This window comes from Methylobacterium sp. E-046, from assembly GCF_022829625.1.
GTDB classification, from domain to species: domain Bacteria; phylum Pseudomonadota; class Alphaproteobacteria; order Rhizobiales; family Beijerinckiaceae; genus Methylobacterium; species Methylobacterium longum.
In genome coordinates this window covers 113,280-168,442 of record NZ_JAKSYP010000238.1, presented here as the reverse complement: position 1 = coordinate 168,442, position 55,163 = coordinate 113,280, and the positions used below count along the sequence as shown (strand labels likewise).

General features: G+C 72.6%; 51 protein-coding genes and 1 pseudogene (1 of these 52 only partly in view). 21 read left to right on the top strand and 31 right to left on the bottom strand.

The features are described 5' to 3' along the window. Both MKK82_RS25610 and MKK82_RS25605 read left to right on the top strand, forming a co-directional pair. A protein-coding gene (locus MKK82_RS25610) for a zinc-dependent alcohol dehydrogenase (RefSeq protein WP_238286910.1) crosses the window boundary here: on the top strand, positions 1-1,170 show its 3' portion. Its footprint begins 3 nt before the window's first position; only the last 1,170 of its 1,173 coding nucleotides appear in the window; the start codon falls outside the window, past its left edge; the stop codon is at positions 1,168-1,170. Positions 1,171-1,351: 181 nt separating this feature from the next. Then, on the top strand, positions 1,352-2,020 hold the full coding sequence (locus MKK82_RS25605; protein WP_238286911.1) for an SOS response-associated peptidase: 669 nt from the start codon (positions 1,352-1,354) through the stop codon (positions 2,018-2,020). A gap of 15 nt (positions 2,021-2,035) precedes the next feature. On the opposite strand, the gene MKK82_RS25600 is transcribed toward MKK82_RS25605, so the two are convergent. From MKK82_RS25600 to MKK82_RS25590, 3 genes are all read right to left on the bottom strand, one after another. Then, on the bottom strand, positions 2,036-2,794 hold the full coding sequence (locus tag MKK82_RS25600; RefSeq protein ID WP_238286912.1) for a lytic transglycosylase domain-containing protein: 759 nt from the start codon (positions 2,792-2,794) through the stop codon (positions 2,036-2,038). A 204-nt stretch (positions 2,795-2,998) separates the two neighbouring features. Beyond that, positions 2,999-3,259, bottom strand: a complete 261-nt coding sequence (locus MKK82_RS25595; protein WP_238286913.1) for a hypothetical protein — start codon at positions 3,257-3,259, stop codon at positions 2,999-3,001. Positions 3,260-3,320: 61 nt separating this feature from the next. Continuing rightward, entirely contained in the window at positions 3,321-3,644 is a 324-nt protein-coding gene (locus MKK82_RS25590; protein ID WP_238286914.1) for a hypothetical protein, read from the bottom strand. 122 nt (positions 3,645-3,766) lie between these two features. Here MKK82_RS25590 and MKK82_RS25585 point away from each other — a divergent pair, with 122 nt between their 5' ends. After that, on the top strand, positions 3,767-3,988 hold the full coding sequence (locus MKK82_RS25585) for a hypothetical protein (RefSeq protein ID WP_238286915.1): 222 nt from the start codon (positions 3,767-3,769) through the stop codon (positions 3,986-3,988). Between the two features lie 230 nt (positions 3,989-4,218). On the opposite strand, the gene MKK82_RS25580 is transcribed toward MKK82_RS25585, so the two are convergent. Further along, positions 4,219-5,382, bottom strand: coding sequence for a hypothetical protein (locus MKK82_RS25580; protein ID WP_243987236.1), 1,164 nt, complete (start codon positions 5,380-5,382; stop codon positions 4,219-4,221). A gap of 293 nt (positions 5,383-5,675) precedes the next feature. Here MKK82_RS25580 and MKK82_RS25575 point away from each other — a divergent pair, with 293 nt between their 5' ends. The 3 genes from MKK82_RS25575 (at position 5,676) to der (ending at position 8,471) form a co-directional block, all read left to right on the top strand. After that, entirely contained in the window at positions 5,676-6,284 is a 609-nt protein-coding gene (locus MKK82_RS25575; protein ID WP_238286917.1) for an NnrU family protein, read from the top strand. Positions 6,285-6,378: 94 nt separating this feature from the next. Then, the gene (locus tag MKK82_RS25570) at positions 6,379-7,089 is read left to right on the top strand and encodes a tetratricopeptide repeat protein (RefSeq protein ID WP_238286918.1); all 711 of its coding nucleotides are present in this window, start codon (positions 6,379-6,381) and stop codon (positions 7,087-7,089) included. A 29-nt stretch (positions 7,090-7,118) separates the two neighbouring features. Beyond that, on the top strand, positions 7,119-8,471 hold the full coding sequence (gene der / locus MKK82_RS25565) for a ribosome biogenesis GTPase Der (protein WP_243987235.1): 1,353 nt from the start codon (positions 7,119-7,121) through the stop codon (positions 8,469-8,471). 62 nt (positions 8,472-8,533) lie between these two features. Here the strand turns inward: der and MKK82_RS25560 are convergent, their stop codons facing one another. Beyond that, positions 8,534-9,652, bottom strand: coding sequence for a carboxylate-amine ligase (locus tag MKK82_RS25560; protein WP_238286920.1), 1,119 nt, complete (start codon positions 9,650-9,652; stop codon positions 8,534-8,536). Positions 9,653-9,866: 214 nt separating this feature from the next. Between MKK82_RS25560 and MKK82_RS25555 the strand changes: the two genes are divergently transcribed. After that, positions 9,867-10,418, top strand: a complete 552-nt coding sequence (locus tag MKK82_RS25555) for a fasciclin domain-containing protein (RefSeq protein ID WP_238286921.1) — start codon at positions 9,867-9,869, stop codon at positions 10,416-10,418. Positions 10,419-10,520: 102 nt separating this feature from the next. On the opposite strand, the gene MKK82_RS25550 is transcribed toward MKK82_RS25555, so the two are convergent. The 6 genes from MKK82_RS25550 to MKK82_RS25525 form a co-directional block, all read right to left on the bottom strand. Then, a complete protein-coding gene (locus tag MKK82_RS25550; protein ID WP_243987234.1) occupies positions 10,521-11,276 on the bottom strand; it encodes an anti-sigma factor domain-containing protein in 756 nt (251 codons plus the stop codon). After that, the gene (locus tag MKK82_RS25545) at positions 11,273-11,824 is read right to left on the bottom strand and encodes a sigma-70 family RNA polymerase sigma factor (protein ID WP_238286923.1); all 552 of its coding nucleotides are present in this window, start codon (positions 11,822-11,824) and stop codon (positions 11,273-11,275) included. The genes MKK82_RS25550 and MKK82_RS25545 overlap by 4 nt, the downstream gene beginning before the upstream one ends. Before the next feature lie 118 nt (positions 11,825-11,942). After that, positions 11,943-12,353 carry a dihydrofolate reductase gene (locus MKK82_RS25540; RefSeq protein WP_238286924.1) on the bottom strand — a complete coding sequence of 137 codons (411 nt, stop codon included), beginning with the start codon at positions 12,351-12,353 and terminating at the stop codon, positions 11,943-11,945. A 57-nt stretch (positions 12,354-12,410) separates the two neighbouring features. Continuing rightward, a complete protein-coding gene (locus MKK82_RS25535) occupies positions 12,411-13,160 on the bottom strand; it encodes an SDR family NAD(P)-dependent oxidoreductase (RefSeq protein WP_238286925.1) in 750 nt (249 codons plus the stop codon). 65 nt (positions 13,161-13,225) lie between these two features. After that, the gene (gene purF, locus MKK82_RS25530; protein ID WP_238287147.1) at positions 13,226-14,695 is read right to left on the bottom strand and encodes an amidophosphoribosyltransferase; all 1,470 of its coding nucleotides are present in this window, start codon (positions 14,693-14,695) and stop codon (positions 13,226-13,228) included. Positions 14,696-14,826: 131 nt separating this feature from the next. Next, on the bottom strand, positions 14,827-15,435 hold the full coding sequence (locus MKK82_RS25525; RefSeq protein ID WP_238286926.1) for a CvpA family protein: 609 nt from the start codon (positions 15,433-15,435) through the stop codon (positions 14,827-14,829). Positions 15,436-15,730: 295 nt separating this feature from the next. On the opposite strand from MKK82_RS25525, the gene alr reads away from it, so the two are divergent. Together alr and radA are read left to right on the top strand one after the other, a co-directional pair. Next, complete coding sequence (gene alr / locus MKK82_RS25520; RefSeq protein WP_238286927.1) at positions 15,731-16,810, top strand: alanine racemase; 1,080 nt, start codon at positions 15,731-15,733, stop codon at positions 16,808-16,810. Between the two features lie 59 nt (positions 16,811-16,869). Then, the gene (gene radA, locus MKK82_RS25515) at positions 16,870-18,306 is read left to right on the top strand and encodes a DNA repair protein RadA (protein WP_238286928.1); all 1,437 of its coding nucleotides are present in this window, start codon (positions 16,870-16,872) and stop codon (positions 18,304-18,306) included. Between the two features lie 41 nt (positions 18,307-18,347). Here the strand turns inward: radA and moaA are convergent, their stop codons facing one another. Further along, positions 18,348-19,400 carry a GTP 3',8-cyclase MoaA gene (gene moaA / locus MKK82_RS25510; protein WP_238286929.1) on the bottom strand — a complete coding sequence of 351 codons (1,053 nt, stop codon included), beginning with the start codon at positions 19,398-19,400 and terminating at the stop codon, positions 18,348-18,350. An 81-nt stretch (positions 19,401-19,481) separates the two neighbouring features. Between moaA and MKK82_RS25505 the strand changes: the two genes are divergently transcribed. After that, on the top strand, positions 19,482-19,904 hold the full coding sequence (locus MKK82_RS25505) for a gamma-butyrobetaine hydroxylase-like domain-containing protein (protein ID WP_243987233.1): 423 nt from the start codon (positions 19,482-19,484) through the stop codon (positions 19,902-19,904). A gap of 565 nt (positions 19,905-20,469) precedes the next feature. Further along, a complete protein-coding gene (locus MKK82_RS25500) occupies positions 20,470-20,796 on the top strand; it encodes a cupin domain-containing protein (protein ID WP_238286933.1) in 327 nt (108 codons plus the stop codon). A 53-nt stretch (positions 20,797-20,849) separates the two neighbouring features. Here MKK82_RS25500 and MKK82_RS25495 read toward each other — a convergent pair whose 3' ends face one another. Both MKK82_RS25495 and mdoH read right to left on the bottom strand, forming a co-directional pair. Further along, positions 20,850-21,515, bottom strand: coding sequence for a L,D-transpeptidase (locus MKK82_RS25495; protein ID WP_238286935.1), 666 nt, complete (start codon positions 21,513-21,515; stop codon positions 20,850-20,852). Positions 21,516-21,761: 246 nt separating this feature from the next. Next, positions 21,762-23,705 (bottom strand): glucans biosynthesis glucosyltransferase MdoH, encoded by a 1,944-nt coding sequence (gene mdoH / locus MKK82_RS25490; protein ID WP_243987232.1) that lies wholly within the window; start codon positions 23,703-23,705, stop codon positions 21,762-21,764. 271 nt (positions 23,706-23,976) lie between these two features. On the opposite strand from mdoH, the gene MKK82_RS25485 reads away from it, so the two are divergent. Further along, positions 23,977-25,491, top strand: coding sequence for a glucan biosynthesis protein (locus tag MKK82_RS25485; protein ID WP_238286940.1), 1,515 nt, complete (start codon positions 23,977-23,979; stop codon positions 25,489-25,491). Between the two features lie 254 nt (positions 25,492-25,745). Here the strand turns inward: MKK82_RS25485 and MKK82_RS25480 are convergent, their stop codons facing one another. From MKK82_RS25480 to MKK82_RS25470, 3 genes are all read right to left on the bottom strand, one after another. Beyond that, a complete protein-coding gene (locus tag MKK82_RS25480; protein WP_238286941.1) occupies positions 25,746-25,946 on the bottom strand; it encodes a hypothetical protein in 201 nt (66 codons plus the stop codon). A gap of 124 nt (positions 25,947-26,070) precedes the next feature. After that, a complete protein-coding gene (gene zwf / locus MKK82_RS25475; RefSeq protein WP_238286942.1) occupies positions 26,071-27,543 on the bottom strand; it encodes a glucose-6-phosphate dehydrogenase in 1,473 nt (490 codons plus the stop codon). A gap of 418 nt (positions 27,544-27,961) precedes the next feature. Then, entirely contained in the window at positions 27,962-28,804 is an 843-nt protein-coding gene (locus tag MKK82_RS25470; protein WP_238286943.1) for an SDR family NAD(P)-dependent oxidoreductase, read from the bottom strand. Between the two features lie 183 nt (positions 28,805-28,987). Here MKK82_RS25470 and MKK82_RS25465 point away from each other — a divergent pair, with 183 nt between their 5' ends. Continuing rightward, positions 28,988-30,166: an endo-1,4-beta-xylanase gene (locus MKK82_RS25465; RefSeq protein ID WP_238286944.1), complete on the top strand. Its 1,179-nt coding sequence runs from the start codon at positions 28,988-28,990 to the stop codon at positions 30,164-30,166. Here MKK82_RS25465 and MKK82_RS25460 read toward each other — a convergent pair. Beyond that, positions 30,153-31,271: an acyltransferase family protein gene (locus tag MKK82_RS25460; RefSeq protein WP_238286945.1), complete on the bottom strand. Its 1,119-nt coding sequence runs from the start codon at positions 31,269-31,271 to the stop codon at positions 30,153-30,155. The genes MKK82_RS25465 and MKK82_RS25460 overlap by 14 nt on opposite strands. A gap of 389 nt (positions 31,272-31,660) precedes the next feature. Here MKK82_RS25460 and MKK82_RS25455 point away from each other — a divergent pair, with 389 nt between their 5' ends. Further along, a complete protein-coding gene (locus MKK82_RS25455) occupies positions 31,661-33,538 on the top strand; it encodes a L,D-transpeptidase family protein (protein ID WP_238286946.1) in 1,878 nt (625 codons plus the stop codon). 158 nt (positions 33,539-33,696) lie between these two features. Here the strand turns inward: MKK82_RS25455 and MKK82_RS25450 are convergent, their stop codons facing one another. Continuing rightward, a complete protein-coding gene (locus tag MKK82_RS25450; RefSeq protein WP_238286947.1) occupies positions 33,697-36,372 on the bottom strand; it encodes a bifunctional acetate--CoA ligase family protein/GNAT family N-acetyltransferase in 2,676 nt (891 codons plus the stop codon). A gap of 412 nt (positions 36,373-36,784) precedes the next feature. Here MKK82_RS25450 and MKK82_RS25445 point away from each other — a divergent pair, with 412 nt between their 5' ends. Both MKK82_RS25445 and MKK82_RS25440 read left to right on the top strand, forming a co-directional pair. Beyond that, positions 36,785-37,198, top strand: coding sequence for a MucR family transcriptional regulator (locus tag MKK82_RS25445; protein ID WP_238286949.1), 414 nt, complete (start codon positions 36,785-36,787; stop codon positions 37,196-37,198). 108 nt (positions 37,199-37,306) lie between these two features. Next, positions 37,307-38,065 (top strand): restriction endonuclease, encoded by a 759-nt coding sequence (locus MKK82_RS25440; protein ID WP_238286951.1) that lies wholly within the window; start codon positions 37,307-37,309, stop codon positions 38,063-38,065. 6 nt (positions 38,066-38,071) lie between these two features. Here the strand turns inward: MKK82_RS25440 and MKK82_RS25435 are convergent, their stop codons facing one another. Next, a complete protein-coding gene (locus tag MKK82_RS25435; protein ID WP_238286953.1) occupies positions 38,072-38,713 on the bottom strand; it encodes a DedA family protein in 642 nt (213 codons plus the stop codon). 90 nt (positions 38,714-38,803) lie between these two features. Further along, positions 38,804-39,283, bottom strand: a complete 480-nt coding sequence (locus MKK82_RS25430) for a peroxiredoxin (RefSeq protein WP_238286954.1) — start codon at positions 39,281-39,283, stop codon at positions 38,804-38,806. A 252-nt stretch (positions 39,284-39,535) separates the two neighbouring features. Between MKK82_RS25430 and MKK82_RS25425 the strand changes: the two genes are divergently transcribed. Next, complete coding sequence (locus MKK82_RS25425; protein ID WP_279603277.1) at positions 39,536-40,204, top strand: YqgE/AlgH family protein; 669 nt, start codon at positions 39,536-39,538, stop codon at positions 40,202-40,204. A 15-nt stretch (positions 40,205-40,219) separates the two neighbouring features. Here the strand turns inward: MKK82_RS25425 and MKK82_RS25420 are convergent, their stop codons facing one another. Continuing rightward, on the bottom strand, positions 40,220-41,236 hold the full coding sequence (locus tag MKK82_RS25420) for a hypothetical protein (RefSeq protein WP_238287149.1): 1,017 nt from the start codon (positions 41,234-41,236) through the stop codon (positions 40,220-40,222). Between the two features lie 389 nt (positions 41,237-41,625). On the opposite strand from MKK82_RS25420, the gene dnaK reads away from it, so the two are divergent. From dnaK to MKK82_RS25400, 4 genes are all read left to right on the top strand, one after another. Next, positions 41,626-43,542, top strand: coding sequence for a molecular chaperone DnaK (gene dnaK, locus MKK82_RS25415; protein WP_238286955.1), 1,917 nt, complete (start codon positions 41,626-41,628; stop codon positions 43,540-43,542). A 180-nt stretch (positions 43,543-43,722) separates the two neighbouring features. Then, positions 43,723-44,874: a molecular chaperone DnaJ gene (gene dnaJ / locus MKK82_RS25410; RefSeq protein ID WP_238286956.1), complete on the top strand. Its 1,152-nt coding sequence runs from the start codon at positions 43,723-43,725 to the stop codon at positions 44,872-44,874. Positions 44,875-45,014: 140 nt separating this feature from the next. Continuing rightward, positions 45,015-45,653, top strand: coding sequence for a class I SAM-dependent methyltransferase (locus MKK82_RS25405; RefSeq protein ID WP_238286957.1), 639 nt, complete (start codon positions 45,015-45,017; stop codon positions 45,651-45,653). 109 nt (positions 45,654-45,762) lie between these two features. Then, positions 45,763-46,086: a hypothetical protein gene (locus MKK82_RS25400; RefSeq protein ID WP_238286958.1), complete on the top strand. Its 324-nt coding sequence runs from the start codon at positions 45,763-45,765 to the stop codon at positions 46,084-46,086. Positions 46,087-46,179: 93 nt separating this feature from the next. Here the strand turns inward: MKK82_RS25400 and deoA are convergent, their stop codons facing one another. The 9 genes and pseudogenes from deoA to MKK82_RS25355 form a co-directional block, all read right to left on the bottom strand. Next, positions 46,180-47,478 carry a thymidine phosphorylase gene (deoA, locus tag MKK82_RS25395; protein WP_238286959.1) on the bottom strand — a complete coding sequence of 433 codons (1,299 nt, stop codon included), beginning with the start codon at positions 47,476-47,478 and terminating at the stop codon, positions 46,180-46,182. Between the two features lie 2 nt (positions 47,479-47,480). Then, positions 47,481-48,212, bottom strand: a complete 732-nt coding sequence (gene deoC, locus MKK82_RS25390; protein ID WP_238286961.1) for a deoxyribose-phosphate aldolase — start codon at positions 48,210-48,212, stop codon at positions 47,481-47,483. Further along, the gene (locus tag MKK82_RS25385; protein ID WP_238286963.1) at positions 48,205-49,029 is read right to left on the bottom strand and encodes a purine-nucleoside phosphorylase; all 825 of its coding nucleotides are present in this window, start codon (positions 49,027-49,029) and stop codon (positions 48,205-48,207) included. Before MKK82_RS25385 ends, deoC begins: the two co-directional genes overlap by 8 nt. After that, entirely contained in the window at positions 49,022-49,450 is a 429-nt protein-coding gene (locus tag MKK82_RS25380; protein ID WP_238286964.1) for a cytidine deaminase, read from the bottom strand. The genes MKK82_RS25385 and MKK82_RS25380 overlap by 8 nt, the downstream gene beginning before the upstream one ends. Positions 49,451-49,501: 51 nt before the next feature. Then, positions 49,502-50,266: an anti-sigma factor gene (locus tag MKK82_RS25375; RefSeq protein ID WP_243987231.1), complete on the bottom strand. Its 765-nt coding sequence runs from the start codon at positions 50,264-50,266 to the stop codon at positions 49,502-49,504. Between the two features lie 91 nt (positions 50,267-50,357). After that, positions 50,358-50,996 carry a sigma-70 family RNA polymerase sigma factor gene (locus MKK82_RS25370; RefSeq protein ID WP_238286966.1) on the bottom strand — a complete coding sequence of 213 codons (639 nt, stop codon included), beginning with the start codon at positions 50,994-50,996 and terminating at the stop codon, positions 50,358-50,360. A gap of 56 nt (positions 50,997-51,052) precedes the next feature. Beyond that, complete coding sequence (locus MKK82_RS25365) at positions 51,053-51,607, bottom strand: glutathione peroxidase (protein WP_238286967.1); 555 nt, start codon at positions 51,605-51,607, stop codon at positions 51,053-51,055. Between the two features lie 140 nt (positions 51,608-51,747). Beyond that, a pseudogene (locus MKK82_RS25360) lies at positions 51,748-53,437 on the bottom strand (methyl-accepting chemotaxis protein). Between the two features lie 235 nt (positions 53,438-53,672). Further along, positions 53,673-54,800: a patatin-like phospholipase family protein gene (locus tag MKK82_RS25355; RefSeq protein WP_238286969.1), complete on the bottom strand. Its 1,128-nt coding sequence runs from the start codon at positions 54,798-54,800 to the stop codon at positions 53,673-53,675. Positions 54,801-55,163 lie beyond the last annotated feature (363 nt).

The following is a 55,163-nucleotide window of genomic DNA, read 5'->3' as shown; positions in this document are numbered from 1 at the left end:
AAGGCATTGTGCTGGCACGGCCGCAACGACATCCGCTGCGACACCGTCCCGGATCCCGTCATCGAGGATGCCCGCGACGTGATCATCAAGGTGACGAGTTGCGCGATCTGCGGCTCGGATCTCCACCTGATGGACGGCCTGATGCCCACCATGGAGAGCGGTGACGTCCTCGGCCACGAGTTCATGGGCGAGGTCGTGGAGGTCGGGCAGGGCTTCACCAAGTTCAAGAAGGGCGACCGGATCGTCGTCCCGTTCAACATCAATTGCGGCGCGTGCCGGCAGTGCAAACTCGGCAATTTCTCGGTCTGCGAGCGCTCGAACCGCAACGCCGAGATGGCGGCCGCGCAGTTCGGCTATCCCACGGCCGGGCTGTTCGGCTACTCGCACCTCACCGGCGGCTACGCGGGCGGCCAGGCCGAGTATGTCCGCGTCCCCATGGCCGACGTGGCGCCCATGAAGGTGCCGGACGGCATGGACGACGAATCGGTCCTGTTCCTCACCGACATCCTGCCCACCGGCTGGCAGGGCGCGGAGCATTGCGAGATCCAGGGCGGCGAGACCATCGCAGTCTGGGGGGCGGGCCCGGTCGGCATCTTCGCCATCCAGTCGGCCCGGATCATGGGCGCCGAGCGCATCATCGCCGTCGAGACGGTGCCCGAGCGCATCGCCCTGGCCAAGAAGGCGGGCGCCACCGACGTCATCGACTTCATGAACGAGGACGTGTTCGAGCGCATCAAGGAGATCACCAAGGGCCAGGGCGCCGACGGCGTGATCGACTGCGTCGGTATGGAAGCCAGCGCCGGCCACGGCGGCCTCACCGGCCTGCTCTCCACCGTTCAGGAAAAGCTCACCGCGACGGAGCGGCCCTACGCCCTGGCGGAGGCCATCAAGGCGGTGCGGCCCTGCGGGATCGTCTCGGTGCCGGGGGTCTATGGCGGGCCGATCCCGGTCAACATGGGCTCGATCGTCCAGAAGGGCCTGACCCTCAAGAGCGGCCAGACCCACGTGAAGCGGTACCTCGAGACGCTGACCAAGCTGATCCAGGAGGGCAAGATCGACATGACGTCCCTGATCACCCACCGCTCCAAGGATCTCGCGGAGGGACCGGATCTCTACAAGGCCTTCCGCGACAAGATGGATGGCTGCGTGAAGGTGGTGTTCCACCTCTGAGCCGGAGATCGGGCCGCCGGACGTAAGGGCGCCTCGGGGCCTTGCCCCGGGGCCGGCATCGGGGTGAACGCGCGGTCGCGGCGTTGACGGATCGCGGTTCCGCGTCGAGAACGGCGGGGGAGTTCGGCCGTGTGATCTCAGACGCTCGAGTCCGGTCGTGGCCGGACCGGCGGGATACGCCATGTGCAATCTCTACAGCCTGCGGACCGGCCCGGCCGACCTGCGCGCCGCCTTCGGGATCGCGCAGGATCACACCGGTAACCTTCCATTGTTGCCGGCTATATTTCCCGACCAGATGGCGCCCGTGGTGACGAGCGGGGCGGCGGGGCGCGACCTCGCCATGATGCGCTGGGGCATGCCGGGTCCGAAGGCGTTCGGCGAGCATCCGGTCACCAACGTGCGCAACGTCGCGAGCCCGCACTGGCGCCCGTGGCTCGGTGTCGCCCATCGCTGCCTCGTGCCGGTTACCGCCTTCAGCGAGTACGCCGACACCAAGCCGCGCAAGACCCCGGTCTGGTTCGCCCTGGCCGCGGACAGGCCGCTCTTCGCCTTCGCGGGGATCTGGCGGCCGTGGACGGGAGTGCGGGGGACGAAGCGTGAGAACCCGGACCGGCTCGCCGAGGAGCACCGGCTGTTCTCCTTCCTGACCACGGAGGCGAACGGTATCGTCGGATCGGTCCATCCCAAGGCGATGCCGGTGCTGCTCACCAATCCGGAGGAATGGGCCACCTGGCTGGAAGCCCCCACCGCGGAGGCCCTCCGCCTGCAGCGTCCGCTGCCGGATTTCGAGATGCTCGAAGTGGCCCGCGGCGCGCGGTCGGACGAACCGGACGGACGCGCCGGGGATTGAGCCGCCCGGGCCCCGTCAGCCGCCGGCCGGATCCGCCGCGGGTGCGGCGGGCGCCTGGTCAGCGCCCCAGCCGCGGGCCCGCCAACGCGTCACGACGGCGGCGTTGAGCCGGGCGATCCGGGCGCGGTGCGCCTCCCAGAACGAGCGCGGAGCCGCCGGAGCGGCGGGTGCAGGCTCCCGATGCGCCGGAACCGAGGCTCTGGCGGCGAGCCGAACCGGCCCGGACCGGGATCCCGGGGCCGACCGGAGCTCGGGATCGGCCAGGATCGCCTGCGCGCGGGCGCAGTAGAGCTGCGACAGGGGCGACATCACCTCCGAACCGTGGCCGGCGCGATACTTCATCAGGGCGCGGCACAGGTCGCCGTCGGCCCGGCGCCAGGCCTCGGTGAGGTAGCGCACGCCGTAGCGGACGTTGACCTCCGGCGCCGCCAGTTCCGCGACCGTGCCACGGAAGCCCAGCATCGCCGCAGTGCTGGGCCGGACCTGCATCAGCCCGACTTCGCCGACGCTGCCCACGACGGCGGGATCGTAGCCGCTCTCGATCCGGGCGACGGCGTCGGCCACGGCGATCGGCAGACCGGTGCCCGTCGCCGCGCGGGCGATCAGCGGCAGGAAGCGGGCGCGCGCATCGGTCACCGGCATCGGCGCGGCGGCCGGCGGGACCGGCGGCAGGGCCGCCAAGCCGAGGGCGTGCACCGCCAGAAAGGTCGCGGGCCGGGCCTGCGCGGGACCGGCAAGGGCCAGCGGCAGCAGGAGGAGACAAGGAACGCGCATCGGCCGCCACGCGGGAAGGGCAGCGGCAAGGGTAAGCCCGGCCTCTCAACGAAGCCTTAGCGGCCCCCGGAGGAACCCTGCCTCGCCCCCGGCGCCTCCGGTGGCACGGGGCGCGCGGCCCTCGGGCGCTCCGCCTCGGCGCAGGACGGGGCGCGGGGATCGGGCGGGGCCGTGTACCGGATGGGTTCCGCGAGCCCGTCTCCGTCACTGAACCGGGCCGCCGTCCCGTGCTTGGAGCAGCCGCAGGGCCTCGCCCAGCACCGCATGCAGATCGGTGACGCCCTGCGGCGAGAGGGGCAGGCCGACGCGCTGGCCGTGGATCGTATCGAGCACCACGACCGCGAGGTCCTCGCCGACCAGCAGGCTGGGCTGCGGCAGGCAGAGCGGGAGGACGAAGTCGCCCTCGGTCTCGCCCAGGACATCCACCGCGTCGGTGGCACGGAAGGGCGGTTTCGAGCCGGTCATCGCAACCTGTCCTCGCGTTCCTCTCCGCTGCGTCGGGTGGCGGCTCCGCCACGGGGCGCGGCTACGGGCGGTCCTGCCGGGGCACGCGCAGGCTTCGCACCGTGAGCGTGTCGATCTCCAGCGCCCCCACCGCCAGCGATCCCACCCGCGCGCGGCCCACCGAGAGGCGGCCGATCGCGAAGGCACCCACGGCCACCGCGCCCAGGGCAGCGACCCCGAGCGCCAAGGCTCCCACAGCCCCCGCTCCCATGGCCCCCGCTCCCATGGCCCCGGCTCCCATGGCCCCGGCCCCGACAGGGCCCGCCCCGAGGGTCCTCGCGCCGCGGAGCGCCACCGGCTCGGTCGGCATCGCGCCGTCCGCCGCCGGAATCCTCGATGCACGCATGTGGGCTCCCTCGCGACTCGCCCCCGCCTCCCTATACCCCACGTTAACCGCGTTTTCACGCCGCGGGCGGACGATCCAGCCCTGTCCGGACCAGGCGTCCGCAACCCGAAAGGACGCCGATCATGCAGCACCTTCTACCGGCCTTCACGATCTTCACCGTCGGCTGCGTGCTGATCTACGCCGGGCGCGCCTACGCCCGGGTGACCACGGTGCTGCTCTCGACCACCGCGCTGATGCTGAGCCTGACCCTCGGCACCGTGCTGTGTCAGCGAATCGGCCTGCCCTCGGGCTCCGCCGAGGCCGGCGCCCCGTTCTGGCCGTCAGCCGGCAAAGCGAATCCTTAGGCGATCCGCGGCCTTTCGTTGGTCGATCGAGAGCGCCGCGGGCGGTCGGCGTCGGCGGTCGTGGCCCCCGGCGTCCGGCCGGCCGGCATGCGGCCGAGAGGCGGGGCGGGCCGCGGTCGCGGCGCCGGGCCGGGAGCACCGGGGCCCGCGGTGGGGCACGGCGACGAAGGCCGGCGCGTTGCCGCACCGGCTCGCATCGGCGTCGCCCGACAGCTCGGCACGCGCCGGGGTCAGGGCCAGACGCGCAGCGCCACCGGGCGGCGGAACAGGTCGCGATCCGAGGTGATCGTGCAGCCCTCGACGCGCAGGCTCGCGTAGGTCAGGAGCGCCGCGTCGCCGACATCGTCGAAGTTGCGCCCCGTCGCGTCCGGATCGAGGAGCGACGGGTAGGCGATGAGCGGGCTCCTGGCGGTGCAGGGATCGTCGTAGAGCGTGGCACCTGCGACCAGCAGGCGCGGAGTGTCCCAGGTGATCAGGTCGCGGGAGGACGTCCAGTAGAAGCCGGATTCGGCGAAGCCCTCGCCGGCCTTGGCCATGAACACGGCGATCCAGGCCCCCGAGCCGCGGTGGCGGACCACGGCCCCGACAGGCCCCGGGAACGGTCCGACCGGCCGGCAGGTGGCCGGGCTCGCGCGGGTGGCGAGATAGGGGTCCGGGAAGGCTGCTGTGAAGCCCGTGCCGGTCCAGGCGCGCCAGCGGGTCGGGTCGGCGGGATCGTCGCTGCGGAACAGGCAGAGTCCCGCCTCCTGATCGCTGCCGGGGCGGGTCCAGCCCGTGGTCGAGGCGAGGAAGTACCGCCAGCGCCCGTCCGCCACGATGTTGGAGGGGTTGAAGAAACCCCGGTGATGGCCCTGGTCGACCTCCTGCCGGAACGGGGCCGCGGCCACCACGGCGGGCGGGGTCTTGCGCGTGAAGCTGCGCCCCCCGTCCACGGAGGCGGCGGCCGTGATCGTGTTGTACCAGCAGGCCATGTAGGTCCCCGCCTTGCAGCGGCCTGGATGCTCGTTGGCCTGGTACTCGTGGTGGAGGAGCGCGGCCACGCGGACACCGTCCTCGGTCCAGGTGGCGGTGATCCAGGAGCGGTCGTCGTAGGCCGCCGGATCGGATTTCTCACCGGACTCGAGCACCACCGTGCAGTCGAGCTTGAGATGGCCGAGATCCGGGCCGCGCAGCGCCCGGTTGCGGTAATGCATGCCGTAGAGCGCCACCGCCCCGGAGGCGTCCCGGAAGGCGCGCGCGGACGCGTCCGGGACATCGGCTCCGTCGCAGGCGTCGCGGCCCGCCTTGAAGATGAGGGTGGGCGGCCCGACCAGGGTCAGGGCGGAGAGCGGCGGATCGGGCGCGGCTCGGGCCGGGAGGGCCAGAAGGAGGGCTGGCGCCAGCCACCGAGCCACGCGATCGAGGCGCGATGCCCGCCCTCCCCCCTCAGCGGCGGAGGGCTTCCCCTGCCGCGGGGGGAGAGAGCCGCGCGGAGCCGCTCGCTCCGCACGGGCCAACGGACATGCGTAAACACCGTGCCCCCCGGCTGGGGGCGACAGCGGCGCGTGCCATCTCCGGAAGATCCAGTCCGCCCAGTCCATGGCCGCCATCCGGCTGCGTCCCGGCCACGCCTGGACAAACGGGGCGAGATTCGCTTGAGAATTCTTACAGAGTGCTTGCCGCCCGGCGGCCCGACCGAAAGTCCCCCATGCTGCTCCTGATCCTCGGGCTCGTGCTGTTCCTCGGCACGCACGCCTTCTCGATGGCCCGCACCCGGCGCGCCGAGATCGTCGGTCGGATCGGCGAGGGCCGCTACAAGCTCGGCTACACGGCCCTGTCGCTGCTGGGGCTGGTTCTGATCGGCGTCGGCTTCCACGATTACCGGCTCAACGGCTACATCCCGGTCTGGGACCCGCCGGTCTGGACGCGCCACCTCGCCCTGACGCTCGTCTGGCTGGCCTTCGTCAGCCTCGCCGCCGCCTACCTGCCGGGTCATATCCGCGCCAAGGCCAAGCACCCGATGCTGCTGGCCGTGAAGATCTGGGCGACCGCGCACCTCCTGGCCAACGGCGATCTGGGCTCGATGCTGCTGTTCGGCGGCTTCCTGGCCTGGGCGGTCTCGGCCCGGATCAGCGCCAAGCGCCGGGCGCTGCCCGCAGGCGCGGTGGCGGCCCAGCACGGCGGCCCCGCGGTGGCGCCCCAGGGCTGGCGCAACGACATCCTGGCGGTCGTGATCGGCACGGCCGCATGGTTCGTCTTCGCCCGCTACCTGCACTACCCGGTGATCGGCGTCCCGGTCTGGCCGGGCGTCAGCTGAGACGCCGCCTGTCGCCAACCCGGCGCCCGTGTGTTAGGCGCGGGGCTCAACCGAGGTACGAGGTGGCCCGCCGACCCAGGCGCGCCGGGATACGATGGCCGAGAACAACGAGTTCCTTCGCGAGGTCGACGAGGATTACCGGCGCGACCGGATCCTCCAGATCTGGAAGCGCTACAGCGGCGTGATCATCGCGCTGGCCGTGCTGCTGGTGGCGGGCGTCGCGGGCTGGCGCTACTGGCAGAACCAGCAGCGCGTGGCGGCCGAGACGGCCTCGGTGCAGTTCGACGACGCCAACCGCCTCGCCAAGGACGGCAAGGCCGCGGAGGCCGACAAGGCCTTCGACGCCCTCGAGGCGCAGGGCCCGGCGGGCTACCGCCTGCTGGCCCGGTTCCGCGCGGCGGCCGAGGCCGGCAAGCGCGACGCGGCGGCCGGTGCCAAGGACTTCGACACGCTCGCCGACGATTCCGGCCTGGGCGACGGCCTGCGCGACCTCGCACGGCTGCGCGCCGCGCTGCTGCGCCTCGACGGCCCCAACCCCGATCCGGCCCTCGCCAACCTCCAGGGCCTGGCCGCCGGAACGCCGTTCCGCCACACCGCCCGCGAGATGCTGGGCCTCGCCGCCCTGAAGAAGGGCGACTTCGAGGATGCCGGCCGCTGGTTCGATCAGATCGTGGCCGATCCCGAAACCCCGCGGAACCTGCGCGAGCGCATCGAGGTCTACGCCGCGATCGTCGCGGGCGGCCCCGTCACGGTGACCGAGGCCAAGACCGAGGCCGCGGCCCCGCCCCCACCGATCACGCGTTGATCCCCGCACGAACCGCTTAGAGAACGACCATGGACATGCCGACCGTCGCGATCGTCGGACGGCCGAACGTCGGCAAGTCGACCCTGTTCAACCGCCTCGTGGGCAAGAAGCTCGCGCTGGTCGACGACCGCCCGGGCGTCACCCGCGACCGGCGCGAGGGCGACGTGACCTTCGGCGGCCTCCAGTTCCGGGTGATCGACACCGCCGGGCTCGAAGAGGCGGACGCCCAGACCCTCACGGGCCGGATGCGGATGCAGACCGAGGCCGCGATCCTCGCCGCCGACGTGGTGCTGTTCGTGATCGACGCCCGCGCCGGCGTGCTGCCGGCCGACCAGCCCTTCGCCGAGCTGGTGCGCCGCGCCGGCAGCCCGGTGATCCTGATCGCCAACAAGGCCGAGGGCGGCGCCGGCCTCGCCGGAGCCTACGAGGCCTTCACCCTCGGGCTCGGCGACCCGATCCCGTTCTCCGCCGAACACGGCGAGGGCCTGGGCGAGCTGCACGAGGCGCTCAAGGGCGCGCTGCCCCCGCGCGAGGACGACGACGAGGAGGAGGACGCGGACGCCCCCGGCGGTCGCGCCCTGAAGGTCGCCATCGTGGGCCGCCCGAATGCCGGCAAGTCGACGCTGATCAACCGGATGCTCGGCGAGGACCGGCTGCTCGTCGGCCCCGAGGCCGGCATCACCCGCGATTCCATCTCCCTCGACTGGAAGTGGCGCGGGCGCCGCATCAAGCTGCACGACACCGCCGGCATGCGCCGCCGCGCCCGGATCGACGACAAGCTGGAGAAGCTCGCGGTCTCCGACGGGTTGCGCGCTGTGCGCTTCGCCGAGGTGGTGGTGGTGCTCCTCGACGCCACGATCCCGTTCGAGAAGCAGGATCTCACCATCGTCGACCTCGTCGAGAGCGAGGGCCGCGCCCTGGTGATCGGCCTCAACAAGTGGGATCTGGTGGCCGACCAGCCCGGCCTGCTCAAGCAGCTGCGCGAGGATTGCACCCGGCTGCTGCCGCAGGTGCGCGGCGTCGCCGTGGTGCCGCTCTCGGGGCTGGCCGGCGACGGCGTCGACAAGCTGATGCAGGCGGTGGTGCAGGCCGCCGAGGTCTGGGATACCCGGATCTCGACCTCGCGCATCAACGACTGGCTGAGCGAGGCGACCTCCCGCAACCCGCCTCCGGCGGTATCGGGCCGGCGGATCAAGATCCGCTACGCCACGCAGGTGAAGAGCCGCCCGCCGCACTTCGCGCTGTTCGGCAACCAGCTCAACGCCCTGCCGAAATCCTACACCCGCTACCTCGTGAACGGCCTGCGCGAGGCGTTCGAGCTGCCGGGCACGCCGATCCGGCTGTCGCTCCGGACCTCGCAGAACCCGTTCGACAAGGGCTGAGCGGCCTCCGCCCGACGGTGGCAGCGTCCAGCCGGCCCGAGCGAGGCCGGGCGGGACCTGCCCTACCGCGCCGCCGCGGCGATCCAGTCCACCGCCGCCGCCAGCGCGGCGCGCTCGTCTCGGCCGTCGGCAAGCGCCGCCTCGTACGCGCCGATTTGCCCGTCCGCGCTCGTGCCCTCGGCGACGATCCTCCGGGCACGGCCCACCTCGGCGGCGCAGCCGAGGGCGTCCGCGTCCTCCGCCACCAGGGCGAGCACCGCCTCCAGCACCTCGGGGAACGGCACCGCCGCGCCCCGCGCCTCGTCGATCAGCGTCGCCTGCACGCCGCTGTGCTGGGTCCGCCACAGGTTCTCCGAGGCCAGCGCCCGCGAGACGCCGTCGAGGCCGGCATGGAGGTCCGGCCGGCGCACGCACAGGCGCACGAGGCAGCGGAACAGGGCGGCGATGCACAGGGAATCGTCGAGCCGCGTGCAGGCATCGGCGATGCGCAGCTCCAGCGTCGGGAACTTGATCGACGGCCGCAGCGACCACCACAGGAAGCTCGCATCCGCGATCGCGCCCGAGCGGGTCATGATGTCGACGAACCGCGCGTGGGCGGCGGCGTCGGCGAAGATCTCCGGCAGGCCGGTGCGGGGCAGTTCACCGAAGACGCTGAGCCGGTAGGCCCTCAGGCCGGTCGCCTCGCCCTGCCAGAACGGCGAGGAGGCCGAGAGGGCGAGCAGCAGCGGCTGGAACGGCAGCAACCGGTTCATCAGGTCGACGCGGGCCTCCGGGTCCGGCACCTCGACGTGGACGTGCATCCCGCAGATCAGCGCCCGCCGGGCCGCGATGCCGACATCCGACAGGATGCCCTGGTAGCGCGCGCCGTCGGTGGCGGTCTGGCGGGCCCAGCGCGCCAGGGGATGGGTGCCGCAGGCCAGCAGGCTCAGGCCGTGGTCGGCGGCGATCCCGGCGAGCCGCGCCCGCTGGCCGCCGAGATTCGACCGGGCAGCCTGGGCGTCGGTGAGCGGCGGCGTGCAGACCTCGACCTGCGCGGCGACCAGCTCGCGCCCGGTCTCGGGCAGCTCCGCCTCCACGCGGGCATGGAAGGCGGCGAGGTCGCCGCGCGGCGTGCCGCGGGTCTCGGCATCGGCGAGGAAATACTCCTCCTCGATGCCGAAACGGTAGCTGTGGGCGCTCATCCTGCTCTCCGGGCACTGACCGCTACGACATAGGGACCGCGCATGGGGTTTCGACGGGTCGCGGCCGCTTCCTCTCGCATCGGTCCGAAACCGGGATCGCCCCGGACGATCCCGCATCCGGCCCGGGATTCCGTCACGGACCCTGAAACTTCCCGGCCCGCCATCCCCGTAGAGGCCTGCGACGCCCATTCGGGTGCTCTGTACGGGAGCCAACATGTCCAGAACGCTTCGTCGTCTCGCCTTCGGCCTCGGTCTCGCCGCCGCGGTTGCGACCCCCGCCCTCGCCAAGAACCCGATGGTGGGCGGCGCGCCGATGTACGCCAGCAAGACCATCGTCGAGAACGCGGTCAACTCGAAGGATCACACCACCCTGGTGGCCGCCGTGAAGGCCGCCGGCCTCGTGGACACCCTGTCGGGACCCGGTCCCTTCACGGTGTTCGCGCCGACGAACGCCGCCTTCGCCAAGCTGCCGCCGGGCACGGTCGAGACGCTGGTCCAGCCGCAGAACAAGGCGCAGCTCACCAGCATCCTGACCTATCACGTGGTGCCGGGTGTCTACACGGCCAAGGATCTGATGGCGGCGGCCCGCCAGGGCGGCGGCCAGGCCGAGCTGAAGACCGTTCAGGGCGAGCCGCTCACGGTCACGACCCGGGGCAAGAAGGTCATGGTCACCGACGCCAAAGGTAACACCGCGCTGGTGACGACCGCCAACGTCATGCAGTCGAACGGCGTGATCCACGTGATCAACGGCGTGCTGCTGCCCTGACGCGATCCGGGGCGGCCCGTCCTCCGCCCCGTGAGGTCCCCGCCCCCTCCGGCCAAGCCGGAGGGGGCATCGGCGGTTCGGCACCGCCGCTCAATCGCAGGTTTAATCGCGGATCAGGCGGCCCGAATAGATGGCCGGGCCGGTCGGCTTTCCGTCCGGCGCCCCGCCTTTCGGCTCGACCGTGACCGCGAAGGTCGCGGTCCCGGTGCGGGTGCGCAGGGCTGCCGGGATCGGCAGACGCGCCGTTTCGCCCGGGACGAGGCCGAGGGATTGCGGGGCCGCCCCCGCGTCGATGTACCAGAGCTCGAGGCTCCGCTCGGGCGGCGTCTCGGCCGCGAGGCTGCGCACCTGCACGACGCCCGCCCGCAGATCGACGCGCACGATGAGGGCCGGGAGCGTCCCACCCCGGTCGACGACGGCCAGATAGTGGGGCGGCTCCCGGAGCGCCGCGGTGCCCCCGGCGGCGATCCAGAGCGCGAGGCCCGCCGCGAGGGCCGCCGCGGTCGCCGCGGTCATCCGCCAGCGCCGGACCCTGCGCTCCAGGCGGACGATCCGGTCGCCGGCGGCGACGGGATGGGCGGGGACGGCATCGGCGTCGACGGCCGCTCCGGCGGCCGGACGGATCCTGGCCGCGATGGCTGTCCAGAGCGCGGGATCGGGCGCGACGGCCGGTATCGTGGCGGCGAGGGGTGCCAGCCGCGCCTCCCAGGCCGCGACCGCGCTGCGCAGATCCGCCCGCGCCTCCAGCGCCTCCGCGAAGGCGGCGCGTTCGTCCGGCGACAGAGTGCCGAGGACATACTCGCCCGCCGCGAGGTCGGGATCGTCCTGCCAGTCGGGCGGGATGCCGGATCCGCTCATGGGGTCTCCAGGCAGGTGCGCAGGCTGAGCAGACCCCGGCGGAGCCAGGTCTTGATCGTGTTCACGGGCCGATCGAAACGCGTGGCGAGTTCCTCGCGGGACCAGCCCTCGCAATAGGCGAGGACGAGGCAATCGCGCTGGGGCATGGCGACCTGATCGAGGCACTGGGCCAGGGCATCGCGCCGGGCGAGATCGGCCTCCCCGTCGCTCGTGTCGGCCAAGCGCTCGAACCAGCCGTCCTCGGCCTGCGTCAGGCGGGCGGACCTGTCCTGTCGCAGGCGGTCGATCGCCCGGTGGCGAGCGATCGCGATGAGCCAGGGAAGGGGTGCGCCGGCCAGGGGATCATAGCTGCCGGACCGCTGCCAGATGCGCACGAACACCTCCTGCAGCGTGTCCTCGGCGGCGGCTCGGTCCTTCAGGATACGGAGGATGATCCCGAGAAGTTTCGGGGCGGTCGCATCGTAGAGAGCCTGGAGTGCGGCGCGCTCCCCCCGGGCGACACCCTCGATCAGCCGTGCGAGATCCGCTTCGCGTTGCGCGCTCCCCAAGGCCTCGTCCCCCCAGACGGCGCCGTTCTGCCGATGCGCCGGCCGCCCAAGCCAGACCATAGCCTGATTTCGTCCTGAACCGGGAGGGGGGGGCGGACCGTTCTCGCCGACCGGCCGCTCAGGCCCCCCGCAGCGGCCCGCCCACCAGCCACGCGGGATCGAACCAGCGGTCGGCCTCGCCGTCGTAGGGCAGGCGCGTGATATCCCAGTTCTGGATGTACTTGGCGTAGACGTTCCACACCGCGATGCCGCCGCCCACGAAGATCCGCCGGCCCGGATAGCGCTTGAGCACCTGCTCAGGATCCTCGTGGCTGCGGATCACGTCGATGGTGCGGTCCCTGAAGGCGAAGTCGGGTACCGAGGCCACGGTCTTCGGCCCGGCGATCAGCACGTGGCCCATGGTCAGCGCGAAGAAGCGCGTCACGTCCTCCACGAAGAGGGGATCGGTGTTGCCCTCCCAGGGCAGGTGGCCGTTCAGGCCGAGCTGGCCCCGCAGGCCGATCGCACAGATGCAGCGGACGTCGATCATCGTGAACCCTAAACCCTGCGGGCTGCGCCCGCGACCCGCCGGGGCCGCAGACCCCCTTCACTCGGGCGCGCGGAAACTCAGCACCCGGTCGGTGGGGAAATCATAGAGCTTGCCGGTCTCCGTCCAGGCCGGGGCGGACAGCCGCACGAAATGGGGTGCGAGATCCTCCGGCGTCCGGAGCGTCTCGGGATCCTCGCCCGGCATGGCCGAGCGGCGCATGCCGGTGCGCAGCGGGCCCGGGTTGAGCAGCATGGCCTTGATCGCCGTGCTCTCGTTCTCGGCCGCGTAGGTGCGCACCAGCGCTTCCAGAGCGGCCTTCGAGACCGAGTACGGTCCCCAGTAGGGCCGGCACTTCGAGGCCGCCCCCGACGAGACGAAGATTGCCCGCCCGGCATCCGACATGCGCAGCAGCGGGTCGAGGGACCGGATCAGGCGCCAGTTGGCGGTGACGTTCACGTCCATCACCTGCCCCCAGATCTTCGGGGTGATGTGGCCGATCGGCATGAGCGCGCCGAGGATGCCGGCATTGGCGATCAGGATGTCGAGCCGCTTCCAGCGCGCGTTGATCGCCGCGCCGAGGCGGTCGATCGCGTCGTAATCGGCGAGGTCGAAGGGCACGAGGGTGGCGCTGGAGCCGGCCGCCCGCACGGCATCGTCCAGCTCCTCCAGGGCGCCGACCGTGCGCGCCACCGCGATCACGTGCGCCCCCGCTTCGGCAAGCGCCAGGGCGGCGGCGCGCCCGATGCCGCGGGACGCGCCGGTGACCACCGCGACGCGGCCTTCCAGGGGTTTCTGAGTCTCAGCCATGGCGTGGATCTAGCGCAGTTCCGCCTGCGGGGGATGGCCGACCGCGGACGGAATCCGCAGATCCGTCAATCCGCCTCGGCCAGCATGGCGAAGCGCTTCGGGCCGGCGATGGACAGGTCGGTCAGGCCCGTGGGGTAGTCGCCCGTGAAGCAATGGTCGGTGTATTGCGGGCAGGCCGTGTCCCGCGCCTCCTCGCCCATCGCCCGGTAGAGGCCGGGGATCGACAGGAAGGCGAGCGAATCGGCGCCGATATACTTGCGCATGCCCTCGAGATCGTGGGTCGCGGCGAGGAGCTTTTCCCGCTCAGGCGTGTCGATCCCGTAGAAGTCCGGGTAGGTGATCGGTGGCGAGGCGATCCGGAAATGGACCTCCGTGGCGCCGGCCTCGCGCATCATCCGGACGATCTTCACCGAGGTCGTGCCGCGCACGAGGCTGTCGTCCACGAGGACGATGCTCTTGCCCTCGATGGCCGCCCGGTTGGCCGAGTGCTTCATCCGCACGCCGAGTTCGCGCACCGACTGGGTCGGCTGGATGAAGGTCCGGCCGACATAATGGTTGCGGATGATCCCCATCTCGAACGGGATCCCAGTCTCCTGCGAGAAGCCCAGGGCCGCCGGCACGCCGGAATCCGGCACCGGCACGACGATGTCGGCGGGCACCGGCGCCTCGCGGGCCAGTTCCCGGCCGATCGACTTGCGCACCGCGTAGACGCTCTTGCCGTTCACCACCGAATCCGGCCGGGCGAAGTAGATGTATTCGAAGATGCAGGGCCGCATCGGCACCGCGTCGGCGAAGCGGATCGACTCGACCCCTTCCTCGGAGATCACCACGATCTCGCCGTTCTCGATGTCGCGCACGAAGCGGGCGCCGATGATGTCGAGCGCGCAGGTCTCCGACGCCAGCATGTAGCGGCCGTCGAGTTCGCCCAGCACCAGCGGGCGGATGCCGAGCGGGTCGCGGGCGCCGATCAGCTTCTTGTTGGTGAGCGCCACGATCGCGTAGGCGCCCTGGATCGCCTGCAGGGCGTCGATGAAGCGCTCGATGATCCGCGGCTTCCGGGAGCGGGCCGCGAGGTGGAGGATCACCTCGGTGTCGGAGGTCGATTGCGTGATCGCGCCGTCGCGCACGAGGTCGCGGCGGATCGACAGGGCGTTGGTGAGATTGCCGTTGTGGGCGACCGCGAGGCCGCCGCTCGCGAGCTCGGCGAAGAGCGGCTGCACGTTGCGCAGGATCGTCCCGCCGGTGGTCGAGTAGCGCACGTGCCCGATGGCGGTGCGGCCCTTGAGGCGGGCGATGGTCTCCCCGTCCGAGAAGGAATCGCCCACGAGACCGGGGCGCCGCTCGGAATGGAAGACGGAGCCGTCGAAGGAGACGATGCCGGCCGCTTCCTGGCCCCGGTGCTGGAGCGCGTGCAGCCCGAGGGCCACGATGGCGGCGGCCTCCGGATGCCCGAAGATGCCGAAGACGCCGCATTCCTCGCGGAGCGTGTCGCCGTCGAGATCGAAATCGGCGCTGGGATTGGCGGCGTGTGACATGAGGCGGTCGATCACTCACAGGTCCCGGCGGCGACGGGCCGGCGCGCCGGTCGTCGCGGATACAATCCGTTCGTCACCGGAACCGCTATCTAGGCGCTTCGCGTGCGTCGACCTACGGCGAATACCGCAGATCAGCGTCGCGTCGGGGTCGGCGCGGTCTCGGTCCGGCGCTGGGGCGCCGCGTCGGTCTCGGCAGGGGCGTCGGCGGCCTCGTTGGGCGGCGTGGCGACCTTCGGCTTCTTGAACTGCTTCAGGAAGCCCTCGGGATTCTCGGGGAGCTGCGCCACCAGGGCATCGCCGGACTTCTCCAGCATCGGGCGCGTGCGGGCCTGGGCAGCCCAGTCCGGCACCTTGCCCTGCACCAGCCACGACAGGAACACCCAGCCGATCACGCAGATCAGGAAGCCGCGGGCCGCCCCGAACAGGAACCCGAGGGAGCGGTCCACCGCGCCGATGCGCGAATCGAGGACGACGTCGGAGATCTTCACCGTGATGATCGACACGATGATCAGCGTGCCGAGGAAGATCGCCGCGATGGAGGCGACCAGCGCGACGGTGTCGCTGTTCACGTGCTGCTTCACGGTGGGAAGGAGCATCGGGTAGAGCGTCCACGCCACCGCGGCGGCCGCCACCCAGGCGACGATCGCCAGCACCTCGCGGGTGACGCCACGCACGGCCGCGAGCAGCGCGGAGACCGCGACGATGCCGAGCACGACGAGATCCAGGACGGTAAACGGCATCGTTGAGCTTTTGGTACCCGAGGGGATGGCGCGTCGGCCGTGCGGCTCCCCCGGACCGCGGTGGATTTATACCAAGCCGAACCTCGGCCGTCACCCTGCGACCCGCGCCTCATCCTGCGCCTGTGCCGTCGATGCATCAGCCCGCCGGCGGCGCAGCCCCCGCCCGGCGTGCAGACCAGCCCGCGCGCGGCCCGGCTCCACCCGGACGGCGTCCCGATGATATGGGTCCGGCTTGTGCTTCCGGGCCCCCGGTGGCGAGCGGAGAGAGGCGGTCTGCGTGGCTGAGGCCGGACCCATGACGGAGATCGGTGCCCATGGGGCCCGGCTGACGATCGACCTGGGGGCCATCGCCGCCAACTGGCGGATCCTGGCCGAACGGGGCGGCACCGCCTGCGCCGCCGTGGTGAAGGCCGACGCCTACGGGTGCGGCATCGGGCGGGTCGGGCCCGCCCTGTGGGCGGCCGGCTGCCGGACTTTCTTCGTCGCTCACCTGTCCGAGGGGATCGCGGCCCGGGCCTTCCTGCCGGAGGCCGCCATCTACGTGCTGAACGGCTTGGCCCCCGGTGCCGCCGCGGCCTTCGCGGCGCACGGGCTGCGCCCGGTCCTCGGCAGCGCGGAGGAGCTGTCGGACTGGGCGGCGGTCTCGGCCGGCCGCCTGCCCGCGGCGCTCCACGTCGACACCGGCATGAACCGGCTGGGCCTGTCGGTCCCGGAGGCGCTGGACCTCGCGGCCGACCCGCGGATCGCGGCGTCGGGCATCGACCTGATCCTCAGCCACTTCGTCAGCGCCGAGGAGCCCGCGGATCCGGTCAACGCCCGGCAGATCGCCGATTTCGCCCGCGTCCGCGCGGCCTACCCGACCCTGCGGGCCTCCCTGGCGAACTCGTCGGGCGTCTTCCTCGACGGCGCCCGGCACGACCTCCTGCGGCCGGGCTACGCCCTGTTCGGCGGCAACCCGACGCCGGGCGCCGCGAACCCGATGCGGCCGGTGGTGCGGCTGGAGGCGATGATCGCCCAGGTGCGCGCCGTCGCGGCCGGCGCCACCGCCGGCTACAACGGCCGCTGGACCGCCCCCGCCCCGGCCCGCCTCGCGACCCTGTCGCTGGGCTACGCCGACGGCTTCCCCCGGGCGATCAGCGGGCGCGGACAGGCGCTGGTCGGCGGGGTCCCGTGCCCGATCCTCGGCCTCGTCTCCATGGACCTGATCATCCTCGACGTCACCGCGGCCCCCGCGGCGCGGCGGGGCGCCGAAGCCGTTCTGATCGGCGACAGCCTCGACCTCGACGCGGTCGGCCGCGCCGCCGGCACGATCGGGTACGAGATCCTCACGGGGCTGGGTTCTCGTTATGTTCGGACTTATGTAGAGTCCCGCTGACGCGTCCGTCACGCGGTTCCCTTGACGGCGCGACGCCCGAACCCGGACCTGACCGCTCCATGGCCAAGATCCACCAGACCTTCGTCTGCCAGTCCTGCGGGGCGGTCTACAACCGCTGGCGCGGGCGCTGCGAGGCCTGCAACGGCTGGAACACGATCGTCGAGGAGGCGCCCTCGGCCCCCGGCCAGTCGGGCCCGGCCGCGACCCGGCCGTCGCGCAACCGCGGCCGCGTGTTCCCGCTGGAGGGCCTGACCGGCGAGGCCAAGGAGGCGCCGCGCATCCCCTCGGGGATCGGCGAGCTCGACCGGGTGACGGGGGGCGGCTTCGTGCGCGGCTCGGTGATCCTGCTCGGCGGCGATCCCGGCATCGGCAAGTCGACGCTGCTGATGCAGGCCTCCGCCGCCATGGCGGGCACGGGCGAGCGGGTCGCCTACATCTCGGGCGAGGAGGCGGTGGGGCAGGTCCGCCTGCGGGCCGAGCGGCTGGGCTTGAGCGCGCTTCCGGTGCAGCTCGCCGCCGAGACCAATGTCGAGGACATCGTCGAGACTCTGAGCCAGGGCCGGCCGCCGGCGCTGGCGATCATCGACTCGATCCAGACCATGTGGACCGAGACGGTGGAATCGGCCCCCGGCACCGTCACGCAGGTGCGCTCCTCGGCCCAGGCGCTGATCCGCTTCGCCAAGACCACCGGCACGGCGGTGATCCTGGTGGGCCACGTCACCAAGGACGGGCAGATCGCCGGCCCCCGGGTGGTGGAGCACATGGTCGACGCGGTCGCCTCCTTCGAGGGCGACCAGGGCCATCATTTCCGCATCCTGCGCGCCGTGAAGAACCGCTTCGGGCCCACCGACGAGATCGGCGTGTTCGAGATGACCGATGCAGGCCTCGCCGAGGTGCCGAACCCCTCGGCGCTGTTCCTGGCGGGGCGCGACCATCAGGCCGCCGGCACGGCGGTCTTCGCCGGCATGGAGGGCACGCGGCCGCTGCTGGTGGAGATCCAGGCGCTGGTGGCGCCCTCGTCGCTCGGCATGCCGCGCCGCGCGGTGGTCGGCTGGGACCCGAACCGGCTGTCGATGGTGCTGGCGGTGCTGGAGGCCCATGGCGGCATCCGGCTCGGCACGCACGACGTGTACTTGAATGTCGCCGGGGGCCTGCGCATCACCGAGCCGGCGGCCGACCTCGCGGTGGCGGCGGCGCTCGTCTCGTCGCTGTCGGGGGCGGTGCTCCCGCCGGAGACCGTGTATTTCGGCGAGATCGGCCTGTCGGGGGCGATCCGGCCCGTGGCGCAGGCCGGGGCCCGGCTGAAGGAGGCCCAGAAGCTCGGCTTCGCCAAGGCGCTGATCCCGCAGGGGCGCGGCGAGGGCGACAAGGCGCTCGCGGTGGAGACGCTGCGCCACATCGCCGACCTCGTGGCGGGGATCAGCGCGGGCGCGCCGCGGAAGGGCTCCGGCCAGCGCGGACGGCAGCCGTCACGCTACGCCGACGAGGAGGTGTGAGCGCTCCGTCGCGGCTGCGCTCGCGCTGACCGAGGGAGCGGTCAGCCCCCCGTCACGCTCATGTGCCGCGGCACGGCGGCCGGGCGCTGGCGCTCGATGACGAAGTCGTGCCCCTTGGGCTTGCGGGTGATCGCCTCGACCACGGCCGCGGCCAGCACGGCATCATCCGGCGAGGCGCGCATGACCCCCCGGAGATCGGCCGAGTCTTCCTGGCCGAGGCACATGTAGAGCTGGCCCGTGCAGGTCAGGCGCACGCGGTTGCAGCTCTCGCAGAAATTGTGGGTGAGCGGCGTGATGAAGCCGAGCTTCCCGCCCGTCTCCTCGACGCGCACGTAGCGCGCCGGCCCACCGGTGCGGTCGGGCAGCGGCGTGAGGGTGTAGCGGCTCTCCAGGCGCTGGCGCGCCACCGACAGGGGCAGGAACTGGTCCGTGCGGTCGGCCTCGATCTCGCCCAGCGGCATGACCTCGATCAGCGTCATGTCCATGCCGAGGCCGTGGGCCCAGGCGATCATGTCGGGGATCTCGTCGGCGTTGAGGTCGCGCAAGGCCACGGCGTTGATCTTGACCTTCATCCCGGCGGCCCGCGCCGCAGCGATGCCGTCGAGCACCACCTTGAGGTCGCCCCGGCGGGTGATGTCCCGGAACTTGTCGGGGTCGAGGGTGTCGAGCGAGACGTTGATCCGGCGCACGCCGAGGCTGGCCAGCTCGTCGGCGTAGCGGGTGAGCTGGGTGCCGTTCGTGGTGAGCGTCAGCTCCTCCAGCGCCCCCGAATCGAGGTGCCGGGACAGGCGGCGGAACAGGTGCATGATGTCGCGGCGCACCAGCGGCTCGCCGCCGGTGATCCGAAGCTTGCGCACGCCGCGGGCGATGAACACGCCGCAGAGCCGGTCCAGCTCCTCCAGGGTCAGCAGGTCGCGCTTGGGCAGGAACTGCATGTGCTCGGACATGCAGTAGGCGCAGCGCAGGTCGCACCGATCCGTCACCGAGATGCGCAGGTACGAGATCGCCCGCTGGAACGGGTCGATCAGCGGCGCCGGCCCGGAGGGCATGCCGGCCGCGAACGATTGCGGCGTCAGGGAGCTGTCATCGCGCATCGTCCGGCATATGATGCCCCGGACGGCCGTGGGCAAGCAGGTGCCGGGCCGCAGCCCCAGATTGCGTGAGGAGTGTGACCCGTGACCGAGGATCTGTGGCCGACCGAGATCCGCCTGTCGGCCGACCGGCGGGTGCTCAACGTCGCCTTCGAGGACGGGGCGCGCTACGCCCTGCCGGCCGAGTACCTGCGGGTGTCGAGCCCCTCCGCCGAGGTGCAGGGCCACTCGCCCCTGGAGCGCAAGGTGATCGGCGGCAAGCGCGCCGTGGCGATCCTGGCGGTGCAGCCGATCGGCAACTACGCGGTCAAGCTCGGCTTCGACGACATGCACGACACCGGCATCTACGGCTGGGGCTACCTGCACGCGCTCGGCCGCGAGTACGAGACCCGGTGGAGCACCTACCTCACCGAACTCGCCGAGCGCGGCCTCGACCGCGACACGGCGCGGCAGGCGTCTGCGAAATCGGGCGGCGGCTGCGGCTCGGGCTCGTGGGGGTGCCATTGACGGCAACGACGCGCCGACGCCGGTGACCCGGTCGGGCGGACCCTTTCCCCGTCGCGGCTCTGGCTGAGGTGGGCGGCATGACGGAGCGTCCCGAGAGGGCCGTCGCACGGGCGCCGGCTCTGCCGTCCGAGGCGCAGGACGATCCGGCCGACACCCGGCGGCTGCGCGACCGTCGAGGCGATCCGGGCGATCGGATGGAAGCGCGGCCCCTGCGGCCGCGCCGCACCGCCGAGGCGGTCGCCGGCGAATCCGACTTCGGGCCGGCGGACACGGCGGCGTCCGCTCCCCGGGGCACCCGACGCGTCCGGAGGCGCATCCGAGGCCGTCCCCGGCTCCCTCCGGTTCAACCCCGAAACGGCCGGCTCACGAGCCTCGGCCGCGTGCGGCGCCCGGCGGTGCGTCCGGTTCCCCACCCGATCGGCCACGCGGCCGACGACGACGCGCTCATCGGCGCCGCCCCCCCGGCGGGGTGCCCGCCCCCATCATCCCCGGCCGGAACGCCGCGACGGCGGCGGGGCCGGTTCTTGCATCGCAACCCCGGTCACCCCGCCGCTCCGGAGCCGCCATGGCCTTCGCCTGCACCATCCCCGCGACCCCCACGATCCAGCAGGACGACGCCGCCGTGCGCATCACCCGCTGGGACTTCCCGCCGGGTGCCGTGACCGGCTGGCACGAGCACGGCTGGCCCTACTTCGTGGTCATGCTGGTGGACGGGATCCTCCGCGTCCACGACGGCGCGGCCGTCAGCGAGACCGCCCTCGCGGCCGGTCAATCCTACATGCGCCCGGCCGGCATCCGGCACGACGTGATGAACGGCTCGGACCATCCGATCGCCTTCGTGGAGATCGAGGTGAAGCGGCCGGACACGCTGGTGACCCTGCCGGGCCCCTGAACGCGGAAGGGCCGGCCTCGCGGCCGGCCCTTCCGTCGAAGCCCGAACTGAAATCAGCGCTGGACGACGACCTTCGTGCCCACCTTGGCGTGGGTGTACAGGTCCATCACATCATCGTTGGTCATGCGGATGCAGCCCGACGACACGGCCGTGCCGATGGTCTCCGGCTCGTTGGAGCCGTGGATCCGGTAGATTGAGCCGCCCAGGTACATGGCGCGGGCGCCGAGCGGGTTCTCGAGGCCGCCCTTCATGTAGCGCGGCAGGTCGGGCCGGCGCTTCAGCATGGTCGACGGCGGGCGCCAATCCGGCCACTCGCGCTTCATCGTGATGGTCTGCACGCCGCCCCAGGTGAAGCCCGGACGGCCGACGCCGACGCCGTAGCGGAGGGCCTGACCGCCGCCCAGCACGTAGTAGAGCCGCCGCTCGGCCGTGGACACGACGATCGTGCCGGCGCCGTACGGGCCGCTATACGCCACGGTCTCCCGCGGGATGGCCGACATCTGCGGCACCGCCGCGTCGGCGCTCAGCGGGTCGGCCGGGTTGAGCGAGGCGTTGGCCACCGGCACCGCGACGGTCTCGACGGCCTGCGGGCGCACCCGCACCGTGAGCGCGTCGTTCAGCGGCTGGCGGGTCAGCGGATCGATCTCGTAGGCCAGGGCCGGCGCGGCGCACGCGGCCGCGCCGAAAAGCCCGATCAGGGCGGGGAAAATACGACGCATCAAAGCCTCTCGGGCAGGCGCGGATTATGGCGGGAACGCGGCGAATACCGGGGCACGATGCCGTGCCGATCCTCGCCAAGGGGTAAACGCTCGCGCCCCAAAGCCAAGCCTGAAACCGCCCCCCTGGGGCGGTTCCGGAAACCCGTGACTCGATGGCAACACTGTGGCAGCTTGGCCGTAACACCCGGGATGATTTCCGTTGATCTCGGAGATCCGGCCCGTCGACTTGGAGGCGCGAGCCGCCCGTCAGGCCTCGTCCGCGGCGAGCCAAATGGCGGGCTCCCGGGGCACCGGACGGAGCGGCGTCGGGACGGCCGGCAGGCCGCGGATCTGGGCGAGTTCGGCGAGTTCCGGCGCCTGGGCGGTGTCGTCGGCGTTCAGGAACAGGCCCCGGGCCCGGGCGGCACGACCGAGATCGGCCCGGCTGGTCCAGACGCTCTGCGCCGGGCTGGTGAGGAGTGCCAGGGCCAGCGGCGCCAACCAGAGGGCGAGCCACGCGTCGCCGACCAGCACCAGGGCCAGGCAGATCAGCCCACCGACCACGACGGCGTCCGCCTGGAGCCGGAAGGCCTCGGACCACGAGACCTGCCGGTCGTCGCGGTCCTGCGTTTCCCAGCGCACCACCCGGCCCAGGAAGGTCGAGACCACGGCGCCGGCGGTGAACAGGGTCAGGACCGGCCACAGGATCACCCACGCGGCCTGCTCCAGGGCGGCGCTGACCAGCAGCGCCCGGGTGCCGCCGAACGCGGCGCGGCGCTCCGGCGAGGCCAGGACGTGGCCGAGGCTGAGGAGCTTCGGCAGCGCCAGGACGGCGACGCTGAGGGCGGCCAGCGCGTGGGCGGCGGCGCCCTGCCCGGTCAGGCCGTAGGCCAGGAGGCCGAGATCCCCGGTCCGTGCGGCCCGCCAGGCGGCGAGGCCGAGGAACGCGATCCAGAGCGGCAGCATCCCGTAGGCGAGGATACCGACCAGGAGATGCCAGCGGCTCGCACCGTGCAGGCCCGCCCAGGGCAGCACCCGCAGGTGCTGGAAGTTGCCCTGACACCAGCGGCGCTCGCGACCGAGCAGATCGACCAGGTTGGTGGGCATCTCCTCCCAGGTGCCGCCCATCTCGGGCAGCAGCCGCACCTCCCACCCGGCGCGGACCATCAGCGCGCCCTCGACGATGTCGTGGCAGAGGATCTCGCCGCCCAGCGGCTCGCGGCCCGGGAGCTTCGGGAGCTGGGCGTTCTCGGCGAAGGCCTCGATGCGCAGGATCGCGTTATGGCCCCAGTAGCTGCCCTCCGGCCCCTGCCAGGTCTCCAGGCAGCGCAGCGCCAGCGGCGCGTAGAGGCGGACGGCGAATTGCTGGATGCGGGCGAACAGGGTGTCGCGGCCGGCCGCGTACGAGACTGTCTGGATCAGGCCGGTGCGCGGGCTCGCCTGCATCAGCCCGACGAGGCGGTTCATGGCCGCGCCGGTCATCAGGCTGTCGGCGTCCAGCACGATCATGAAGGCGTATTCGCCGCCGTGGCTGCGGCAGAACTCGCCGATGTTGCCGGCCTTGCGGCCGACATTCTCGGTCCGGCGCCGGTAGCGGATCCGCGGCAGGGCCGGATCGACCGCCGCCCAGGCCTGGATGCGCGCGTGTTCGTGCTCCTCCACGGCGGCGATCGCCCCGTCCCGGGTGTCCGAGAGGACGAAGATGTCGATGTCCGCGGCGCCGGCCTGGGCCAGCGACCGGGCCATCACCCGGAGGCGGGCGAAAACCGCGACCGCGTCCTCGGCGTGGATCGCCACCACGGCCGCGGTGCGTCCTTGGCCGGTCGACGCCAACGCCGCCTCGGGTCCCGGATCCTCGGCGCGCCGCTCCAGGGCCGATTTCGCCCGGTCGGCCAGCAGGTCGGCCACGAGCCCGTAGACGTACTGGCAGGCGATGAAGGCCTGCCAGCCCATGACGAGGCTGAAGAGGACGAGCACCGCCCAGGCGAGGGGACTGACGCCCGCCGGGTAGGCCAGCGCGGCGAGCCACGCGAGGCCGCCCGCGACGACGAGGCTCGGGATCGCCAGGGCGAGGCGCCGGGCGCGCAGGACGCGGCCGGGTCGCGCGCCGCTCCAGATCTCGCGCAGGGTCGCGGGGTCCGACGGATCAGATCGGGACGGACCCGCGTTCCGGTGCGACCGCTCGGCGGAGGAGGTGACGCGTGACGACATGGCGCGAGGAACTCGACCGTGGAAGGCTGCCGGCCGCCCCGCCGCCTGAGGCCGGGAACCGATGACCGTGGATACCGATATGCGGGGTGAGGACACGCAGCCGACCCGGCCGCATGGGCAGCCGGAAGCCGAACGGATCAATCCCCCCTCCCGGCGCCACGTGCTTCGAACGGTTCTGGCCGCGACTGCCGGTACGGTGTTACCTAGCGCGGCCGATCTGAATGGGTCCAGAACGTGGGCCGGGTCGGCGCTTCAGCCGCAGGCCGGCGCGATGACCTTCGAGATCCTGTCGGCCGAGGCGGCACGGATGGCTTCCGCGCCCTACACGGCGCCGGCCGAGGACCTGCCGCCCGCGCTCGCCGCCCTCGATTACGACGGCTACCGTGCCGTCACCTTCCGGCCGGCCGAGAGCCTGCGCCTCGGCGAACACTTCAGCGCGCAGCTGTTCCATCGCGGTTTCCTGCAGCGCAAGCGCGTGGCCCTCCACCTACAGCCGCGCAGCGGCCCGGCCCGGCCGATCCCGTACGAGAGCCGGCTGTTCGACCTGGGCGCGGGGCTCTCCGGCCAGAGCTTCGCGCCGGACCTCGGCTTCGCGGGGTTCCGCCTGCACTACGCGTTCCCCGCCATGCCGGCCTGGCGGCCGAAGGGGTTCCAGGAAGAGTTCCTGGTCTTCCTCGGGGCCTCCTATTTCCGCCTGCGGGCGGGCAACCAGGAATACGGTCTCTCGGCCCGCGGCCTCGCCATCGGCACGGGTGCCCCGGAGGGCGAGGAGTTTCCCGATTTCGTCGCCCACTGGATCTGCGAGCCGGAACCCCAAGCCCGCACCCTGACGGTGCTGTCGCTCCTCGACAGCCCGAGCGTGGCCGGCGCCTACCGGTTCGTGATCGCCCCCGGCGACCCGGCCCACATCGCCGTCACCGCGCAGCTCCATCCGCGCCGGGCCATCGCGCAGCTCGGGCTGGCGCCGCTCACCAGCATGTTCCTGTACGGCGCGAACGGGCCCGGGGCCCGGAACGCCAAGCCGTTCGACGATTTCCGCCCGCAGGTGCACGATTCCGACGGGCTCTGCGTCGCCGCGGGCGGCGATCCGGCCGCGATCGACCGGATCTGGCGACCCCTGGTCAACGGGCGTGCGCAGCCGCAGATCTCGACCTTCGCGGCCAAGCCCGTCGCGGGGTTCGGGCTCCTGCAGCGGGAACGGGATTTTGCCGCCTACCTGGACGTGGAGGCGCGTCAGGAGGCGCGACCCGGGCTGTGGGTCGCGCCGGAGCCCGCCGGCGGCGCCTTCGCAGACGGCGCCGTGCAGCTCTTCGAGATCCCCTCGGGCGAGGAGTACATGGACAACATCGTGGCCGCCTTCGTGCCGAAGGCTCCGGCCCGGCCCGGCACGCCCCTGAACCTCGCCTACGGCCTGACCACGGTCGGCACCGAGCCGGTGGCGGCGATCCCGGAGGCCGCCCTCGCCCGGGTCGCCTCCACCCGGTTCGGCTCGGCGGAGCGCCTGCGTCCCGTCAATCCCCCGAACCCGCGTCGGCGGCTCTGTGTGATCGACTTCGTGGGGCCGAGCCTGCCGACGGGCCCGGACGACGCCGTGGCCGCGGAGGTCTCGGCCAGCGCCGGCACCCTGCACGAGCCGGTGGCCAACTTCGTGCCGCAGACCGGTGGCTGGCGCATCTACGTCGAGTGGCGCCCGCCCGAGCCGATGCCACCGGGCGACGTCGTGCTGCGCGCCCGGCTGGTGCGCGGGGCGAACCCCCTCAGCGAGACGTGGGACGCGACGGTCTGAGACCGTCCCCGAACCGGGTCGGCGGCCGGCGGCCTCCGGGCGCTCCCATCCTTCTCCCACCCCGCGGTGCGGCGGGAGCCGCCTCGAAGGCGGCCTCCAACCGGCCACGCGGGCCCCGGGGGTTCCTCCGCGGCCCGCGCGCACCTCGGGCTTTCGGTCGCGTCGCGCGGCCGACCTTGCGGCGACGCCGCGGCGCGTCCGGGCGGGCGACGGCGCTGCGCTCCGCGCCGGGGGCGGTTCGCGTCCGGGGACGCTCAGGCCGTGCGGCGATCCCGCTCGAGGCGCCGCGCGAGGCGGGTGGCGCCGTAGACCTCGCTCAGGCGGCGTCGGGCCGCGGAGACCGGCGGGGCCTGCCGCTCGTCATGAGCGGCGGCGATGACGCGCAGGGCGGCGGCGACCGAACGCTCCAGGCGGCGCTCGGCCAGGACGGCCGTGTCCCGGTTGGTGTCCAGCATGTGATGATCCCTTGTGCAGGACCGGCTCCAGCCCTCTGGTGGGGCGGTGACCGGCAGCCCCGGCAGGGTTCATCGCCGACTTGACGGCATCATGGCAGCTTGGCCGTAAGCTGTGGACGCGGCCTCACCGCAGCTCCTCGTGCCACGTGCGGCCGTCCCGCTCGATCAGCGCGATGGCGGCGGTCGGGCCCCAGCTGCCGGCGGGATAGGGCCGCGGCGCCTCGGGCCGGTCGGCCCAGGCCTTGAGCACGTTGTCCGCCCAGGCCCAGGCGGCCTCGACCTCGTCGCGGCGCATGAACAGGGTGGCGTTGCCGCGGACCACGTCCATCAGCAGGCGCTCGTAGGCGTCGGGGTAGCGCTGCTTGAAGGTCTCCTCGAAGGAGATGTCGAGGTCGGTCGGGCGCAGGCGCAGGCCGCCGGGACCCGGGTCCTTGGTCATCACCTCGAGCTTCATGCCCTCCTGCGGCTGGAGGCGGATGACGAGGCGGTTGGGCTCGCGGCCGAACGCCTCCTCGGGGAAGATCGAGAACGGCGAGGCGCGGAACTGCACCACGATCTCGGAGAGCTTCTGCGGCAGGCGCTTGCCGGTGCGGAGGTAGAAGGGCACCCCGGCCCAGCGCCCGGACTGGATCTCGACCTTCATGGCCACGAAGGTCTCGGTCCGGCTCTCGTGGCCGAGCTCGGCGAGGTAGCCCTCGACGGGCTTGCCGTCGACGGCGCCCGCCACGTACTGGCCGCGGACGGTCACCAGGGGGATGTCCTGGTTGGTGATCGGCTTGAGGGCGCGCAGCACCTTCAGCTTCTCGTCGCGGACGGAGTTCGCCTCGAGATTGAGCGGGCTCTCCATGGCGGTGAGGCAGAGGAGCTGCAGGATGTGGTTCTGCAGCATGTCGCGCATCGCGCCCGACGTGTCGTAGTAGCCGGCGCGCCCCTCGACGCCCACGGTCTCGGCGACCGTGATCTGGACGTGGTCGATCACGTCCGAGGTCCAGAGCCGCTCGAAGATGGTGTTGGCGAACCGGAGCGACAGCAGGTTCTGGACCGTCTCCTTGCCGAGGTAGTGGTCGATGCGGAAGATCTGCGATTCCGGGAAGACCTCGCCCACGGCGTCGTTGATGGCGCGGGCCGATTTCAGGTCCTTGCCGATCGGCTTCTCCAGCACGACCCGGGACTTCTCCCCGACCAGCCCGTGGCCGGCGAGGTTGCGGCAGATCGAGCCGTAGAGGTCGGGCGAGGTGGCGAGGTAGTAGGGCCGCACTTGATCGGGCCGCTCGTCGAGCTTGGCCACGAGGTCGGCCCACCCGCTCTCCCCGGCGCCGTCCACCGCCACGTAGTCCACGTGGGCCAGGAACCGCGCGAGGACGTCCTCCGTCAGGTCGGCGGCGGGCACGAAGCGCTTGAGGGCGTCGCGGGCATGCTCGCGGAACGCGTCCGTCGACAGTTCCGAGCGCGAGGCGCCGATGATCCGGCTGGTCTCCGGGATCTGGCCATCCCGGAAGCGGTAGAAAAGGGCTGGCAGAAGCTTTCGCGCGGTCAGATCGCCGGTCGCGCCGAACACGACGCAGTCGAAGGAGGCGACGGGGATGATCGTAGCCAAGTGCGGCTCCCGGTTGTCGTGCGCTGGTGTCGTGCGGCGGGTGCGTCGCACCGACGTAACCGGAGTGCAAGGGCTTCGCCAGACGAGGGGCGCCCGGGCCGCGGCGAACGAGCGGCGCCAGGCGCAACGCTCGGGCGCTTCGCCTTCGCGGGCGCCGCCAAGCAACCGGGAGCGGCGCAGCGGGGCGCAGCGGGGCGCAGCGGGGCGTTCCGCGCCGGGCGGGAAGGAGCCCGCCCGGCGTGAGCCGGCCGTCGGGATCACGGCGGGTCGCCGCGGTGGGCGGAGCCGTCACGCCCGAATCGGATCAGGCGGGTATCCGGGAGCGGAAACGCGCGGTGATCGGGGCGATGAACCCGGATCGGCGCGACCGGTATGCCGATCGCGCACGAACATGTCGGGCGCCGCACCGGGCGCGCCCTCATCCCTCCATGTGCCGCTTGAATGCCTCGGAGAAATCCGGGTGCCAGCGCGACAGCGCCGGCCGGTTCTCGATGACGTCGCCCGCCGCCCAGGCGATCCGCTTCCCGTCCTGCGCCCGGGTGGTCTCGTTGTCGGGGCAGAGGATGTAGAAATCGCCGGCCGCGAGCCGCTCCAGCAGGAACACCACCGTCTCCTCCGGCGTCCAGGCGCCGGCCGGCTTCTCGGTGACGCCGCGGGCCCTGGTCAGCCCCGTGTAGACGAAGCCCGGGATCAGCAGGTGCGCGGTGGTCTGGCAGCCCTCCCGGTTGCGCAGCTCGTGGGCGAGCGCCTCGGTGACCGCCTTCACCCCCGCCTTCGAGACGTTGTAGGGCGCGTTGCCGGGCGGGGTCGTGATGCCCTGCTTCGAGCCCGTCACGATGATCGCGCCGGGCTTGGCCCCCTCGATCATGCCGGGCGCGAAGGCGTGGATGCCGTTGACCACGCCGCCGAGGTTGGTGCCGAGGATCCGCGCCCAGGTGTCGGAGTCCGAGAAGAGCTTCCCGCCCGCCTCGATCCCGGCGTTCAGCATCACCACGGCGGGCGGGCCGGCCTTGGCGACGGCCCCCGCCAGGGCCTCCATGGCGCCCCGATCCGACACGTCGGTGGGCACGGCGCGCACCTCGACGGCGGCGAGTTCCGCCACGGCGGCGCGGGCCGCGTCCAGCGCCGGCCCCGGCCGGTCGGCGAGCCAGACATTCATGCCGGCCCGCGCCAGGGCCTGCGCGGCGGCGAGCCCGATGCCGCTCGCGCCCCCGGTGACGACCGCGCTGCGGCCGGGGCTGATGGCGGGGTGCTGACTCATGACGCGGTCCTCGGCTCAATGGCGCCCTTCAGATGGGGCTAACCCGTGCGAAGGCGAGTTGGGGACACGCGGCGGCCGCGCGGACGTGGCGGATCGCAACCCGCGCCGCGCCGTGCTCTGCTGGCCGGTGATCGCGGCCGCGACCGGCGGCACCGGAACAGCCACAGAGTCTCAGGACGCGGAATGCCGAGTCTTCCGAACCGCCGGTCGCTCCTCGCCGGCGCCGCCTGCGCCGGGCTCGCCTCGGCGGCCGGCGCCGCGGGCCCGGCCGGGTTCGGGCCGCTCGGCCGCCCGTCCTGGGCGGGCGACAGCCTCCAGGCGGCGGCGGCGGCCAAGGGGCTGCTCTACGGCTGCGAGGTGCCGTTCCACCGCTTCGACGCGACACCCGCCTACCGGCAGGCGGTGGCGCGGGAGTGCGGCCTTCTGGTCTGCGGCACCGAGATGAAGATGGAGGAGGTCCTGCCCGCCCCCGGCAGGACCGATTTCGCCCGCGGCGACGCGATCCTGCGCTTCGCCAGGGGCAACGGCCAGCACATGCGCGGCCACACCCTGGTCTGGCACGCCGGGCTGCCGGCCTGGGTCGGGCCGCTCCTGGCCCGGGCGAGCGCCGCCCAGGGCGAGGATTTCATGCGCCGCTGGATCGAGACGGTGGCCGGCCATTATCGCGGCCAGATCGTCGCCTGGGACGTGGTCAACGAGATCCTGGGCAACGAGGCCGATCCCGACCGGGGCGGGGGCCTGCGCGACTCGCCGTGGCTCGCCGCGATCGGACCCGGCTACGTCGATCTCGCCTTCCGCATCCTGCGCGAGACCGACCCGGCCGCCGCCGGCACGTGGAACGAGGACGCCGTGGAGCAGGGCGTGCCCTGGATGGAGGCCAAGCGCACCAAGGTCCTGCGCCGCCTGGAGGCGATGCGCGCCCGCGGCGTGCCGATCCGGCGCTTCGGCCTGCAGTCGCACCTCACCAGCACGATCCCGATCGACCAGGGCCAGTTGCGGCGCTTCCTGCGCGAGATCGGCCAGATGGGTCTCGGCATCGCGGTCACCGAACTCGACATCGACGACCGGGCCTTCCCGTCCGACGTGGCGACCCGCGACCGGATGGTCGCCGACCTCGCCCGCCGCTACCTCGACGTGGTGCTGGACGAGCCCGCGACGCTCGACGTCGTGACCTGGGACATCTACGACCCGGACACGTGGCTGAACGACCACCCCTACCGCAAGCGGCCGGACGGCCTGCCCCAGCGGGCGCTGCCGCTGGACGCGCAGTTCCGGCGCAAGCCCCTGTGGCACGCGATGAAGGCGGCCTTCCAGGCCGCGCCCGATCACACCGCTGCCCGGGACAGGCTCAGGCGGGCGTGACGCCGGCGCGACGGCCCCCTTCGGCGAGGGCCGGCTCGGGCGGCCGGTCCGCCAGGAGCCGCCGCCGCAGGCGCGCGCAGGGGCGCTCGACGAGGCCGTACATCCCCCAGCACCACAGCAGCGTCACCGGAAAGGCCGCCAGCATCAGCCCCACCCCGGTCAGTCCGGGGTCCAGGTGCCGGACCAGCGCCACCACGGTCATGTGCGCGAGGTAGAAGCTGTAGGACCACAGGCCGAGCTGGCGCATCGGCCGGCTGGCGAGCCACCGCACCCCCCAGCCGTCCTCGTGCAGCAGGTAGGCGAAGGGCACGAACAGGGCCGCGCTCTGGAGCGTGTAGCGCAGGCTCTCGCGGAAGGCGGGATCGCGCACCGCGAGGGTGCCAAGGATGACCGCGAGGCTCGCGGCCACGTGCCACGCCCGCGGCCGCCACGCCCGGTCGGCCGGGATCACCGGGTTGTTCCACAGGCCGAGGCAGCAGCCGAACAGGATCGCGTCGATCCGGGTGTGGGTCCACGAGTAATTCAGGCCGGGATCGGGCAGGCGCCAGACGTTGAGGCCGCGCAGGGCGAGGACCGCCGCGCAGATCCCCAGGCAGGCCAGGGCGGCCCGGCGCGGCCTCAGGCGTCCGAGCCACACGACATAGGCCAGCGGGAACACGAGGTAGAAATGCTCCTCGATGGCGAGGCTCCAGAGCGGCACGGGCAGCACCGCCTCGGTGCCGAACAGGCCGGGATAGTTGGTCAGGAACGTCGCCTGCCCCAGCACCGCCGCCGGCTCGACCGTCATCCAGTCGAGGAGCCCCGCCGCGTAGAGCGCTCCGGAGGCGAGGAGCGTCAGGTACATCGGCGGCAGGATGCGCAAGGTCCGCCGCAGGTAGAAGGCGGGGAGCGACACGGCCCCGACCCGGGCGCGCTCGATCCGCAGGAGCGTGGTGATCAGGTAGCCGCTGAGAAAGAAGAAGACCGTGACGCCGAAGCCGCCCGGCACCACGTGGCTGTAGCCGCAATGGGCGGCGAACACGATCAGGATGGCGAGCGCCCGCACCCCGTCGAGCTGCGGCAGGTAGGGCATCGCCGCGGGACGCGGGTCACCGGGATCCGGCATGGCGGGGGCCGATCTCCTGTCTGGGTCCGGGCAGCCGTGGCGGACCGGCCCTGTCGTTCCGGGGTGGACGCCGCGCTGAAGGCGGCCCTGCTCGTCCTCGCGGGCGCAGCGACGTGACCCGGGCCGGCGCGCCGTCGATCACCGGGGCGCCGTCAGGGGTGCTTCGCTCCGCTCGCAAACACGACGGTGCCGAAGCCAGCAGATCATGAAATGTATAAGCGCCACTTTCGCGCCGGCCGACATCCACACGAAGTCTCGGACGGCTGAACGGATCGCTGGATGGTGAACCCGCGCCGGCACCCCGCTTCTCGACCGGAGGAGATTGGTAACCACGGCGGCCCATCATCCCCGCCGGCCGCGCCTCCCCGGCGCCGTCGGGAGTGTCGCGTATGGTCCCGGTCCAATCCCGCCGTCTCCTTCGCCCGCGCGCCGTGTTCGGTGCGGGCCTGTCGCTGCTGACGCTGGTCGCCGCCATGGATGTGCGGGCCCAGGCCGTCGGCGCGGGCGCGCCGGCCGGTGGCCCGAGCGCTCCGGCGTCGCCCGCGTCGGCCCTGCCCGCGCCGACACCGCCCGCTCCCGCCTTGCCGGCTTCATCCGCGGCACCGTCCGCGATGCCGGCCAGCGCTCCGGAGGTCGCGGCCGCGAAGGGGCAGGAGGCGAAGGGGCAGGAGGCGAAGCCGCAGGAGACCACGAAGCCGCAGGAGGCGAAGAGGCCGGAGGCGGGCCCCGGCGAGCCCAGGTCCGCGGAAGCCCCGGCGCCGGAGGCGCGACCCGCCCTGGGCAAGCCGCAGGAGGCCGGCAAGGACGCCGCCAGGAAGTCGCGCGAGCCGGCGCCCCTGATCTACGCCAAGGTCTCCACCGACCCGAACCCGACGCTCACCGCGCGCACCTTCCTCGATACCCTCCGGGCGGCCGAGCGCTACGCCGCCTTCGCGGAGGCCGGCGGATGGGAGCGGCTGCCCGAGGATCTGGGGCGCCTGAAGGCGGGCGAGCGGAGCCCGGCGATCCCGGCCCTGCGCCACCACCTGACGCTCACGGGCGATCTCGCCGCGGACGCACCGCCGAGCGACCGCCTCGACCCACCCCTGGTGGCGGCGATCTCGGCCTTCCAGGCCCGCCACGGCCTGCCCGACAGCGGTATCCTTGGCCGGCTCACGATCAACGCCCTCAATGTGCCGGCCGAGACGCGCCAGCGCCAGCTCGCCGCGTCCGCGGCCCGGCTGATGGGCTCGAAATTCCCGTTCGGCGACCGCTACGTGGTCGTCAACATCCCGTCGGCCGCCGTGGAGGCGGTGGAGAACGGCGCGGTGGTGCGCCGCTACGTGGCGGTGGTCGGATCCCCCGACAAGGCGACGCCGGCCGTCGAGACCCGGATCACCGACATCAACTTCAACCCGACCTGGACGGTCCCGGCCTCGGTGGTGAAGAACGAGATCATCCCGCAGATGCGCAAGAACCCGGGCTACCTCGCCCGCAACCACATCCGCATCCTGGGTCCCGCCGGCGAGGTGGACCCGACCCATATCGACTGGGCCGGCGGCAAGGCCGCCAACTACATGCTGCGCCAGGATTCCGGCTTCGACAATTCCCTGGGTCAGGTGCGGATCGACATGCCGAACCGCTTTGCCGTCTACATGCATGACACGCCGGCGAAGTCGCTGTTCGCCGCGAGCGTGCGCTTCCACAGCCACGGCTGCGTCCGCGTCGGCCAGGTCAAGGAGCTGGTGGGCTGGCTGCTGCAGGGCACGGACGGACCGAACGGGCCCGTCACGAATTGGGGCCCGATCGAGATCGAGACCGGCATCGCCGACGGGGAGCGGCGCGACATCAAGCTGGTCAAGCCGGTGCCGGTCACCTTCGTGTACCTCACCGGCTACGCCACGCCGGACGGCAAGGCGCATTTCCGCGACGACATCTACAAGCTCGACGTGCCGGCCTCCGAGCCCGCCGCCACCGGCGCAATCCCGCCGGCCGGCACCGCGCCACCGGCGCCCAGGCAGCCGGCGGCCGGTTCCGCCACGGTCAAGCCCGCCCCGGCCAAAGCTGCGGTGGCCCAGCCGGCGGTGGCCAAGCCCCTCGTTGACAAGCCGCTCTTAGACAAGCCCATCGTGGCCACGCCCTCTGCCAAACCCGTCCCGCTCGCGCCCGCGACGGCGAAGCCTGCGGCGGCCAAGCCGGTGGGCCTCAAGCCCACGGGGAGCCGGGCCGCCGCGGCCAAGCCGGCGACGGACGGTCTCAATCCGGACGGGCAGCCGCCGTCGCGCTGAGGTCCGGCCGGCCGGTCGCAGAGTCTGGACGAGGGCAGGCGCGCGGCCCGGAGGTCCGGGAGGTGCAGGCCGTCCGCGGCGAGCCTGCGCGGCGTTGCCGGCCGGTCCCGAAAGCGTCCGAAGCCCGTCCTCACCGGTCCCGGCCGGGGCGATGCCCCCTACGCGCCCGCCAGCTCGAGCTTCACCTTCACCAACCCCGGATCATCCGGATCCCGGCCCTGTGCGAAGCCGAGGCGCCGGCAGACCGCCAGCATCGGCCGGTTCTCGGACAGCACGGTGCCCTCCACCCGTCCGATCCCCTCGGAGCGCGCCCAGTCGATCATCAGGCGCATGAGCGCGAAGGCGAGGCCCGTCCCCCGGACGTCGCGGCCCACCGCGATGGCGTACTCGCCGCTCTCCTGGTTGGCGTCGGCATGCAGCCGCACCGCGCCGAGCATCCGCTCGCTGCCCTGCGGCTCCACCTCCGTGGCCACGAACGCGATGGCCCTGGCGTAGTCGAGCTGCGTCAGGCGGGCCAGGAAGGCGTGGCTGAACTCGCGGACCGGCCCGAAGAACCGCAGCCGCACGTCCTCCGGGTCGAGCTCCTTGAAGAAGGCCAGGAACAGGCCTTCGTCCTCCGGCCGCACGGGCCGCACGCGGATCGTCCGGTCCTTGAGGTTGAGGGTGCGCACCCATTCCGCTGGATAGGGCCGGATGGCGAAGCGCGGATGGCCGCGGCCGTACCGCCCCGTCTCGGAGGGCCCGATCCGCACCCGCGCGTCGAGGGCCAGGACGCCGGTCTCGTCGGCCAGCAACGGGTTGATGTCGAGTTCGCGCACCTGCGGCAGGTCGGCGGCGAGCTGGGAGAGCTTCACCAGGGTCAGCGCGATCGCCGCGAGGTCGGCCGCCGGCACGTCGCGATAGGCTTCGAGCCGCCGGGCGACCCGGGTGCGGCCGATGAGGTCGCGGGCGAGGGTCAGGTCGAGCGGCGGCAGGCCCAGCGCCCGGTCGTCGATCACCTCCACGGCCGTTCCGCCGCGGCCGAACACCACCACGGGGCCGAAGACCGGATCCTCGGCGAGCCCCGCGATGAGCTCGCGGCGCTGGCCCCGCCGGACCATGGGCTGCACCGCGAAGCCCGTCACCCGCGCGTCCGGCCGCTCCCGGCGCGCGCGGGCCAGGATGCGGCCCGCCGCCTCGCGGACATCGGCCTCGGCGGTCAGGTCGAGATGGACGCCGCCGATATCGGATTTGTGCACGATGTCGGGAGAGACGACCTTGAGGGCCACCGCGCCGCCCGCCGCGATGGTCGGCCAGGCCGCCGCCGCGGCGGCTTCCTTGTCGGGGGCGAGGATGATCGGCACGGTCGGGATCCCGTAGGCCTCCAGCAGCCCGTTCACGGCGACCGGGTCGAGCCACGCGGCACCCTGGTGCAGGGCGCCGGCGATGATCGAGCGGGCGCGCGCCACGTCCGGGGAGAAGTCCCGCGGCAGCGAGTCCGGCGTGCGCATCAGGTCGTCCTGCGCCTCCCGGTAGCGCACGAGGTGCAGGAACCCCTCGATCGCCTCGGAATCGGTGGTGAAATGCGGGATCCCCGCCCCCGCGAAGGCGTCGCGCGCCGCGTCGGGATCGCCCAGGCAGACCGCGAAGAGCGGCTTCTTGCGCGTCTGGCCGGCGCGGGCGGCCTTGACCGTCTCGGCGATCGCGCCGGCCACGGCGCCGGCCTCCGAGCGGGCGGTGGGGACGTGGATCGCCAGCACCGCGTCGCTGGCCCGGTCCGCCAGCAGGGGCGCGAGCGCCGCCGAGAAGGCCGGCCCGGCCGCATCGATGCCGAGGTCGAGGGGATTGCCGGCCGGCCGGCCCTCGGCCGCCGCGATGCCCGCCAGGGTGCCGGACCGCTCGATCAGCCGGTCGGCGGCGAGCAGGCCGATGCCGCGTCCGTTCGACACGATGGCGAGCCGGTCGCCCGGGAACGGGCGCTGCCGCCCCAGGGTCTCGACGGCGGAGAACATCTCGTCGAGATCCTGCACCTCCAGCAGCCCGGCCCGCCGAAAGGCCGCTGCATAGACGGCGTCCGGTCGCGCCAGGGCACCGGTATGGGTCACCGCCGCGCGCGTGTCGGGCCGGTGGCGCCCGGCGCGCAGGACCACCACGGGCTTGGCGCGGGCGGCCGCGCGGGCGGCCGACATGAAGCGGCGGGCATCCCCGATCCGGTCCAGGCAGAGCAGGATCGCCCGGGTGCGGTAGTCGGCGGCGAAATGATCCAGGCAATCGGCCACGCCGATGTCGAGGACGTTCCCGAGCGACAGGACGGCGGAGAAGCCCGTCCCGTGCCGCGCGCCCCACTCCACGATCGCGGCGGCGACGGTGCCGGATTGCGAGACCAGCGCCAGATCGCCGGCCTTGGGGGCGTGGGCGAACAGGCTGGCGTTGAGCCGGGCGCCCGGCACCGCCAGACCGGCACTGTCGGGGCCGAGGAGACGCAGACCCTGCGCGCGGGCGATCCGGTGGGCGGCCGGTCCGGGATCGTCCGGCCCGGAGCCGAGACGGGCGGTCAGGATCACCGCCGCGCCCACGCCGGCCTCGGCGGCCTGGGCGACGACCTCCGGCACCTGCGGGGGCGGCACCGCGATCAGGACGAGGTCCGGGACGGTGGGCAGATCCGCGATCCGCGGCACGCAGGCGAGCCCGTCGACGGTCGCATGGCCGGGCTGGACCGGCATGATCGCGCCGGGGAAGCCGGCGCCGCGCAGGGAATCCAGCACGCTGCGCCCCAGCGAGCCCTCGCGCGCCAGCGCGCCGACCAGCGCGACGGAGCGGGGCGCCAGCAGCTTGTCGAACCGGTAGGTGCTCACGGACGACCGCTCACGGGGCCGCCGTCACGGGATCGTGTCCCGCAGGCTGTTCTGGCCGGCGCGCATGTGGTGCCCCTCGCTTACGGCGGGATCGAGCGGGAGCTGTCGGGCCGCTCCCCGCCGTACCAGATGGCGCGCTCCGCCGCGTGCGCAACGCCTGACAGCCTCAAGTTCGTGGCGCGGCCCTTCCACGCTCAGCGCGCCGGCGCCAGCACCCACTATGGCTAATATCCACTAGCCTTTATCCTCAGCAAAACGGCTCTTGTGGGCCAAAGTGAATCGGACTTGCCATCAAATTCACATGACCATAGTAACTGCGACTTAACCCCGCTGTATCGGGCTGACCAGAAACAGATTCCGGCCATGCGCCAGAAAGAGGCGTCCCGGGCCGGGGTCGCGAGGAGGAACCAGGATGGATGCCACGGCTGAAGGGCAGACGGACTATCTCACGTTGTCGGTCGACATCGTGTCGGCCTTCGTGAGCAACAATCCGGTGCCCGCGCCGGAACTGCCGGCCCTGATCGCGGCGGTTCACGCGACCCTGCACGGGCTCTCCCAGCCGACGGCGGCCCCCACGGAGGAGTTGCGGCCCGCGGTCTCGGTCCGGCGCTCGGTCCAGCCCGACTACATCGTGTGTCTGGAGGACGGGAAGAAGTTCAAGTCGCTCAAGCGCCACCTGCGCACGCACTACAACATGACCCCCGACGAGTACCGGCAGAAGTGGGGCCTCGCCTCCGACTACCCGATGGTCGCGCCCAGCTACGCCGCCGCCCGGTCGGACCTCGCCAAGAGCATGGGCCTCGGCCACCAGCGCCGGAAGGGCTGAGGGCGGGCCCGCCGCGTCCACAGCTTTCCCGCGGCGGTTAGGCAACGGGCAAGCCGCGCTTGCGAGGGTTCGGGCACCGTCCGCGTGCCCGAGATCCCACCGAGCCCCATGCCCGGCAATCCCAGCCCCGTCGCCCGCCTGTTCTGGACGGCCGTGATCGGCGGCCCGTTCGCGCTCTGGTACGGCCGGCCCGCCCTGGCGGCGACCGGATTCGCCCTCGCCCTCGTGGCGCTGCGCCACCTCGTGCGCCGGCGCCGCTTCCGGGCGCGGGTGCGCCGGATCGCGCGGGCACACGGGGAGACGCTGGCGCTGCGGCGTCGGCAGGAGAGCTTCCGCGACGCCTACGGCAACTGGATCGAGGACGGCTGGCTGCGCGAGCGGGACTACTTCCTGGACCGCACGGTCCTGCCGCAGATCGCCCCCCGCTACGCCGACCTCGCCGTCTCGGAGTGGGAACGGATGCGGGCGATCGTCGAGGCCGAGGCGGCGGCCGTGGCGCTGCCCGACGAGGAGGACGCGCCGGAGGACGGCCTCGACTACGAGCGGTTCTGCGCGGCGCGCCTCGTCCAGGCCGGCTGGCGGGCGCACCGGACGCCGGCCAGCGGCGATCAGGGAGCCGACATCGTCGCGGTGCGCGACGGCCTGCGCCTCGTGGTCCAGTGCAAGCGGCTGAGCAAGCCCGTGGGCAACGCCGCCGTGCAGGAGGCGGCCGCCGCACAGCGCTACTGGTCGGGCGACCGGGCCGCCGTGGTGTCGAATGCCGGCTTCACCCCGGCCGCCCGTCGGCTCGCGGCGGCGACCGGCGTGCTCCTCCTCCACCACGACGCGCTGGACGCGCTGGACGCGCTCGACCGCGCGCCGGCGTGAGCGGGCTCAGGCCAGGGGGCCGGGGATGGCGAGTTCGGCCTCGTTGAGCAGGCGCGCCTCGTGCCGGCGGACGAACAGCCACAGGGCCAGCCCGCCGAACACCACCAGGGCCAGCAGCGTCAGGCCGACGGGCCCGACGATGTGCTCGATCTGGCGTCCGCAATAGTAGGAGCCGATGCCCATGCTGGCGGCCCAGACGATGCCGCCCAGGGCGTTGAAGGCGAAGAAGCGGCGCGCATCCAGGCGGTTCACGCCGGCGAGCACGGCCGCGTAGGCCCGCAGCATCGCGGTGAACCGGCCGAAGAACACGATCTTCCCGCCGTGCTGGCGGAACAGGTACTGGCCGAGCTTGAGCCGGCCGTGGTCGAGGGCGATGAGGTGGCCGTAGCGCAGGAGCAGGGGCATGCCCCAGCGCCGCCCGGCCCAGTAGCCGACATTGTCCCCCAGGATCGCCGCCCCCGCGGCGGCGGCGATCACGAGCCCGATGTTGAGGTTGCCGGTGCTGCCGGCGTAGACGGCGGCCGAGATCAGCACCGTCTCGCCCGGGCAGGGAACCCCTGCGCTCTCCAGGGTGATGACCACGAAGATGGCGATGTAGCCGTAATTCGCGATCAGCTCGGCGATTGGCAGGTCTTGCAGGAAGGCCATTCGGTCCTCGGGCCGGTCTTCGGGCGAAACGCGGCGACAGAAGCCGGCGGAACGTGGCCTTAAGAGGGCCGACCCGCGGCGCCGACCGGCTCAGAGAACCTTCAGCAGCGCCTCGGCCCCCGAGGCCTCGGCCTTCGACGGGGTCTCCTCGACGTTGAGGTTCCGGACCACGCCGTCCTCCACGACCATCGAGTAGCGCTTCGAGCGGATGCCGAGCCCGAAGCCGGTGCCGTCCATCTCGAGGCCGAGGGCCTTGGCGAAATCGGCGTTGCCGTCGGCGAGGAATTCCAGGCCTTCGGCGCCGCTCGCCTTCGACCACGCGTCGAGGACGAACACGTCGTTGACGCTGGTCACCGCGATGGCGTCGATCCCGCGACCGAGAATCTCGGCCTTGTGGGTGACGAAGCCCGGCAGGTGGTTGCGGTGGCAGCTCGGGGTGAAGGCACCCGGCACGCCGATCAGCACCACGCGCCGCCCTTTGAACACGTCGTCGGTGGTGCGGGCGATCGGGCCCTCCGGGCCGATCACACGGAAGGTGGCCTGGGGCAGATGGTCGCCGACCTGGATCATCGCGGGGTCCTCGTTGCCGCGCGCTGGGATCGCACGCGTGAACAGCGCGCTTGACCTAGCGTGGCGGGGTGGGCCTGTCGAGCAATCGGCCGCCGCACGACGTCGTGGGGGTGCACCGGTGCGGCCGGACGAGGCCACGCAGCGCCGCGCCGTGCGAGGTCGCGGGTGCGTCGCGGGACACGGGACGGCCGCAGGCCTGCCGCGTCGCTTTTGCCCGCTGGACAACCGGAGGACGGGGCGTAGCATAGCGCCATGGCGCCTCCTCAGCATCGCAAACCGGACCCCTCACCTCCGGCCCGGGCCGGGAGGGGCGCTGCGCCGCAGCAGTCGTCCCTCTCCGGACCGGACTTCCTCGACGGGCAGTTCCTGGTGGCGATGCCCGGGATGGCCGACGAGCGCTTCGCCCGCTCGCTGATCTACGTGTGCGCCCACTCGGCCGACGGCGCGATGGGCATCATCGTCAACAAGGCGGCCACCGACATCAGCATGCCGGACCTCCTCGTCCAGCTCGACGTGGCGCCCGAAGCCGACGCGATCCGCCTGCGCGAGCGCGTCGGCCACATGCCGGTGCTGATGGGCGGGCCCGTGGAGGGGCGGCGGGGCTTCGTGCTCCACACCGACGACTTCCACATCCAGCAATCGACGCTGATCATCGACGACGGCATCTGCCTGACCGCCACCGTGGAGATCCTGCGCGCCATCGCCAGCGGCGAGGGGCCGGCGAGCGCCGTGCTGGCTCTGGGCTATGCCGGCTGGCAGGCGGGCCAGCTCGAGAGCGAGATCATGGCCAACGGCTGGCTCAACTGCCCGGCCGACCCGGCGCTGATCTTCAATGCCGACCTCGACGCCAAGTACGATCTGGTCCTGCGCGCCAACGGCATCGACCCCGCCATGCTGTCGATGACCGCCGGCCGGGCCTGACGGCTCAGCCTGCCCCTATTCGGGGACGGCGTCGGCACCGCCGCCCGCATCGGGGTTCAGGCCCTCGACGGCGGCCGGCTTCGGCCGCGGCCTGCGTGGGGCGGCCGAGGCGGTCGGCACCGCCGTATTGGCGCCGAGGCGGGTCGCCAGGGACAGGGCCCGGTTCTCGGTGACGCGCAGGTGGCAGAAGCCGTGCGTGCCCTCCCGCGCGTAGGTCCGGCAGAGCTGCTCCCGGTCGGCCGAGAAGGCCGCCTGCTCGCTCACGATCGGCCGCACGTCCTCGCGCCGGGCGCGCTGCGTCATGAGCTTGTAATTGTCGCGCACCGCCTTGTCGGCGACGCCCCGGGCCGTGTCGAACTCGCCGGCCCGCGGGATCAGCGTGGCGGCGGCCGGCCCCCAAAGGCCGGCGGGCGTCGTGGCGCAATCCGCGGCCGAGAAGGTGCAGACCGGACCGGAGCCGAGGGTCGAGACCAGCACGCCGCCCTCGGTCACGTCGAAGCGCAGCGGGCATTCCGCCCCGGCCGCCTCGAAGCGCGGCACGCCCTCGGGCTTGCCCTCGGTGCTGAGCGCGACCGGATTGCCACCCCCGAGCGGCACCGTGCAGGACTCGGCCGGCTGGGAGATCTTGGTGCCCGGCAGCTTGATCCGCGCCGTGACGGCGGTGCCGGACCGCTCCAGCTTCAGGCTTCCGGACAGGCCGTTCAACTGCAGGTCCTGCCCCAGCACGCCGTCCTCCGACGGGGTCTTGAGCACCACGGGCCGCGCGGGCTGGGGCGCGGGCCGCGGACCCTCGGGCGCCGCCGGCTGGCCGGGCTGGCCCGGCTCGCCGGGCCCGGCCGGGGCGGGCGATAGCGGCGCTTCGGGCACGCCGCGCGGCGGCACCGGCGGCCGGTCGGGCTTGATGCCGAAGAGGCGCTCGAAGAAATTCTGCGCCCGCGCCGGAGGGGCGGCGAGCATCACGGGTGCCGCGACGGCGACCGCCAGGATCGGGAGCAGGAGTCGCGGGAGCCGGAAGCTGCGGTTCGGACGCATCATTCTCTTCGGGAACACGAAGTGGCGGGGCCACACGCAACCCCTTGTCGAAACGTTAACACGCCGTCGATGGCGCCGACGTGGCAGCAGAGCAACAAAATGCGACCACGCCAACCGGCGGACGCGCGCCGCCGGGCGATATCCCGTCGAGAACACAAGGAGATAGCCCCGTTGCAGCCATCCCGCCCCGGCGCGGGGGCTTCGCCTTGCGGGGTCGGAACGGGGTTCTTATATCGCCCTCGACGCGGGATTGCGCGCTGGGTTTCAGCCGTTCACGGCCCTTGATCCGGCCCGGGTCCCATACTCACATCACCCCCGACACCGCCATGGGCCGAGCTGCTTCGGGGCTCGGCGGTCTGCTTGAACGCGACGAAAAGAGGGATCCCACCATGGGTAAAGTAATCGGCATCGACCTGGGCACCACCAACTCCTGCGTGGCCGTGATGGAAGGCACGCAGCCCAAGGTCATCGAGAATTCGGAAGGCGCGCGCACCACGCCGTCGATCGTCGCCTTCACGGACGACGGCGAGCGGCTCGTCGGTCAGCCGGCCAAGCGTCAGGCTGTCACGAACCCCGAGCGCACGTTCTTCGCCATCAAGCGGCTCATCGGCCGGACCTACGACGACCCGATGACCCAGAAAGACAAGGGCCTCGTGCCCTACACGATCGCCCGCGGCGACAACGGCGACGCCTGGGTCGAGGCGGACGGCAAGAAGTACTCGCCGTCGCAGATCTCCGCCTTCACGCTGCAGAAGATGAAGGAGACCGCCGAGTCGCATCTCGGCCAGCCGGTCACCCAGGCCGTCATCACGGTCCCGGCCTACTTCAACGACGCCCAGCGTCAGGCCACCAAGGATGCCGGCAAGATCGCGGGCCTCGAGGTGCTGCGCATCATCAACGAGCCGACCGCGGCCGCGCTCGCCTACGGCCTGGACAAGAAGAAGGCCGGCACGATCGCGGTCTACGACCTCGGCGGCGGCACCTTCGACGTGTCGATCCTCGAGATCGGCGACGGAGTGTTCGAGGTGAAGTCGACCAACGGCGACACCTTCCTGGGCGGCGAGGACTTCGACAACCGGATCGTCGAGTACCTGACGGCCGAGTTCAAGAAGGAGCAGGGCATCGACCTGACCAAGGACAAGCTCGCCCTCCAGCGCCTCAAGGAGGCGGCCGAGAAGGCGAAGATCGAGCTGTCCTCGGCCACCCAGACCGAGATCAACCTGCCCTACATCACCGCCGACAACACCGGCCCGAAGCACCTCGCGCTGAAGCTCAGCCGGGCGAAGTACGAGTCGCTGGTCGACGATCTGGTGCAGCGGACGATCGAGCCCTGCCGCAAGGCGCTCAAGGATGCCGGCGTCTCGGCCTCCGAGATCGACGAGGTGGTGCTGGTCGGCGGCATGATCCGCATGCCCAAGATCCAGGAGGTGGTGAAGGCCTTCTTCGGCAAGGAGCCCCACAAGGGCGTCAACCCCGATGAGGTCGTGGCCATCGGCGCCGCCGTGCAGGCCGGCGTGCTCCAGGGCGACGTCAAGGACGTCCTGCTCCTCGACGTGACCCCGCTGTCGCTGGGCATCGAGACGCTGGGCGGCGTGTTCACCCGGCTCATCGACCGCAACACCACGATCCCGACCAAGAAGTCCCAGACCTTCTCGACGGCCGAGGACAACCAGAACGCCGTCACGATCCGGGTCTTCCAGGGCGAGCGCGAGATGGCGGCCGACAACAAGCTGCTCGGCCAGTTCGACCTCGTCGGCATCCCGCCGGCGCCCCGCGGCATGCCGCAGATCGAGGTGACCTTCGACATCGACGCCAACGGCATCGTCAACGTGACGGCCAAGGACAAGGCGACCAACAAGGAGCACCAGATCCGCATCCAGGCCTCGGGCGGCCTCTCGGACGCCGACATCGACCGCATGGTCAAGGACGCCGAGGCCAATGCCGAGGCCGACAAGAAGCGGCGCGAGCTCGTCGAGGTGAAGAACCAGGGCGAGAGCCTGATCCACGCCACCGAGAAGTCGGTGACCGAGTACGGCGACAAGGTCCCGGCCTCCGACAAGGGCGCCATCGAGACCGCGATGGCCGCGCTCAAGACCGCGCTCGAGGGTGAGGACGTCGAGACCATCAAGGCCCGCACCACGGACCTGATGCAGGCCTCGATGAAGCTCGGCGAGGCCATGTACGCCGCCAACCAGGCGGCCGGCCCCGATGCCGGCGCCGAGGCGGCGGCCTCCGAGAAGAAGGACGACGTCATCGACGCCGACTTCCAGGAGGTCGACGAGAAGGACCAGAAGAAGCGCGCCTGAGGCGCGCGGGTCTGATACGACCGCGCGGGGCCGGAGCGATCCGGCTCCGCGTTTGCGTGAGCGGCTGATCCAGAAGCTCCGTCATTCCGGAGCGCCGCGGGCGAGCCCGGAATGATGGCGCGACGGTAGAAGCGTCGCGATCCGGGACCGGGCCGGGACGGGAAGGCACCTGAGGGCGGGATGTCGAAGCGGGACTATTACGAGATCCTGGGGGTCACTAAGACCGCCACGGACAGCGAGATGAAGGTCGCCTTCCGCAAGCTCGCGATGACCTTTCATCCCGATCGCAATCCCGGCGACAAGGACGCCGAGATCAAGTTCAAGGAGATCAACGAGGCCTATCAGTGCCTCTCCGACGGCCAGAAGCGCGCCGCCTACGACCGGTTCGGCCACGCGGCCTTCAGCCAGGGCGGCGGCGGCGGACCCGGATTCGGCAACGAGTTCGGCGACTTCATGTCGGACATCTTCGACAATTTCTTCGGCGACGGCCGCGGCGGCGCCGCCGCCGGGGCGCGGGGGCGCGGAGGCGCGCCGGGCCGCGAGCGCGGCTCCGACCTGCGCTACAACCTCGAGATCACCCTCGAGGAGGCTTTCGCCGGCAAGGCCGAGACCATCAAGATCCCCACCTCGGTGACCTGCGAGGCCTGCGACGGCTCCGGCGCCAAGCCCGGCTCGAAGCCGCGGACCTGCTCGACCTGCGCGGGCTACGGGCGCGTCCGGGCGGCGCAGGGCTTCTTCGCCATCGAGCGGACCTGCCCGAACTGCCACGGCCGCGGCGAGATCGTCGACGATCCCTGCGCCACCTGCCAGGGCGCCGGCCGAGTCAACCGCGAAAGGACCCTCTCGATCAACGTGCCGGCCGGCGTCGACGACGGCTTGCGCATCCGGCTCGCCGGCGAGGGTGAGAGCGGGCTGCGCGGCGGCCCGGCGGGGGACCTCTACGTCTTCCTGTCGATCAGGCAGCACGAGTTCTTCCAGCGCGACGGCGCGGACCTGTTCTGCCGCGTGCCGATCTCGATGGTGACGGCCGCCCTGTCGGGCGAGATCACCGTCCCGGTGATCGACGGCTCGCAGACCCAGGTGCGGGTCCCCGCGGGCACGCAGACCGCCAAGCAGTTCCGCATCAAGGGCAAGGGCATGCCGGTGCTCCGCTCGCGGGAGGTCGGCGACCTCTACATCCAGGTGTTCGTCGAGACCCCGCAGAACCTGACCAAGCGCCAGCGCGAGCTGCTCCAGGAGTTCGATCAGTCCGCCTCGCCGGAGAATCATCCGGAATCCGCGGGCTTCTTCTCGAAGGTGCGGGACTTCTTCGGCGGCGCGGTCCGTCCGTGAGGGCGGATCCGAAACGCGGGAAGACCTGTTATGCATGCGGCCGGCGTGGCTTGCGTACCCTAGGCGACGTCCCGGCTTGACTGTAAGACAGCGCCGTCCCCTAGCCTTTCAATCCCATCCGGCATCAAGGAATCCAGGACTTGCCGCCGCTCCGCCGTCCCAACGCGAAGGCTCCTGCCGTCAGGAGCCCGATTTTCGGCCCGCGGCGCGACCCCCTGGAGGACGAGGCCCGCTTCCTCCGCTCCTGGCTCGAACGCCCGCTCGTCACCGGCGCGGTGACGCCGTCGGGCAAGATGCTCGCCCGGACCATGGCGTCCTACGTGGATCCGCGCCGTGACGGTCCCGTGGTCGAGCTCGGGCCCGGCACCGGCCCGGTGACCGAGGCGCTGATCCGGCGCGGCATCGCCCCGGAGCGCCTCATCCTGGTCGAGTTCAACCCCGATTTCTGCCGTCTCCTGACCCATCGCTTCCCGGGCGTGACCGTGATCCGCGGGGATGCCTACGACATGCGCGCCACCCTCGGCAGCGTGCTGGCGCAGCCGGCCGCCGCGACGATCTCGAGCCTGCCGCTGTTCACCAAGCCGCTGGAACAGCGCCTGGACCTGCTCAACGCCGCCCATGACCTGATGCAGCCGGGCGCGCCCTTCGTGCAGTTCACCTACGCGGTGGTGCCGCCGATCCCGGCCCGGTGCGAGGCCGGCAGCTACACGGCCGACCGCTCGAACCGGGTCTGGCTCAACCTGCCGCCCGCCCGGGTCTGGGTCTACCGCCGGCCCTGAGGTGAACGCGGCCTGATCGAACAGCTCACGTTTGCGTCAACTTGAATGGGTCAGACCTGTGCCACGGCCGGTCGCGGTCTCGCGACCGGCGAGGAACAGGAGGACGCCGATGTTCACCAAGACCGCACGCCTGCGCTGGGCCGCCGCCCTGGCCGTCGGGGGTCTCGCCTGCGCGGCGCCCGCGATGGCCGCGCCCGTGAGCCGCGACGCCGGGCTGCAACAGGCCTCCGCCGAGATCACCACCGTCCAGTACGGCTACGGCTACGGCCATCGCCACGACGGCTGGGGCCACCGCGGTTTCGGCCCGCGCCACCACCACGGCGGCTGGGGTCGGGGGCATCATCACCACGGCGGCTGGGGGTTTCGCGGCTTTGGCCCGCGCCATCATCACCACGGCGGCTGGGGTCACCGCCACGGCTACGGCCGCTGGTGAACCCGAGCGGGCGGCGCACGCGACGCGCGCGTGCGCTGAGACGATGACGCTGCGCCCGGTCCCGGCCGGGCGCAGCCGCGCCGTGGGGTCCGCCTAACGCGGGCCCACCGCCGCGATCACGACCGGCCGCTCCGCGCTCGCTTCGCCCATCCGGTAGGCCGCGCGCAGGGCGGCCTCGGCCCGATCCGCCGACGCCTCGTCGGCCGCGTGGACGATCCCCAGCAGACCGCCGGTCGCGCCCGGCCCCGCGAGATCCGTGAAGCCGACCCGCGGATCGACGGCATCCTCCGGCCGGGTGCGGCCGCCCCCGAGCTCGACCACCGCCAGGCCGAGGGCGCGCGTCGCCACACCAGCGACCGTCCCGGCCTGCTGGACCGGCCGCCGCACGGGCGATTCGGGCAGGTACCGTGCCGACCGCTCCAGCAGGTCGCCGGGGCCCCCGAGGGCCGCGACCATGCGGGCGAAGCGTTCGGCGGCCTGACCCGAGGCGAGGCTCCGCTCCAGCCGCTCAGCGGCATCGGCACGGTCCGCCGCGAGGCCGCCGGCCATCAGCATCTCGGCCCCGAGCGCCACCGTCACCGCGTGGAAGCGCGGCTCGCGCCGCGCGCCGGTGAGGTAGGCGATCGCGTAGGCGACCTCGACGGCGTTGCCGGCGGCGCTGGCGAGCGGCGCGTCCATGTCGGTGATCAGCGCGGCGGTGCGCAGGCCCGCCCCCTCCGCCACCGTGACGATGCTCTCGGCCAGGGCCCGCGCCTCGGGCAGGCCCACCATGAAGGCGCCGGAGCCCTGCTTGACGTCCATCACCAGTCCGTCGAGCCCGGCGGCGAGCTTCTTCGACAGGATCGAGGCGGTGATCAGGTCGAGGGATTCCACCGTGCCGGTCACGTCGCGGATCGCGTAGAGGCGCCGGTCGGCCGGGGCGAGGTCGGCGGTCTGGCCGATGATCGCGCAGCCGACCTCCCCGACGACCCGCCGGAACGCGTCGAGCCCCGGCGTCGCGTCGTAGCCCGGGATGCTGCCGAGCTTGTCCAGAGTCCCGCCGGTATGGCCGAGGCCGCGGCCCGAGATCATCGGCACGTAGCCGCCGCAGGCCGCCACCAGGGCGGCGAGGGGCAAGCTCACGGTGTCGCCGATGCCCCCGGTGGAGTGCTTGTCCAGCACCGGGCCGGGCAGGTCCCAGGTGAGGACGCGGCCGGATTTCGCCATCGCCCGGGTGAGCGCCACCCGCTCCGGCAGCGCGAGCCCGCGGAAGAACACCGCCATGGCGAAGGCCGCCGCCTGCCCCTCGCCCACCGTCCCGTCGACGAGGCCCCGGACGAAGGCGCGGATCTCCTCCGGATCGAGGGGCTGGCCGTCGCGCTTGGCGCGGATCGTCTCCTGCGGGAGCCGCATCCTCACAGTTCCCGCGCCTGCATCAGCGTCTCGAACAGGCTGCTCGCGCCGAGCCGGAAGGTTCCGGGCTCCACCCAGTCCGGCCCCATGATCCGGTCCGCCAGGGCGAGGTAGGCGGCGGCGTCGGCGACGCTGCGCAGGCCGCCGGAGACCTTGAGGCCGGCGGGCCGCCCGCCCGCGCGGATCTCGCCGAGCATCGCCTCGGCGGCCTCCGGGGTCGCCGAGACCGGACTCTTGCCCGTGGAGGTCTTGAGGAAATCCGCCCCCGCCTCAAGGGCGAGGCGGCTGGCCTCCCGGATCCGTGCTGGATCGGCGAGTTCCCCCGTCTCCAGGATGACCTTGAGGAGCGCGGACCCGCAGGTGTCGCGCACCGCCTCGACCATGTCGCGGGCGAGCGCGCCATCGCCCCGCAGCAGGGCGCGGTAGGGCAGGACGAGGTCTATCTCGTCCGCGCCGTCGCGCAGGGCCTCGGCGGTGTCGTCGGTGGCGCGGGCGCAATCCTCGCCGCCCGCCGGGAAGTTGATCACCGTGGCGACCCGGATGCCGGTGCCCGCGAGCGCCCGGGCGCCCTGCGCCACGAAGCGCGGCCAGACGCAGATCGCCGCGACGGTCCCGCGCTTCGCGTCCCGGCAGAGGACGTCGATCCGGGTCTCGGTGCAGGTCTCGCCAAGATCGGTGAGATCGAGGAGCGGCAGCGCCCGGCGGGCGACCGCACCGGCTTCGGGGTCAGTCATCGGCGTTCTCTCCGTCGGGCAGGCCGGCCACGAAGGCCCCGACCAAGCGGCCGAGATCCTCCGCGGCGCGGGCCGCCACCGCCTTCGTCTCCGCGTGATGGGGGGCGCCCCCCGCGATCCCCGCCGCGAGGTTCGTCACGACCGACACGGCCGCCACCGGCAGGTCGAGGAACCGGGCGAGGATCACCTCGGGCACGGTGGACATGCCCACGAGGTCGGCCCCCAGGATGCCGGCCATCCGGACCTCGGCGGGCGTCTCGAAGCTCGGGCCGGAGAACCACGCGTAGACCCCCTCCCCCAGGGGCAGGCCGCAGGCCGCGGCCGCCGCGCGGAGCCGCGTCCGCAGGAGCGGATCGTAGGCCTCCGTCATCGGCACGAAGCGGCTGTCGCTGGCCTCGCCGATCAGCGGGTTCAGGCCCGAGAGGTTGATGTGGTCGGCGAGCAGCACGAGGCTGCCGGGCCCGGTCTCGGGCCGCAGGGATCCGGACGCGTTGGTGAGCAGCAGGCCGCGGGCGCCGAGGTGCCGGGCGCAGGCGAGCGGCACGCGCATCACCGCGGGATCCCCGTGCTCGTAGGCGTGCGCCCGGCCCTCGAACACCAGGACGGGCCGTCCCGCGAGGCGTCCGCGGTGCAGCCGGCCGCCGTGGCCGCTGACGCCCGGCCCCGGGAAGCCGGGGATCGCCGCGTAGTCGAGGGCGGTGGCGTCCTCGAGGGCGGCCGCGACGCCGCCGAGGCCTGTGCCGGTTACCACCGCGCAGGCGTAGGGGCCGGCGAAGCCGGCGGCGCGCAGCGCCGCCAGGGCGGCCGCCTCACTCACCCAGCGTCTCCGGGCCGAAGGATTCCGGCAGCAGCGCCGCCAGGGTGAAGCTGCGGGCGATGCCGCCCGGCCCGGCCGCGTGGATCGGCGTGTCCGGCCCGGCGAATTCACGGATGCGCTGGCGGCAGGCGCCGCAGGGCGTCACGAGGCCCGCGCCGTCGCCGCAGACGAGGATCGCGGCGATGCGCCGGCCGCCGGCCGCCACCATGGCGGCGATCGCCCCGGCCTCCGCGCAGGTCCCTACGGGATAGGCCGCGTTCTCGACGTTGCAGCCGGCATGGATCCCGCCCCGCTCGTCCCGGAGCGCGGCGCCGACGCGGAAACGGGAATAGGGCGCATGCGCCCGCTCGCGGACCGCCCGGGCGGCCTCGAACAGGGCGGCGAGCCCGTCATCTGACTGTCCCGGATCCGCGGCCTGCATGGCCGATCTTTGGCACCCGGCGGGGCGGCCTGTCGAGTCGGGTCGCGGCGCTCAGCGCACCGCGGGGCCGGCGCCGAGGAGGCTCGCGGCCTGCCGCAGGGCGTCGTCGTCGGCCGGACCGCTCAGCGCGTAGGCTGTGTCGCCCGCATTCCACGAGAGGACGTCGCCGTCCTCCGAGCCGGTGAGCGTCGCCGGGCCGCCCCGGATGCCGCGGGTCGCGAACAGCGACGCCTCGCCGTAGCGCCCGGCCTCCAGGGCGATCTCGATGCCGGTGCCGTGCCGGGCGGGGAAGATCTGGATGTCGCGCACCCGCCAGCCGTCCGGAAGCGCCGGAAGGTCGATCCCCGTGACGGTCCGGAGACGCGCCCGGTCGTAGTCGGGGCTGTCGCCCTGGGTGGCGATGCTCTTGCGCAGCTGGGCGACGGCGCGGGCCTGCCTGGCATCCGCGATCAGCGCGGGGTCCGGCGTCGCCGCCAGGGTGTCGGGGATGCCGAAGCGGCCGATCTCGTCGTGGGCGAGCCAGCCGGCGCCGACGAGCACCGCGATGGCCGCGGTCCGCTTCAGGCGCGAGGCGACCCGGCGCCAGCGCAGGTTCCGGTCGAAGCGGCGCGCGAGGACGAGGTTCCGGTCCGGCCCGGGACCCAGCACGCGGTCGAAGCAGGCCCGCAGGGCGTCGCGGTCGTGCATCTCGGCCATCACCCGGGCCGCGGCCTCGGGATTGTTGGCCAGATGGGCCTCGACCTCGAGGCGGCGCATCGGGTCGATCTGCCCGTCGACGAAGGCGATGAGATCGTCGTCCGTGATCGGATCCATCATCGTGACATCCTCGAATCCAGCGTGCCCTGGAGGCGATCCGCCGGCTCCAGTCGTTCCGTCCATGCCGGCGCCGCGCGGCGCCGGCCCGATCTCAGGCCTCCCCGGCCGCGCGGCGGAGGGGCCACGCGGCCCGGCTCCGCGGCTCGTCGGACACGACGAGCCTGAGGGTTGAGGGCGGCCCGCGCCGCGTCTCCGGCGCTCTGGGGGCGGGGTCGGCATCGCCGGCCGGCCGGTCCGCCCGGCCGCCCTCCTCGAAGGCCCGCAGCGCCGCCCGGCCGCGGCCGAGACGAGACATCAGCGTGCCGATCGGGATGCCGAGAACGGCGGCGGCATCGGCGTAGGCCATGCCTTCCAGGGTGACGAGGTGGAGCGCGGCGCGCTGCTCCTCGGGCAGGGTCAGGAAGGCCTGCCGGATCTGTGCGAGGCGCACCTGCCCCTCCTGGGCCGGCGGCGCCGTGTCCTCGGCCATCCGCACCAGCGTGTCGGCGTGGCGCGCCTCGACCTGCCGGCGGCGCTGCTCGTCGATGAAGGCGTTGTGCAGCACCGTCATCATCCAGGTGCGCAGATTGGTGTTCGGGCGCAGGGAATGCTGCATCTCCAGCGCGCGCACCAGGGTGTCGTGCACGAGATCGTCGGCCCGCAACGCGTCGCGGGTGAGCGATCTGGCATAGCGCCGCAGGGGCACCAGCAAGTCGATGATGTCCGCGCGATTCTGCTTGTCCGATGTCATAGGGTGTGAACGCGGGGGCGCCGCCCTTTAATCCCGCGTCCCGACTTGGCCGCCGCTCAGGCCCGATCGAGGGCGGCGGCGATGCCTGAGATCATCCGCGGATCCGTGGGCTCGACCTGCGTGGCGAAGGTCGCCGCGAGGGTGCCGTCGCGGGCGATCAGGTACTTGTGGAAGTTCCAGCGCGGCGTCTCCCCCGGCCGCTCCGCGGCGGCCCAGCGGTAGAAGGGATGGGCCAGCGGCATCTTCACATGCGTCTTGGCCGTCAGCGGGAAGGTCACGCCGTGATTCTTCCGGGCGGCCTCCGCGATGGCGGGGCCATCCAGCGGCTCCTGGTTGCCGAAATCCGGCGAGGGCACCCCGAGCACGGTGAGGCCGCGATCGTGGAAGCGGGTCCAGAGGGTCTGGAGCCCGGCGAGCTGCCCGGCATAGCCGCAGGCCGTGGCGGTGTTGACCACCAGGAGGGGCTTGCCCGCGTAGGCCGAGAGCGGCATCGGGCCGCCCTCCGGAGTCTCGAAGGAGAAATCCGTGGCCCGCGCGGCCTCGGCGGCGCGGGCGGTTCCGGCCAGGCCGGCGCCGATCAGGATCAGGGCCTCGCGGCGCAGCATCGTCATGGCGTCGACCTCGTCAGCCGGATCGGGCGTACGGGCGCCCGCGCGTCAACACGCCGGGGCCCCCGTCGTTTCACCGGACGGGACGGTCGATTCGACGCAGGGCCGACCGGGGTGGGCGTCCGAAGCGCCCCGCGGCGGCCTCAGGCCGCCCGGACCGTGTCGAGGAAGCAGCGCATCTCGGCGTCGAGCTGCCCGGCCTGACCCGACAGGTCGGAGGCCGCGTGAAGCACCTGCGCGGCGGCGGTCCCCGCCCCGCCCGCGGAGCGCGCGACGGCGGCGATGTTCGACGTGACGGCCCCGGTCCCGAGCGCCGCCTGCCCGACGTTCCGGACGATCTCCTGGGTCGCCGAGCCCTGCTCCTCGACCGCGGCGGCGATCCCGCTGGACACCGCGCTGATCTCGTTGATGCGGGCGACGACCGCGGCGATCGCCTCGAACGCGTCTCCGGTCCAGGACTGAATCTCGCCGATCTGCCGCGCGACCTCCTCGGTGGCCCGGGCGGTCTGGCCGGCCAGCTCCTTGACCTCCGTGGCGACGACGGCGAAGCCCCGCCCCGCCTCGCCCGCGCGGGCCGCCTCGATGGTGGCGTTCAGGGCCAGGAGGTTCGTCTGCGCGGCGATGCCCGAGATGAGGCCGACCACGTCGCCGATCCGCATCGCACGCTCGCGCAGGCTGCGCATCAGCTCCGAGGACTTCCCGGCTTCGGAGACGGCCGTGTCGGCGAAGCCGGCGGCCGTCTGCACCTGGCGGCCGATCTCGTCGACGGTGGTGCCGAGTTCCTCGGCGGCGGCCGCCACCGTGTTGACGTTCGAGGCCGCCTGCTCGGCCGCCGCCGCCACCGCGGTCGACTGGTCCGCCGTCTCGGTCGCGGCGGCGCTCATGCGCACGGCGGTGGCTTGCAGCTCGGCCGCCGCCGCCGAGACGGCGCGCACCACGCCCCCGACCGCGGCCTCGAAGCTGCCGGCCATCTCGGACATCGCGGACTTGCGCTGCGCTTCGAGGGCGGTGCGCGCCTGCGCCGCCTCCGCCTCCAGGGTCGCGGCCCGGACGAGGCCGTCCCGGAAGACCCGCACCGAATCGGCCATCGCGCCGATCTCGTCGCCGCGCCCGGCCCCCGGCACCGCGGTCTCGAGGTCGCTGGCGGCCATCCGGCTCATCGCGGCCGTGATGGCGCGGATCGGCTTGGCGATGCCGAGTTGCAGGAGCGTCAGTCCGATCAGGCCGATGCCCGCCATCACCGCGAGCCCGGTCAGGCTCGCGGAACGCGTCGTGGCGATGGCCGCGGAAGCGGCGTCGGCCCGGTCCCGCATCAGCGCGCCCTCGGTCCGGGCGATCTCGGCCGTCCTCGCGCGGATCTGGTCCATGATGTCCTTGCCGACCCCCGAGATCATGATCCGGCGGGCCTCTTCCCGGGTCGCTGCATCGCCCATCAGGGCGATCTCGCGATCCGCGAACGCCCCCCCACTGGTCCGCCAGGGCCTTGAGGTCCGCGAGGCGCGCCTGCTGCACGGAGTTGTCCGCCGTCAGCCGCCGCGCCTCCGTCCAGGCCTCCGCGAACGCGTCACGCCCGGCCGCCTCGGGCTCGAGGAAACGCGGCTCCGCGGAGAGCAGGTAGCCGCGCAGGCCGGTTTCCCGGTTGACGATCGCGAGGTTCATCCGGTCGACCTGCGCCTGCAGGGCCTGCGAGTGATCGATCCAGTTCTGTGCCTCGCGGATCTCGTCGATGTTCCGCAAGGTTATCGCGGCGACGATCACCGTCACGGCGAGCATCGCGCCGATCGCGAGGGCGATCTTGATGCTGATTCTGTAATCGGACAACCGCAACGCCATGGCCCACATCTCCGATGCGGGCCGGAAAGACGTTCCGGCCCGGTCCCACCATCGGATCAGACCTATTGATGTTTTGTGAAACTCAAGGGCGCGCCCCTGAAATAAACCTTACGTAAAAGCGCACGACACGCGAATGCGGAGCAGCGGAAAATCTGTCTTCGTTAAAATCTTTGGCGGAACAGCTTCGATCGGCCGGTCATCGAGTAGCCAACACCGTGTCCGCCATCGCCCTCTTCTACTGATAGGTCTGCTGCAGATCGATCGTGCAATCCCGGCCGACCCGCGCGTAGGTGTCCGCCAGCCAGGCCTGCGCGGCGGCGCGCCCCTTGTCCCGCAGGCGCTTGAACACGGTCCAGCGGGCGTCGAGCTTGGAGGCGGCGTTGTAATCCTCCAGCGCGTCGGTGCCGTCGATCCGGTGCACCAGGACCCGGCGGTACTGCCCCTGGCCGAGGACTCCTTCCTCGATCAGCCCGTCGAGGAAGTCGATCGCCCGCAATTCCCGCATCAGGTTGGCGTTGAAGGTGATCTCGTTGAGCCGGTCGCGGATCTCGCTCTCCGTGCGCGGGGTCTCGCGCCGCTCGACCGGGTTGATCTGCACGAGGAGGATGTCGCGGGTCTGGGCGCCGCGGTGCAGAGGATAGAGCGGCGGATTGCCGAGATAGCCGCCGTCCCAGTAGGGCACGCCGTCGATCTCCACCGCCTGGAAGACGGTCGGCAGGCAGGCGGACGCCATGAGGTGGTCGACGGTGAGGCGCTCGCGCTCGAAGACCGCGAGCTTGCCGGTCCAGACGTTGGTGGCCGAGACGAACAGGCCCGCCGTATCCGCCGCGCGCAGGCGCTCGAAATCCACCTGCTCGGCCAGCGCCCTGCGCAGCGGATTGATGTTGAGCGGATTCGACACGTAGGGGCTGGGCGCCAGCATCTTGGCCCAGAACTCGGCCACCGGATTGCCCTTCCACAGGTTGAACAGGCCGCTGACGAGGTTGCGCTGGGTCGGCCCGAGGTCGCCGTCGAGGCTCACCTCCCGCCAGAAGCGCTCCAGGCCCTCGCGGGCGCCGTCCGGGCCGCCCTTCAGCCAGCCATCCACCAGGACGACGGCGTTCATCGCCCCCGCGCTCGCACCGGTCACCGCCTCGAAGCCGAGGCGGCCGTCCTCGATCAGGGCATCCAGCACGCCCCAGGTGAAGGCGCCGTGGGCGCCGCCGCCCTGGAGCGCCAGGGCCACCGGCTTCTCGGCGGCGGGTCCGGCCAGCATGGGCCCCCGGCTGCGCGCCGGCTGCGCCTCGATCGCGTCCGAGACGGGCGTCCCGGGCACGGCGGTGGCGGGATTGTGCGGCTCGACGCCGCCGGACTGCTCGCTCATATGGGCCTCCTGATCAGGGCCCTTAGGTGGGATGTTGCGGTGCAGCATCAACCGCTCGCCAGGGTTTCGGCCGCCGCGGGCCGCGGCCCGAACCGAGCGAATCGGCAACAGAGGCGCAGGAAAGCGCGCCGCCGTCCCCGGCGGAGGCCGTGCGCGTGCCCGGCAAACTCGACATCCGCGCCCGGATACGACATGACAGCCGCGATGCTGTCATGCGCGATGCTGTCCTGCGTGGCGCCGGCTTGACGCGGCGCCGTGTCGTCCGCAGCTAATCCATGACAGCCCCGAAGTTCCGGCGAGTCGTGTCCCCGGGACAGGTCCGGCAGCCGTCACGGCTGCGGCATCCCGCGAGACGCGCACGCG

What these genes read in the sequence shown, in the direction of transcription:
- MKK82_RS25425 (WP_279603277.1), top strand. Translation starts at nt 39,536, where the DNA reads ATGGCGCCTCCTCAGCATCGCAAACCGGACCCCTCACCTCCGGCCCGG.
- dnaK (WP_238286955.1), top strand. Translation starts at nt 41,626, where the DNA reads ATGGGTAAAGTAATCGGCATCGACCTGGGCACCACCAACTCCTGCGTG.
- MKK82_RS25485 (WP_238286940.1), top strand. Translation starts at nt 23,977, where the DNA reads ATGACCTTCGAGATCCTGTCGGCCGAGGCGGCACGGATGGCTTCCGCG.
- MKK82_RS25435 (WP_238286953.1), bottom strand. Translation starts at nt 38,713, where the DNA reads ATGGCCTTCCTGCAAGACCTGCCAATCGCCGAGCTGATCGCGAATTAC.
- MKK82_RS25460 (WP_238286945.1), bottom strand. Translation starts at nt 31,271, where the DNA reads ATGCCGGATCCCGGTGACCCGCGTCCCGCGGCGATGCCCTACCTGCCG.
- MKK82_RS25430 (WP_238286954.1), bottom strand. Translation starts at nt 39,283, where the DNA reads ATGATCCAGGTCGGCGACCATCTGCCCCAGGCCACCTTCCGTGTGATC.
- MKK82_RS25570 (WP_238286918.1), top strand. Translation starts at nt 6,379, where the DNA reads ATGGCCGAGAACAACGAGTTCCTTCGCGAGGTCGACGAGGATTACCGG.
- MKK82_RS25540 (WP_238286924.1), bottom strand. Translation starts at nt 12,353, where the DNA reads ATGATCGACGTCCGCTGCATCTGTGCGATCGGCCTGCGGGGCCAGCTC.
- alr (WP_238286927.1), top strand. Translation starts at nt 15,731, where the DNA reads ATGACGGAGATCGGTGCCCATGGGGCCCGGCTGACGATCGACCTGGGG.
- radA (WP_238286928.1), top strand. Translation starts at nt 16,870, where the DNA reads ATGGCCAAGATCCACCAGACCTTCGTCTGCCAGTCCTGCGGGGCGGTC.
- MKK82_RS25465 (WP_238286944.1), top strand. Translation starts at nt 28,988, where the DNA reads ATGCCGAGTCTTCCGAACCGCCGGTCGCTCCTCGCCGGCGCCGCCTGC.
- MKK82_RS25575 (WP_238286917.1), top strand. Translation starts at nt 5,676, where the DNA reads ATGCTGCTCCTGATCCTCGGGCTCGTGCTGTTCCTCGGCACGCACGCC.
- moaA (WP_238286929.1), bottom strand. Translation starts at nt 19,400, where the DNA reads ATGCGCGATGACAGCTCCCTGACGCCGCAATCGTTCGCGGCCGGCATG.
- MKK82_RS25455 (WP_238286946.1), top strand. Translation starts at nt 31,661, where the DNA reads ATGGTCCCGGTCCAATCCCGCCGTCTCCTTCGCCCGCGCGCCGTGTTC.
- MKK82_RS25605 (WP_238286911.1), top strand. Translation starts at nt 1,352, where the DNA reads ATGTGCAATCTCTACAGCCTGCGGACCGGCCCGGCCGACCTGCGCGCC.
- deoC (WP_238286961.1), bottom strand. Translation starts at nt 48,212, where the DNA reads ATGACTGACCCCGAAGCCGGTGCGGTCGCCCGCCGGGCGCTGCCGCTC.
- MKK82_RS25375 (WP_243987231.1), bottom strand. Translation starts at nt 50,266, where the DNA reads ATGATGGATCCGATCACGGACGACGATCTCATCGCCTTCGTCGACGGG.
- MKK82_RS25365 (WP_238286967.1), bottom strand. Translation starts at nt 51,607, where the DNA reads ATGACGATGCTGCGCCGCGAGGCCCTGATCCTGATCGGCGCCGGCCTG.
- purF (WP_238287147.1), bottom strand. Translation starts at nt 14,695, where the DNA reads ATGTCACACGCCGCCAATCCCAGCGCCGATTTCGATCTCGACGGCGAC.
- MKK82_RS25500 (WP_238286933.1), top strand. Translation starts at nt 20,470, where the DNA reads ATGGCCTTCGCCTGCACCATCCCCGCGACCCCCACGATCCAGCAGGAC.
- MKK82_RS25400 (WP_238286958.1), top strand. Translation starts at nt 45,763, where the DNA reads ATGTTCACCAAGACCGCACGCCTGCGCTGGGCCGCCGCCCTGGCCGTC.
- MKK82_RS25550 (WP_243987234.1), bottom strand. Translation starts at nt 11,276, where the DNA reads ATGAGCGGATCCGGCATCCCGCCCGACTGGCAGGACGATCCCGACCTC.
- MKK82_RS25525 (WP_238286926.1), bottom strand. Translation starts at nt 15,435, where the DNA reads ATGCCGTTTACCGTCCTGGATCTCGTCGTGCTCGGCATCGTCGCGGTC.
- dnaJ (WP_238286956.1), top strand. Translation starts at nt 43,723, where the DNA reads ATGTCGAAGCGGGACTATTACGAGATCCTGGGGGTCACTAAGACCGCC.
- MKK82_RS25595 (WP_238286913.1), bottom strand. Translation starts at nt 3,259, where the DNA reads ATGACCGGCTCGAAACCGCCCTTCCGTGCCACCGACGCGGTGGATGTC.
- MKK82_RS25380 (WP_238286964.1), bottom strand. Translation starts at nt 49,450, where the DNA reads ATGCAGGCCGCGGATCCGGGACAGTCAGATGACGGGCTCGCCGCCCTG.
- mdoH (WP_243987232.1), bottom strand. Translation starts at nt 23,705, where the DNA reads ATGTCGTCACGCGTCACCTCCTCCGCCGAGCGGTCGCACCGGAACGCG.
- MKK82_RS25470 (WP_238286943.1), bottom strand. Translation starts at nt 28,804, where the DNA reads ATGAGTCAGCACCCCGCCATCAGCCCCGGCCGCAGCGCGGTCGTCACC.
- MKK82_RS25355 (WP_238286969.1), bottom strand. Translation starts at nt 54,800, where the DNA reads ATGAGCGAGCAGTCCGGCGGCGTCGAGCCGCACAATCCCGCCACCGCC.
- MKK82_RS25560 (WP_238286920.1), bottom strand. Translation starts at nt 9,652, where the DNA reads ATGAGCGCCCACAGCTACCGTTTCGGCATCGAGGAGGAGTATTTCCTC.
- MKK82_RS25590 (WP_238286914.1), bottom strand. Translation starts at nt 3,644, where the DNA reads ATGCGTGCATCGAGGATTCCGGCGGCGGACGGCGCGATGCCGACCGAG.
- MKK82_RS25495 (WP_238286935.1), bottom strand. Translation starts at nt 21,515, where the DNA reads ATGCGTCGTATTTTCCCCGCCCTGATCGGGCTTTTCGGCGCGGCCGCG.
- MKK82_RS25440 (WP_238286951.1), top strand. Translation starts at nt 37,307, where the DNA reads ATGCCCGGCAATCCCAGCCCCGTCGCCCGCCTGTTCTGGACGGCCGTG.
- deoA (WP_238286959.1), bottom strand. Translation starts at nt 47,478, where the DNA reads ATGCGGCTCCCGCAGGAGACGATCCGCGCCAAGCGCGACGGCCAGCCC.
- der (WP_243987235.1), top strand. Translation starts at nt 7,119, where the DNA reads ATGGACATGCCGACCGTCGCGATCGTCGGACGGCCGAACGTCGGCAAG.
- MKK82_RS25370 (WP_238286966.1), bottom strand. Translation starts at nt 50,996, where the DNA reads ATGACATCGGACAAGCAGAATCGCGCGGACATCATCGACTTGCTGGTG.
- MKK82_RS25480 (WP_238286941.1), bottom strand. Translation starts at nt 25,946, where the DNA reads ATGCTGGACACCAACCGGGACACGGCCGTCCTGGCCGAGCGCCGCCTG.
- MKK82_RS25445 (WP_238286949.1), top strand. Translation starts at nt 36,785, where the DNA reads ATGGATGCCACGGCTGAAGGGCAGACGGACTATCTCACGTTGTCGGTC.
- MKK82_RS25535 (WP_238286925.1), bottom strand. Translation starts at nt 13,160, where the DNA reads ATGGCTGAGACTCAGAAACCCCTGGAAGGCCGCGTCGCGGTGGTCACC.
- MKK82_RS25555 (WP_238286921.1), top strand. Translation starts at nt 9,867, where the DNA reads ATGTCCAGAACGCTTCGTCGTCTCGCCTTCGGCCTCGGTCTCGCCGCC.
- MKK82_RS25600 (WP_238286912.1), bottom strand. Translation starts at nt 2,794, where the DNA reads ATGCGCGTTCCTTGTCTCCTCCTGCTGCCGCTGGCCCTTGCCGGTCCC.
- MKK82_RS25420 (WP_238287149.1), bottom strand. Translation starts at nt 41,236, where the DNA reads ATGCGTCCGAACCGCAGCTTCCGGCTCCCGCGACTCCTGCTCCCGATC.
- MKK82_RS25585 (WP_238286915.1), top strand. Translation starts at nt 3,767, where the DNA reads ATGCAGCACCTTCTACCGGCCTTCACGATCTTCACCGTCGGCTGCGTG.